At 64.6% G+C, this 57671-nt stretch carries 50 protein-coding genes (2 of these 50 cut by a window edge); 32 read left to right on the plus strand and 18 right to left on the minus strand.

What is annotated here, in order from left to right:
• Positions 1-30: the 3' end of a glutamate 5-kinase gene (gene proB / locus OIK44_RS06370; protein WP_273669894.1), read on the plus strand. The gene continues 1089 nt to the left of window position 1, outside the view; 30 of the gene's 1119 nt are visible here — the last part of the coding sequence; its start codon lies off the left edge, out of view; the stop codon is at positions 28-30.
• Positions 31-39: 9 nt separating this feature from the next.
• Here the strand turns inward: proB and OIK44_RS06375 are convergent, their stop codons facing one another.
• The 5 genes from OIK44_RS06375 to rsxB form a co-directional block, all read right to left on the minus strand.
• Positions 40-417: a DUF1801 domain-containing protein gene (locus tag OIK44_RS06375; RefSeq protein WP_273669895.1), complete on the minus strand. Its 378-nt coding sequence runs from the start codon at positions 415-417 to the stop codon at positions 40-42.
• Positions 418-487: 70 nt separating this feature from the next.
• Complete coding sequence (locus OIK44_RS06380; RefSeq protein ID WP_273669896.1) at positions 488-880, minus strand: VOC family protein; 393 nt, start codon at positions 878-880, stop codon at positions 488-490.
• 53 nt (positions 881-933) lie between these two features.
• Positions 934-1626 carry a VIT1/CCC1 transporter family protein gene (locus OIK44_RS06385; protein ID WP_273669897.1) on the minus strand — a complete coding sequence of 231 codons (693 nt, stop codon included), beginning with the start codon at positions 1624-1626 and terminating at the stop codon, positions 934-936.
• A 1-nt stretch (position 1627) separates the two neighbouring features.
• Positions 1628-2275 carry an endonuclease III gene (nth, locus tag OIK44_RS06390; protein ID WP_273669898.1) on the minus strand — a complete coding sequence of 216 codons (648 nt, stop codon included), beginning with the start codon at positions 2273-2275 and terminating at the stop codon, positions 1628-1630.
• A complete protein-coding gene (rsxB, locus tag OIK44_RS06395; protein WP_273669899.1) occupies positions 2272-2961 on the minus strand; it encodes an electron transport complex subunit RsxB in 690 nt (229 codons plus the stop codon). The genes nth and rsxB overlap by 4 nt, the downstream gene beginning before the upstream one ends.
• Before the next feature lie 246 nt (positions 2962-3207).
• On the opposite strand from rsxB, the gene OIK44_RS06400 reads away from it, so the two are divergent.
• Positions 3208-4008 carry a substrate-binding periplasmic protein gene (locus OIK44_RS06400; RefSeq protein ID WP_273669900.1) on the plus strand — a complete coding sequence of 267 codons (801 nt, stop codon included), beginning with the start codon at positions 3208-3210 and terminating at the stop codon, positions 4006-4008.
• 47 nt (positions 4009-4055) lie between these two features.
• Here the strand turns inward: OIK44_RS06400 and OIK44_RS06405 are convergent, their stop codons facing one another.
• The 5 genes from OIK44_RS06405 to OIK44_RS06425 form a co-directional block, all read right to left on the minus strand.
• A complete protein-coding gene (locus OIK44_RS06405) occupies positions 4056-5276 on the minus strand; it encodes a polyhydroxyalkanoate depolymerase (RefSeq protein WP_273669901.1) in 1221 nt (406 codons plus the stop codon).
• A 213-nt stretch (positions 5277-5489) separates the two neighbouring features.
• Positions 5490-6542: an NAD(P)/FAD-dependent oxidoreductase gene (locus OIK44_RS06410; protein ID WP_273669902.1), complete on the minus strand. Its 1053-nt coding sequence runs from the start codon at positions 6540-6542 to the stop codon at positions 5490-5492.
• 145 nt (positions 6543-6687) lie between these two features.
• A complete protein-coding gene (fdxA, locus tag OIK44_RS06415) occupies positions 6688-7011 on the minus strand; it encodes a ferredoxin FdxA (RefSeq protein ID WP_273669903.1) in 324 nt (107 codons plus the stop codon).
• A 249-nt stretch (positions 7012-7260) separates the two neighbouring features.
• Positions 7261-7551, minus strand: a complete 291-nt coding sequence (locus OIK44_RS06420; protein WP_273669904.1) for a protealysin inhibitor emfourin — start codon at positions 7549-7551, stop codon at positions 7261-7263.
• A gap of 16 nt (positions 7552-7567) precedes the next feature.
• Positions 7568-9097, minus strand: coding sequence for a gluzincin family metallopeptidase (locus OIK44_RS06425; RefSeq protein WP_273669905.1), 1530 nt, complete (start codon positions 9095-9097; stop codon positions 7568-7570).
• Positions 9098-9301: 204 nt separating this feature from the next.
• Here OIK44_RS06425 and OIK44_RS06430 point away from each other — a divergent pair, with 204 nt between their 5' ends.
• The 6 genes from OIK44_RS06430 (at position 9302) to OIK44_RS06455 (ending at position 15320) form a co-directional block, all read left to right on the plus strand.
• Positions 9302-10561, plus strand: coding sequence for a putative Na+/H+ antiporter (locus OIK44_RS06430; protein WP_273669906.1), 1260 nt, complete (start codon positions 9302-9304; stop codon positions 10559-10561).
• Positions 10562-10636: 75 nt separating this feature from the next.
• Entirely contained in the window at positions 10637-10921 is a 285-nt protein-coding gene (locus OIK44_RS06435; RefSeq protein WP_273669907.1) for a polyhydroxyalkanoic acid system family protein, read from the plus strand.
• Between the two features lie 428 nt (positions 10922-11349).
• Positions 11350-12576, plus strand: coding sequence for a glycine betaine/L-proline ABC transporter ATP-binding protein ProV (gene proV / locus OIK44_RS06440; RefSeq protein ID WP_273669908.1), 1227 nt, complete (start codon positions 11350-11352; stop codon positions 12574-12576).
• Complete coding sequence (gene proW / locus OIK44_RS06445; protein WP_273669909.1) at positions 12573-13667, plus strand: glycine betaine/L-proline ABC transporter permease ProW; 1095 nt, start codon at positions 12573-12575, stop codon at positions 13665-13667. Before proV ends, proW begins: the two co-directional genes overlap by 4 nt.
• 11 nt (positions 13668-13678) lie before the next feature.
• Complete coding sequence (gene proX, locus OIK44_RS06450) at positions 13679-14710, plus strand: glycine betaine/L-proline ABC transporter substrate-binding protein ProX (RefSeq protein ID WP_273669910.1); 1032 nt, start codon at positions 13679-13681, stop codon at positions 14708-14710.
• A 118-nt stretch (positions 14711-14828) separates the two neighbouring features.
• Complete coding sequence (locus OIK44_RS06455; protein ID WP_273669911.1) at positions 14829-15320, plus strand: CCDC90 family protein; 492 nt, start codon at positions 14829-14831, stop codon at positions 15318-15320.
• Positions 15321-15420: 100 nt separating this feature from the next.
• Here the strand turns inward: OIK44_RS06455 and OIK44_RS06460 are convergent, their stop codons facing one another.
• A complete protein-coding gene (locus OIK44_RS06460; protein ID WP_273669912.1) occupies positions 15421-15675 on the minus strand; it encodes an acyl-CoA-binding protein in 255 nt (84 codons plus the stop codon).
• 176 nt (positions 15676-15851) lie between these two features.
• On the opposite strand from OIK44_RS06460, the gene OIK44_RS06465 reads away from it, so the two are divergent.
• From OIK44_RS06465 to OIK44_RS06475, 3 genes are all read left to right on the plus strand, one after another.
• Positions 15852-17270 carry a wax ester/triacylglycerol synthase family O-acyltransferase gene (locus tag OIK44_RS06465; RefSeq protein ID WP_273670349.1) on the plus strand — a complete coding sequence of 473 codons (1419 nt, stop codon included), beginning with the start codon at positions 15852-15854 and terminating at the stop codon, positions 17268-17270.
• Positions 17271-17382: 112 nt separating this feature from the next.
• The gene (locus tag OIK44_RS06470; RefSeq protein WP_273669913.1) at positions 17383-17877 is read left to right on the plus strand and encodes an RNA polymerase sigma factor; all 495 of its coding nucleotides are present in this window, start codon (positions 17383-17385) and stop codon (positions 17875-17877) included.
• Positions 17874-18656 (plus strand): anti-sigma factor family protein, encoded by a 783-nt coding sequence (locus OIK44_RS06475; protein WP_273669914.1) that lies wholly within the window; start codon positions 17874-17876, stop codon positions 18654-18656. The genes OIK44_RS06470 and OIK44_RS06475 overlap by 4 nt, the downstream gene beginning before the upstream one ends.
• Before the next feature lie 36 nt (positions 18657-18692).
• Here OIK44_RS06475 and OIK44_RS06480 read toward each other — a convergent pair whose 3' ends face one another.
• Together OIK44_RS06480 and OIK44_RS06485 are read right to left on the minus strand one after the other, a co-directional pair.
• The gene (locus tag OIK44_RS06480) at positions 18693-18902 is read right to left on the minus strand and encodes a hypothetical protein (RefSeq protein WP_273669915.1); all 210 of its coding nucleotides are present in this window, start codon (positions 18900-18902) and stop codon (positions 18693-18695) included.
• Positions 18902-19258, minus strand: a complete 357-nt coding sequence (locus OIK44_RS06485) for an FKBP-type peptidyl-prolyl cis-trans isomerase (protein ID WP_273669916.1) — start codon at positions 19256-19258, stop codon at positions 18902-18904. The genes OIK44_RS06480 and OIK44_RS06485 overlap by 1 nt, the downstream gene beginning before the upstream one ends.
• Before the next feature lie 162 nt (positions 19259-19420).
• Between OIK44_RS06485 and OIK44_RS06490 the strand changes: the two genes are divergently transcribed.
• The 6 genes from OIK44_RS06490 (at position 19421) to OIK44_RS06515 (ending at position 27396) form a co-directional block, all read left to right on the plus strand.
• Positions 19421-20392 carry a YncE family protein gene (locus OIK44_RS06490; protein WP_273669917.1) on the plus strand — a complete coding sequence of 324 codons (972 nt, stop codon included), beginning with the start codon at positions 19421-19423 and terminating at the stop codon, positions 20390-20392.
• 1 nt (position 20393) lies between these two features.
• Positions 20394-21185, plus strand: a complete 792-nt coding sequence (locus OIK44_RS06495) for a polysaccharide deacetylase family protein (RefSeq protein ID WP_420213827.1) — start codon at positions 20394-20396, stop codon at positions 21183-21185.
• Positions 21182-22177 carry a sterol desaturase family protein gene (locus tag OIK44_RS06500; protein ID WP_273669918.1) on the plus strand — a complete coding sequence of 332 codons (996 nt, stop codon included), beginning with the start codon at positions 21182-21184 and terminating at the stop codon, positions 22175-22177. The genes OIK44_RS06495 and OIK44_RS06500 overlap by 4 nt, the downstream gene beginning before the upstream one ends.
• Positions 22177-23004: an EI24 domain-containing protein gene (locus OIK44_RS06505; RefSeq protein WP_273669919.1), complete on the plus strand. Its 828-nt coding sequence runs from the start codon at positions 22177-22179 to the stop codon at positions 23002-23004. Before OIK44_RS06500 ends, OIK44_RS06505 begins: the two co-directional genes overlap by 1 nt.
• Positions 23005-23064: 60 nt before the next feature.
• Positions 23065-23850 (plus strand): competence/damage-inducible protein A, encoded by a 786-nt coding sequence (locus tag OIK44_RS06510; protein WP_273669920.1) that lies wholly within the window; start codon positions 23065-23067, stop codon positions 23848-23850.
• Positions 23851-24300: 450 nt separating this feature from the next.
• Entirely contained in the window at positions 24301-27396 is a 3096-nt protein-coding gene (locus OIK44_RS06515; protein ID WP_273669921.1) for a transglycosylase domain-containing protein, read from the plus strand.
• A gap of 73 nt (positions 27397-27469) precedes the next feature.
• Here OIK44_RS06515 and OIK44_RS06520 read toward each other — a convergent pair whose 3' ends face one another.
• A complete protein-coding gene (locus OIK44_RS06520) occupies positions 27470-28093 on the minus strand; it encodes a glutathione S-transferase family protein (protein ID WP_273669922.1) in 624 nt (207 codons plus the stop codon).
• 128 nt (positions 28094-28221) lie between these two features.
• On the opposite strand from OIK44_RS06520, the gene OIK44_RS06525 reads away from it, so the two are divergent.
• Positions 28222-29568: a TAXI family TRAP transporter solute-binding subunit gene (locus OIK44_RS06525; RefSeq protein ID WP_273669923.1), complete on the plus strand. Its 1347-nt coding sequence runs from the start codon at positions 28222-28224 to the stop codon at positions 29566-29568.
• A gap of 22 nt (positions 29569-29590) precedes the next feature.
• Here the strand turns inward: OIK44_RS06525 and OIK44_RS06530 are convergent, their stop codons facing one another.
• Together OIK44_RS06530 and OIK44_RS06535 are read right to left on the minus strand one after the other, a co-directional pair.
• On the minus strand, positions 29591-30703 hold the full coding sequence (locus OIK44_RS06530; protein ID WP_273669924.1) for a DUF3667 domain-containing protein: 1113 nt from the start codon (positions 30701-30703) through the stop codon (positions 29591-29593).
• Between the two features lie 134 nt (positions 30704-30837).
• On the minus strand, positions 30838-31296 hold the full coding sequence (locus OIK44_RS06535) for a rhodanese-like domain-containing protein (RefSeq protein ID WP_273669925.1): 459 nt from the start codon (positions 31294-31296) through the stop codon (positions 30838-30840).
• 387 nt (positions 31297-31683) lie between these two features.
• Here OIK44_RS06535 and glnA point away from each other — a divergent pair, with 387 nt between their 5' ends.
• From glnA to OIK44_RS06580, 9 genes are all read left to right on the plus strand, one after another.
• Positions 31684-33099 carry a type I glutamate--ammonia ligase gene (gene glnA, locus OIK44_RS06540; RefSeq protein ID WP_273669926.1) on the plus strand — a complete coding sequence of 472 codons (1416 nt, stop codon included), beginning with the start codon at positions 31684-31686 and terminating at the stop codon, positions 33097-33099.
• 157 nt (positions 33100-33256) lie between these two features.
• The gene (locus tag OIK44_RS06545; RefSeq protein WP_273669927.1) at positions 33257-33760 is read left to right on the plus strand and encodes a DUF4124 domain-containing protein; all 504 of its coding nucleotides are present in this window, start codon (positions 33257-33259) and stop codon (positions 33758-33760) included.
• Complete coding sequence (gene glnL / locus OIK44_RS06550; protein WP_273669928.1) at positions 33757-34830, plus strand: nitrogen regulation protein NR(II); 1074 nt, start codon at positions 33757-33759, stop codon at positions 34828-34830. The genes OIK44_RS06545 and glnL overlap by 4 nt, the downstream gene beginning before the upstream one ends.
• A gap of 66 nt (positions 34831-34896) precedes the next feature.
• Positions 34897-36387 carry a nitrogen regulation protein NR(I) gene (gene ntrC / locus OIK44_RS06555; RefSeq protein WP_273669929.1) on the plus strand — a complete coding sequence of 497 codons (1491 nt, stop codon included), beginning with the start codon at positions 34897-34899 and terminating at the stop codon, positions 36385-36387.
• Positions 36388-36476: 89 nt separating this feature from the next.
• A complete protein-coding gene (locus OIK44_RS06560; RefSeq protein WP_273669930.1) occupies positions 36477-36959 on the plus strand; it encodes a CCDC90 family protein in 483 nt (160 codons plus the stop codon).
• A gap of 183 nt (positions 36960-37142) precedes the next feature.
• Positions 37143-38108, plus strand: a complete 966-nt coding sequence (corA, locus tag OIK44_RS06565) for a magnesium/cobalt transporter CorA (RefSeq protein ID WP_273669931.1) — start codon at positions 37143-37145, stop codon at positions 38106-38108.
• Between the two features lie 113 nt (positions 38109-38221).
• The gene (locus OIK44_RS06570; RefSeq protein WP_273669932.1) at positions 38222-38728 is read left to right on the plus strand and encodes a response regulator; all 507 of its coding nucleotides are present in this window, start codon (positions 38222-38224) and stop codon (positions 38726-38728) included.
• Positions 38729-38756: 28 nt separating this feature from the next.
• Positions 38757-40154, plus strand: a complete 1398-nt coding sequence (locus tag OIK44_RS06575; protein WP_273669933.1) for a sensor histidine kinase — start codon at positions 38757-38759, stop codon at positions 40152-40154.
• A gap of 608 nt (positions 40155-40762) precedes the next feature.
• On the plus strand, positions 40763-43525 hold the full coding sequence (locus OIK44_RS06580; RefSeq protein WP_273670351.1) for a TonB-dependent receptor: 2763 nt from the start codon (positions 40763-40765) through the stop codon (positions 43523-43525).
• A gap of 105 nt (positions 43526-43630) precedes the next feature.
• On the opposite strand, the gene OIK44_RS06585 is transcribed toward OIK44_RS06580, so the two are convergent.
• Positions 43631-45259, minus strand: coding sequence for an NAD(P)/FAD-dependent oxidoreductase (locus OIK44_RS06585; protein WP_273669934.1), 1629 nt, complete (start codon positions 45257-45259; stop codon positions 43631-43633).
• A 290-nt stretch (positions 45260-45549) separates the two neighbouring features.
• Between OIK44_RS06585 and OIK44_RS06590 the strand changes: the two genes are divergently transcribed.
• Both OIK44_RS06590 and OIK44_RS06595 read left to right on the plus strand, forming a co-directional pair.
• Positions 45550-46359, plus strand: coding sequence for an SEL1-like repeat protein (locus tag OIK44_RS06590; protein ID WP_273669935.1), 810 nt, complete (start codon positions 45550-45552; stop codon positions 46357-46359).
• 436 nt (positions 46360-46795) lie between these two features.
• Positions 46796-49795 carry a TonB-dependent receptor gene (locus OIK44_RS06595; RefSeq protein WP_273669936.1) on the plus strand — a complete coding sequence of 1000 codons (3000 nt, stop codon included), beginning with the start codon at positions 46796-46798 and terminating at the stop codon, positions 49793-49795.
• A 104-nt stretch (positions 49796-49899) separates the two neighbouring features.
• On the opposite strand, the gene OIK44_RS06600 is transcribed toward OIK44_RS06595, so the two are convergent.
• Positions 49900-50625, minus strand: a complete 726-nt coding sequence (locus OIK44_RS06600; protein WP_273669937.1) for a 16S rRNA (uracil(1498)-N(3))-methyltransferase — start codon at positions 50623-50625, stop codon at positions 49900-49902.
• Positions 50626-50830: 205 nt separating this feature from the next.
• On the opposite strand from OIK44_RS06600, the gene tkt reads away from it, so the two are divergent.
• From tkt to OIK44_RS06615, 3 genes are all read left to right on the plus strand, one after another.
• Entirely contained in the window at positions 50831-52828 is a 1998-nt protein-coding gene (gene tkt, locus OIK44_RS06605; protein WP_273669938.1) for a transketolase, read from the plus strand.
• A gap of 50 nt (positions 52829-52878) precedes the next feature.
• The gene (gene gap, locus OIK44_RS06610; protein WP_273669939.1) at positions 52879-53889 is read left to right on the plus strand and encodes a type I glyceraldehyde-3-phosphate dehydrogenase; all 1011 of its coding nucleotides are present in this window, start codon (positions 52879-52881) and stop codon (positions 53887-53889) included.
• Positions 53890-55180: 1291 nt separating this feature from the next.
• Positions 55181-57671 carry the 5' portion of a TonB-dependent receptor gene (locus tag OIK44_RS06615; RefSeq protein WP_273669940.1) on the plus strand. The gene runs 128 nt beyond the window's last position, so the window shows 2491 of its 2619 coding nt (coding positions 1-2491); it begins with the start codon at positions 55181-55183; its stop codon lies beyond the right edge, outside the window.

Here is a 57671-nt window from a genome sequence, read left to right on the forward strand (position 1 = left end):
GTGCACCGGGACAATATGGTCTTGCTCTAAGGGGCGGCCCTATGCGCCGGCCCCGGCCGGGTTGGCGTTGCTGTAGGCTTGTGTCACGTAGTCGCGCACGCGTTTCTCTTGCAGCTCGGCGGCGCTGCGCAGTTTGAGGTGGCGGCGCAGCTTGCCGCTGCCTTCCAGCAGTCGCAGCGGATCGTCGAGGTCGCAGCCCTTGCCGAATTCGAGGGAGACGTGTTCCTTGTAGGCGAACACGCCGCAGAAATGCTTGTCGGCGGCGAACATGATGCCGCCGTACATGACGCCCTCGGTGGCGTCGGCGGCGACCTCGCGCACGGTGGCGCGCACGGCCTGGACCACGTCGTAGAGCGCCGGGTCGAGGGTGCGGATGTCGTCGAGCAGGGCGGCGACGCGGTCTGCGCTATTTTTCATGGTCGATCTTCCATTTTGTGCTGAGCGGACATGCAAGCGGGACCAGCCCCCCGGGATGGGCGCCGCGACCTCAGCCCGCCATGGGCGTGCACAGCTCCACCAGGCTGCCGTCCGGGCAGCGCAGGTAGGAGACGGTCTGGCCCCAGGGCTTGGTGGCGGGCGCGGCCATTTCGCTGGCGCCGGCGGCCAGCGCCGCGCGGTGCGCCGCCTCGACGTCGTCCGTGACGAGGGCGATTTCCATGCCCAGCGCCTGCGCCGAGGCGTCGGCGCGGACGTGGCCGCCCGGGAAGTTCATGTCGCCCAGTTCGTGGGCGGCGAACGCCAGCGTCGTCGCGCCCGTCTCCAGTTCGCCGTATTGGCCGGACTCGTGCAGGAAGCGGCGCGCCAGGCCGAAGGCCGTTTCATAAAAGCTCAGGGATGCCGCGACGTCGGGGACGTAGATGATGGTGTAGCCGAATTTCATGCTGGACCTCGTTTGGTGTGTGCCTCAATATTACATTAAATGCAATTGCCTGCCTAGGCGATCAAGCGCGCGACGCAAAAGGCGGCGCCGGCCGCCAGGCCGCCGACGCCCAGGGTCTGCAGCGCCGAGCGCAGCGCGCCGGTGCCGCTGTAGCGCCCCTTCAGGTAGCCGAAAATCCATAGCGCGCAGAGGGTGACGGCGGCCGATGTCAGCAGGGCCTGGCGCGGCCCCTCCATCAGCATATACGGCGACAGCGGGATGAAGCCGCCGACGATGTAGGACAGCGCGATGGTCAGCGCGCTGCGCTTCGCGGCGGTCCGGTCCGGTTCCTCCAGTCCCAGCTCGAAGCGCATCATGAAGTCGCGCCAGGCGGCCGGGTCGCGCTCCAGGCCGGCCAGCAGCGGCGCGCATTCCTCGCGTGTGACGCCGTAGCGGGCCATGATGTCGATGATTTCGCGCCGCTCGCGCCTTGGCAGGTCGCGGATCTCCTGTTCTTCGCGGGCGCGTTCGGCGTAGTAGTGCTGGCGCTCGGAGTGGGCCGCCAGGTAGCCGCCCAGGCCCATGGCGATCGAGCCGGCGGCGATTTCGGCGATGCCCGCCGTGACGACGAGTTGCATGCCGGCGGCCACGCCGCTGATGCCGGCCGCCAGCGCGAACGGCACCGTCAGGCCGTCCGCCATACCGATCACGATGTCCCGCACCAGCGCGCTGGATTGGAAGTGCTGTTCGGTGTGCGGCGCGCCCATGTCACAGCTCGGCCGGCGCCGGGGTTTTGTCGCGGTACTCGCACAGGTCGGCGATCATGCAGTTCCAGCATTGCGGCTTGCGCGCCGTGCAGGTGTAGCGTCCGTGCAGTATCAGCCAGTGGTGGGCGTCGAGCAGGAATTCCTTGGGTACGAACTTCAGCAGCTTCTGTTCGACGATGTCGACGTTCTTGCCGGGCGCGATGCCGGTGCGGTTCGAGACGCGGAAGATGTGCGTGTCGACGGCCATCGCCACTTCGCCGAAGGCCGTGTTGAGCACGACGTTGGCGGTCTTGCGGCCGACGCCGGGCAGTTCGACCAGTTGCTCGCGCGTGCGCGGCACTTCGCCGCCGTATTGCTCGACGAGGATGCGGCAGGTGGCGATGACGTTCTTCGCCTTGGTCGGGTACAGGCCGATGGTCTGGATGTAGCCCTTCAGCTCGTCGAGTCCCAGCGCGAGGATGGCGGCCGGCGTGTTGGCCACCGGGTATAACAGGCGCGTGGCCTTGTTGACGCCGACGTCGGTGGCCTGGGCCGACAGCAGCACGGCGATCAGCAGTTCGAAGGGGCTGCTGTATTCGAGTTCCGTCACCGGCTTGGGGTTGGCGGCGCGGAAGCGGGTGAAGATTTCCAGGCGCTTGGCGGCGTTCATGCCTCGCCTTTCGCCGCGGCGGCCTTGGCGCGGGCCCTTTCCATCGCCGCGGCGATGATGGCGCGCTTGCGCTCCTTCTCGGCGATTTCCTCGGGCGTGTTGCTCGGTTCGGCCGTGACGGCCTGGAGTTTCGCGACGGCCTTGGCGGCCAGGCGGGCGTCGTTGTCGGCCCGTTCGCGTTGCAGGCGCAGCGTGCGGAAGTCGTGCCGCGCGCGCGCGGCGGCGGCCTGTTCGGCCGTCCACGCGTCCCAGCCGCTGCGCTCGCCGCTGACCGGGTACATGACGATGCAGTCGACCGGGCAGGGCGCCACGCACAGGTCGCAGCCGGTGCACAGGCTCGGCAGGATGGTGTGCATTTGCTTGGCCGCGCCGATGATGGCGTCGACCGGACAGGCCTGGATGCACAGCGTGCAGCCTATGCACAGGTCTTCGTCGATGAAGGCGACCGGGCGCGGCCGGTCGTAGCCGTTGACGGGGTTCAGGGGGATGACCGGGCGCCCCAGCAGGCCGGCCAGGCGCGCGATGCCCTCGGCGCCGCCGGGCGGACACTGGTTGATGTCGGCGGCGCCGGCGGCGATCGCCTCGGCGTAGGGGCGGCAGCCGTTGAAGCCGCATTTGGTGCATTGCGTCTGCGGCAGCAGGTCTTCGATCTGGTCGGCGAGTGGGGGCTGGTCTGGGTGCGGCACGGTGGTCTTCGAGACGGTAAAACGCCATTATCCAATATCTGGGCGCGGGATGGAAAATCCCGCGTCAAGGCGCGGGCGGCGGCCGCCGTCCGGGGCGACTGTGGCGCAACTGCCAATTTTCCAAACTATTTCCCTATTGAATAATCGCATGCAGACAAACAACTTTGAAATCAGGATTGTTTATGGGAGGATATTATTACTATAGACGATCATGCCGCTTGCGGTCCTGTTTTTGGGAGTTGGGTAATGAGTTACTTCAGGACGGTCGGTCTGCTCGCCTGCCTGGCGCTGTCCTGGCCGGCGGGCGCGGCGGAGGTGTCCGGCGGCGCCCTGCGTCCCATCCGTTTCGCGGCCGAGGATTGGCCGCCTTTCGTTTCGCCGGCGCTGTCCGGCGACGGCCTGTCCGGCACGCTGGTGCGCGCCGCGTTCGAGCGGGCCGGCTACCGCTTCAGGGTTGATTATTTCCCGTGGAAGCGCACCATGCAGTTCGGCTTGAGCGATCCCGCCTACGCCGGTTTCCTGGCCGTCTGGCGCACCCCGGAGCGGGAGCGGCTGTGCCATTTTTCCGCGCCCATCGGCAGTACCCTGACGGTGCTGGCCTATCTGAAGGAGGCGCCGCTGCAGGCGGCCACGCTGGCGCAGCTGAAGGGCACCAAGATCGGCACGGTGGCCGGCTATTCGAACGGCGAGCAGTTCGACGCCCTGGTCCGCAGCGGCGAGCTGGCCGTGGAGGAGGGCGTCAACGACGACACCAATCTGCGCAAGTTGCTGACGAAGCGGTTTCGCGTGATCGTCATTGAAAAGCACGTGCTGCGGCACTTGTTGCTCAGTACGCATTTCAGCCAGGCCGAGCGGGCCCGCATCACGATCGCGGAGCATTTCTTCAAGGAGCGGCCCGTGCATATGTGCTTCCGGCGCACGCCCGAGGGCTTGCTGCAGCAGCAGCGTTTCAACGATGCGGCCAGGGAACTCGATCTGGGCAAGCTGGAGCGCGAATACTGGAAGCGCGCCGGCGCGGCGTCGGCGCCGGCCGGGCTGGATTTTTAGGCGGAGTCAGGCGCGGGCCGGGGGCGTTCCCCCCGGCTGGTTCGCGCCTAGCCGTGCTGCCGGATGAACTTGCTGATTTCCGGGCAGATCACTTCGCGCCAGCGGCGTCCCGAGAAGATGCCGTAATGGCCGCATTTCGGCGCCACGAAGTCGCGCTGCATGTCGGCCGGAATGCCGCTGCACAGGTCGTGCGCGGCCTGGGTCTGGCCGGCGCCGGAGATGTCGTCGAGCTCGCCCTCGACGGTGAACAGGGCGACGTTGGTGATGTCTTGCGGGCGCACCAGCTTGCCGCCCACTTCCCAGCTTCCCTTCGGCAGCTTGAATTCCTGGAACACGGTGCGTATCGTGTCCAGATAGTATTCCGCCGGCATGTCGAGCACCGCGTTGTACTCGTTGTAGAACTGGCGGTGGCCTTCCGCCGGCTCGTCATCGCCCGTTACCAGGTGCATATAGAACTCGCGGTGGCTTTGCGCGTGGCGACCGGGGTTCATGGCGATGAAGCCGGCGTGCTGCAAAAAGCCCGGATACACCTTGCGGCCGAAGCCGGGATAGTTCGGCGGCACCGCGTAGATGACGGTGTTCTCGAACCACGAGAACTTCTTTTCGGTGGCCAGGTTGTTGACCTGGGTCGGCGAGCGGCGCGGGTCGATCGGTCCGCCCATCATCGTCATGGTCTTCGGCATTTTCTTGTCTTTGGCCGAGGCCATCAGCGAGATCGCCGCCAGCACCGGCACCGTCGGCTGGCAGACGGAGATCACGTGCAGGTCGGGCGCCAGCAGGCGGATGAATTCCTGCACGTAGAAAATGTAGTCGTCCAGGTGGAAGGGCCCGGCGCTGGCCGGCACCATGCGGGCGTCGGTCCAGTCGGTGATGTAGACGTCGTGCTCGGCCAGCAGGCCGCGCACGGTGTCGCGCAGCAGGGTCGAATGGTGGCCCGACAGCGGCGCCACCAGCAGCACTTTCGGCTGCGCCGGCGCGCCCGCGTCCTTCTTGAAGTGCAGCAGGCGGCAGAAGGCTTTGTCGACGACGACGTGCTCGCTGATGGCCACGCTCTTGCCCTGGACCTCCACCGCGTCGATGTCGAATTTTGGTTTCTCGTAGTCTTTACCGAGCCGGTACATCAATTCGTAGCCGGCCGCGATGCGTTGCGAGAAGGGGGTGTGGGCCAACGGGGAAACCGGGTTGGTGAATAATTTGGAGGAAATGTCGGCCCATTGCATCACCGGAGTGAGGAAGGAGCGTTGCATTTCGTGCAGTTGGTAGAGCATAAATGTTTCCTCGTAGGGTGCCAGGCGCGGTTTTAGCTCCAAACATCATAATCCAATTATAGAATAATTGTTCGTGACGTAAAGCAGTTTGTAATTCCGTATGGCAATTGCACGTCCGGGGAGCGGCAGCACCGCACCTCCATGATGCGCTCAAAACGGAAAAAAGCAGCGTTTCCGCTGCTTTCGGTGTTGCGTTTTGGTCTTGCCAGAATCTTAGTCGAAGACGGGGGTTTCGACGCCGAGAATCTTGTGCAGCTTCGGCGAGGTCGTCGTGTACTGCATGTGGATTTTCTTGTCCGGGAAGATGTAGGGGGCGGCGCCGAAGGCGGCCAGCGCCGCTTCGTGGAAGCCCGACAGGATCAGTTTTTTCTTGCCCGGATAGGTGTTGATGTCGCCAACGGCGAAGATGCCCGGCACATTGGTTTCGAATTTCTCCGTGTCCATGACCTTCAGTTGGCGGCGCTCGATGTCCAGGCCCCAGTCGGCGATCGGGCCGAGTTTCGGCGACAGGCCGAAGAACACCAGCAGCATGTCCAGCGGCAGGCGGCGGGTGACGCCGTCGGCGCCGGTGACCTTGATTTCGCTGAGCTGGCCGTCCTTGGTTTCAAAGCCGGTGGCCTGGCCGATGATCAGCTGCATCTCGTATTCGTCGCACAGGGCCTTCATCTTCGCCACCGACGCCGGGGCGGCGCGGAAGTCTTCGCGGCGGTGCAGCAGCACCACGGATTCGGCCTTGCCGACGAAGTTCAGGGCCCAGTCCAGCGCCGAGTCGCCGCCGCCGCAGATGACGATGTTTTTGCCGTCGAACAGGGCAGGCTGCTTGACGCGGTAGAACAGTTGCGAGCCCTCGAAAGCCTCGATGCCGTCGACCTTCAGCGTGCGCGCCTGGAACGAGCCGACGCCGGCGGCGATGAAGATGGTCTTGGTCAGGAAGCGCGTGCCGGCGCTCGTTTCGACGTTGAAGCGGCCGTCTTCGCGGCGCTCGACCAGGGTCACTTCCTGGTTCAGGTGGAAGGTCGGTTCGAACGGCTCGATCTGCTTGAGCAGGTTGTCGGTCAGTTCCTGGCCCGTGCACACGGGCACGGCCGGGATGTCGTAGATCGGCTTGTCGGGATAGAGTTCGACGCACTGGCCGCCCACGGCCGGCAGCGAGTCGATGATGTGCGCCTTGATTTCCAGCAGGCCCAGCTCGAATACCTGGAACAGTCCGACGGGACCGGCGCCGATGATGACTGCATCGGTTTCGATGATGTTGGGAGTACTCATACGATGTGATTCCTGTCTTTTACGATTTTGATGGGACAGCAGCGCCGGCACCGCCGCGCAGGGCGGCCGCGAGCGGCTGCCTTGCACCGTGCAGTATCAAAGAACCATCCCTGTGTCCGCGTGCTGCGACAGCGCGGGCCCGCTGTTAGCGCACCAGCAGGTGCGCTTTTTCCTTGACGTCTTTGAATTGCTCGGCTTCCGGCAGTGCCGGTTTGGTCTTGGTGATCGAAGGCCAGTTGCGTGCTAGATCGACGTTGATCTTGATGAAAGCCTGCTGGTCGGCAGGCACGTCTTCTTCGGCGAAAATGGCGTTGACCGGGCACTCCGCCACGCAGACCGCGCAATCGATGCATTCGTCGGGGTCGATGGTCAGGAAATTCGGGCCTTCCCGGAAACAATCAACCGGGCAGACATCGACGCAGTCGGTGTAGCGACAGGCGATGCAGGATTCGGTGACAACGTGGGTCATAACAGTCCTATCAATATGGGGTGCTGTAGCGCCGGAAGGGGAAACTGCATCAGCGCTCACTAAAGCAAAGCACCGTATTTTAAGGCAATTCGGTATTTCTCACAAATCGGACTTATATACAATACATATAAGCAAATTCATTTTGTAACCGGATTTGCCGGCGCGGCGCGGCCCGCGCGCCCGTTCGGACGGGGGCTGCGGGCCGATGGCGGGTAAAACCGGCGGCGCCGCGGCGCCGCTGCGCCGGACTTATGCGGCGGCGCGGATCTGCGCCACCAGGTTTTGCCAGCGGGCGCAGGCCGGGCTGCCGTCCTCGACGAAGCTGACCGTGTGCTGGCATCCGTCGGCGCTGACGGTGATGCGCCAGCGCGGCAGGTCGGCGCCGACCACCTCGTCGCCGGCCTCGGCCGGGGCGGCGAAAAAGCCCGTGTCGGCCAGCGCGGCCTCCAGCGCCCGGCCGCGGGCGCTGGCCGCCGTGTCGATTTCATAATGTTCGCCCAGGCCGGCGAAGCCGCCGCCGCTCGATGCCGATATTTTCATGCTTGCTCCATGGTTTTTAGCCCAACTCTTCGCGCACGCCCTGGACCGGCGCGCCGCCGGAGCGCGCCGCGCCGCCATTGCCGCCGCGGGCGTCGCCGCCCTGGTCCGCTCCGGCGTGGCCGTTGCCGCGCAGGCTGCCGCCATAGTCGCGGCACCAGGCGGCCAGCGCCGCGCGCTCTTCGTCGAACAGGTTCTCCGACTCCAGGTATTCGGCGCTGCTCATCGTGCCGCAGCAGGCGCGCCGGTCCTGGCGCGCGCCGGCCTGGTCGGTGATGTGCGCCTGGAACATCATCGGCGCGCCGGCCTCGCCTGTCAACGCGGCGCCGCTGAGCACTTCGCGCAGCGTGAACTGGTTGCGGATGAAGTCGCGGTACTGCGCCGGCTTGCCGTCGGCGGCGGCGATCAGCAGCATCTGGTTGGCGACGTCGGCGTAGGTGGCGGCGATGTCGGGCGCGCCGATGAGCGCGCGCAGCACGAGGCCGCGCAGGTAGTCGCCGACGTGGTGCAGCACGGCCGCGTCGTCCTCGACGGCGGGGCGGCGTTCGTAGGCGAAGATGTCGGCCAGGATGTCGTAGACGGCGCCGGTGAACACTTGCGAGATCGCGTGCACCTCATTGCCCGCCTCCGACAGCTTCAAGTCGTTGTCGGCGTTGCGCAAGCCGTTGGCCCGGCCCAGCGCCAGGCCGAACTGTTCGGCCATGTCGGCCAGGAAGGTCTTGTCGTGCAAATTGGCCTTGGTCTGGGCGATGACGGCTTCCACCTGGTCGAGCTGGGACAGGGCCAGGAAGATGGCCGTCAGGTCGCCGAACGCTTCGTGCAGGCCGCCCGTCTGCGGCGGATTGCTGCTGAGCAGCCATTTCGGCTTCAGGCCGTCGAGCACGGCGTGGCCCGTCTCGTGGGCGACGATGTCGAGGGAGCGGCAGGTGAACACCCGTTCGGTGCCGCCGCTGGGGATGAAGTCGCCGAATTTCAGGGCTTTGTCGTTGCGGCTGTAGAAGGCGTTCATGACGTTCGGCAGGCCGTGCGGGAACACCCGCAGCGGCGCCGTGTTGCTGGCGCTGTTCCATTGCCACGGCACGGGCGCGGCGTTGCCGCCGGAGGCGAGCGCGCGCTGGTACATGCTGAGCGTCAGGCGCACGACGGCGTAGGTGTGGATGGCGTCGAACTGGTCGGTGTTGGGCGAGACGATGAAGTCGCCGAAGGCGTTCGGGTTGACGGGGGCGATGCCCGGTTCGCCAAAGGTGACGCGGGCGTCGCGCGGCCCCTGCAGCACCAGGCCGGGCAGAAAGACCTTGCGCGTGCCCAGGTCGCTGACGGACGGGTCTTGCTTCCAGATCAGCACGCGCGAACCCAGCGGCACGGCGGCCTGCTCGGCCGGCGGCACGGGGAAGCGCCGCGGCTTGCCCGGTTGTTGCGTCAGTTGCACGTTTTTGCGGTGCTGGCGGTACGGCGCCGACGGCGTCGGCACGTAGCTGATGGGGGGCTGCGAGGCACATTTGCTGAGCACGGCCTCGACCTCGACCGGCACAATCACTTTCTGGTCCATATTGTCTCTCCTGGGGAAAGGCGGCGTGACGCCGCGCGGTTGACGCGGCGTCCTACATCAGGCGGTTGCTGCTTGGCGCCACGGCTGGAATTGAAATAGTCCCCCCATGGCCGGCGCGCCCGTTTGAGGTGGCACAAGGTTTGCGGGCGGCGCGCCCGGCCTGTCGTACACTATGCTTGAACCCGATACGCTCAGGAGTAGCACTTGACCCCCACGACGATCCAACTGACCGGCGCGGCGCTGTTTGCCGTCGCCATCTTGCACACCTTTTCGAGCAAATTTTTCGAGCGTCTGGCGCACCGCAGGCCGGCCCATGCCGGCCTGTGGCACCTGCTGGGCGAGGTCGAGGTCGTGTTCGGTTTCTGGGCGCTGGTGCTGATGGTGGCCATGTTCGCCATCGACGGCGCGGCGGCCGCCACGGGCTACATCGACGGGCGCAATTTCACCGAGCCGATGTTTGTCTTCGCCATCATGGTCATCGCCGGCACCCGGCCCATCCTGCGCGCCACGACGGCCGGCGTGCAGCGGCTGGCCGGGCTGATCCCGCTGCCCGGCAGCATGGGCTTTTATGTCGCCGTGCTGGGCCTGGTGCCGCTGCTCGGCTCTTTCATCACGGAGCCGGCGGCGATGACGCTGGGGGCGCTGATCCTGTCGGACGGCGTGTGCGGGCGCGGCATTTCCACCCGGCTGAAGTACGCGACGCTGGGCGTGCTGTTCGTGAATGTGTCGATAGGCGGCACGCTGACGCCGTTTGCCGCGCCGCCGGTGCTGATGGTGGCCGGCAAGTGGGGCTGGGACATGTCCTTCATGCTGACGACGCTGGGCTGGAAGGCGGCGCTGGCGGTGTTCGTCAACGCCGCCGGCGCGGCGCTGCTATTCCGCAAGGAGCTGGCGCGGCTGCCGCTGGCCGTTGGCGGCCCCGGCGGCGAGCCGGTGCCGGCGCCGCTGACGCTGGCGCACCTGGCCTTCCTGGTCGGCGTGGTGGTGTTCGCCCACCATCCGGCGATCTTCATGGGCCTGTTCCTGTTTTTCCTCGGCGTGGCCCAGGCCTACGCCCGCCACCAGGACCGGCTGATCCTGCGCGAAGGCTTGCTGGTGGCGTTTTTCCTGGCCGGGCTGGTGGTGCTGGGCGGCCAGCAGCAGTGGTGGTTGCAGCCGCTGTTGATGAGCATGAGCAGCGACGCCGTGTTCTTCGGCGCCACGGCGCTGACGGCCGTGACGGACAACGCCGCGCTCACCTATCTCGGTTCGCTGGTCGAGAACCTGTCCGACAGCTTCAAGTACGCGCTGGTCACGGGCGCCGTGACGGGCGGTGGCCTGACCGTCATCGCGAATGCGCCGAATCCGGCCGGCATGGCGATTTTGCGCGGCCATTTCGAGCACGCGGCCGTGCATCCACTCGGTTTGCTGCTGGCGGCGACGCCGCCGACGATCGTGGCGGCGCTGGCGTTCCGCCTGCTGTAGCGCACTGGCGCGGCGGCCCTTCAGCTGGCATGATGCCGCCTGGTTCACCACATTTGAGAATAAAAGGATAGTTTGATGGCTGACATTCACATCGTTCAGGAGCACAGCCTGACACCGGGCAAGGCCCGCGAGGCGGCGCAGCAAGTGGCCGACAAGATGGCCGAGGAGTACGACCTGGCCTGCACCTGGGAGGGCGACGTGCTGCACTTCGAGCGCAGCGGCGTCGAGGGTTCGCTGACCCTGGCCCTGAAGCAGGCGCAGATGCACTTGAAGCTGGGTTTTTTGTTCAGCGCCTTCTCGTCCAAGATCGAGCACAAGGTCGCGGAAAACATGCAGAAGGTCTTCGGCGGCGCGGCCTGAAACCGCGCCCGCAAGCGGCCGCGCCCGACCCCAGGATGGGCGCCGCCTTGCTTATCTAGCATAGTTCGGCGGCGATTGCCACTGGACTTTGTTGTTTTTTTGCGCTATACTCGCCACATAATTCACAAGCTGCCACGCAGCTCATTTGCCTCTTGCCAGAGGTAAATCGTCAATTCGGGTTCTGCGCCCGTACCTTCCGCCGACTGTTCGGCCGGATACATCGGCACCGTGTTTTGCACGGCGCCAGCGCGATTCAAACGTCCTAAACCAGCCTCTTTTGACGCGCACGACACCCCCGCCCGGCAACGCTGCCCAGGTCGCCGGTCATACGTGTCACTCCCTTTTTCGGTCGCCCAAGGCGTAGTCGCGCCTGCACGCGCCGCGGCCGGAAGCCCTTCCATTCGTTGCATCGAAGGAGAACCACCAACGTGGCAAAACAAATCATCATCGACCATGTCTTCAAGGTCTTCGGCGACACGCCGCAAGCCGCTCTCGAACTGGTCCGCCAGGGCTGCAGCAAGCAAGACATCCTGGCCCGCACCGACTGTTCCATCGGCGTGTTCGACGCCTGCCTGAACATCGAGGCCGGCGAAATCTTCGTCATCATGGGCTTGTCCGGCTCCGGCAAATCGACGCTGGTGCGCATGCTCAACCGCCTGGTCGAGCCGACCGCCGGCCGCATCCTCGTCGACGGCGAGGACATCAACCTGCTCGACGACGCGCAGTTGCGCGCGCTGCGGCGCAAGGACATCAGCATGGTGTTCCAGTCGTTCGCGCTGCTGCCGCACATCACGGTGCTCGACAACACGGCGCTGGGCCTGGAGCTGGCCGGCGTCGCCCGCGCCGAGCGCCACCGGCTGGCCGCGCAGGCGCTCGAGCAGGTGGGCCTGAGCGGCTGGGGCGCCAGTTATCCGGACGAGCTGTCCGGCGGCATGCAGCAGCGCGTCGGCCTGGCGCGGGCGTTGGCGTCCGACCCGTCCATCCTGTTGATGGACGAGGCGTTTTCCGCGCTCGACCCGATTATCCGCACGGAGATGCAGTCCGAGCTGCTGCGCCTGCAGCAAGTGCGCCGCCGCACCATCGTGTTCATCTCGCACGACCTCGACGAGGCGATGCGCATCGGCGACCGCGTCGCCATCATGCGCGACGGCCAGGTCGAGCAGGTCGGCACGCCCGAGGAAATCCTGCGCGCGCCGGCCAACGACTATGTGCGCAGCTTCGTGCGCGGGGTCGACGCGGCGGCCGTGTTCAAGGCCGGCGACATCGCCCGCAAGAGCCAGGTGGTGGTGGCCGAGCAGCCCGGCCGGGGTTCGCGCGCCGCGCTGAAGATGCTGGAAGACCAGGACCGCGCATACGCCTACGTGGTCAGTCCGGCGGGCGCCTTCCTCGGCGTCGTGTCGGCCGACTCGCTGCGCGGCGCGCTCGACGGCCACGTCGGCCCGCTGGGGCTGGCGCGCGCCTATCTGCCGCAGGTGCAGGCGATCGCCGCCGACGCGGCCGTCAGCGGCCTGTACGGCCAGGTCGCGCAGGCGCCGTACGCGGTGCCGGTGGTGGCCGACGACGGCCTGTTCCGCGGCGCCATCAGCAAGACCATCCTGCTCAAATTCCTCGACCGCGCCACTCCCGCCGCACCGATCCAGAAAGGCCAGCCATGAATCCCGTTCCCGTGACCGCCCCCTTGCCAAGCGCAGCCGTCGTCAATCCCTGGGCCAGCACCGACGTCGGCACGGCCGGCGCCGGCTGGCTCGACGCGCCGGCCGCGCAGGCGCCCGACAGCGCCTGGCGTATCGAGCAACTGTGGGACGGCTCGCTGCCGCTGGAGAGTTGGATCAACGACGGCCTCGGCTGGGTGGTGCTGCATTGCCGGCCTTTCTTCCAGGCCGTGCGCGGGCCGATCGACGGCGCCCTGGGCGGCGTCAATGGCTTGCTGCAAAGCGTGCCCTCGTTCGCCCTGATCGCCTTGATCGGCCTGCTGGCCTGGCAGTTCGCCAGCCGCGCGCTGGCCGTCGGCACGGTGCTGGCCCTGCTGTTGGTGGTGATGCTGGGCATCTGGCCGGAGGCGATGGTGACGCTGTCGCTGGTGTTGACCTCGCTGGCATTCTGCCTCGCCATCGGCCTGCCGCTGGGCATTTTCCTGGCCAGTAGCGAGCGCGCCCAGCGCTGGATGCGGCCGCTGCTGGACGCGATGCAGACGACGCCGGCCTTTGTCTACCTGGTGCCGGTGGTGATGCTGTTCGGCATAGGCGACGCGCCCGGCGTCATCGTCACGATCATCTTCGCGCTGCCGCCGCTGGTGCGTTTGACCAATCTGGGCATCCGCCAGGTGCGGCCCGATTTGGTCGAGGCGGCGCGCGCCTACGGCGCCTCGCCGTGGCAGTTGCTGAGCAAGGTGCAATTGCCGCTGGCGATGCCGTCCATCATGGCCGGCATCAACCAGGCGCTGATGCTCTCGCTGTCGATGGTGGTGATCGCGTCGATGATCGCCGTGGGCGGCCTGGGCCAGATGGTGTTGCGCGGCATCGGCCGCCTTGACATGGGCCTGGCCACCGTGGGCGGCCTGGGCATCGTGCTGCTGGCCATCACGCTGGACCGCATCACGCAGTCGCTGGGCCGGCCGCGCCGCGGCGCGCACCGCTGGTGGCAGCGCGGTCCGGTCGGTTTGCTGTGGCGCCTGGCGCGCACGGTGCGCGCGGCCGCCACGCGGGGCGGCGCCGCGGCGCCGGCCCTTATCCCTACAGCGCAATGAAAGGAAGAACGATGAAGAATCAAGCAAAACATGTTCGCGCCATGCTGGCCGGCGCCGTGCTGGCGCTGGGCCTGGCAAGCGCCGTCTGTGCGGCCGACGCCGGCGCCGATGCTTTGCCCGGCAAGGGCATCAAGGTGCAACCGCTGCAAAGCTCGATCGCCGAGGAAACCTTCCAGACCCTGCTGGTCAGCCGGGCGCTGGAAACGCTGGGCTACGAGGTGCAGGCTATCAAGGAGGTCGAGTATCCGACCGCCCACATCGCCATCGCCAACGGCGACGCCACCTTCATGGCCGTGCATTGGGACCCGATGCACAGCGACTTCTACAACAGCGCCGGCGGCGACGCCAAGCTGTCGCGCAGCGGCGCCTATGCGGGGCCGGCGGCGCAGGGCTATCTGATCGACAAGGCCACGGCCGACAAGTACAACATCAGCAATATCGACCAGTTGCGCGACCCGACGCTGGCCAAGTTGTTCGACGTCGACGGCGACGGCAAGGCCGACCTGACCGGTTGCACGCCGGGCTGGGGTTGCGAGCAGGTGATCGAACACCAATTGAGCGCGTTCAAGCTGCGCGAAACGGTCAACCACGTGCAGGGCAGTTACGCGGCGCTGATCGCCGACACTATCGGCCGCTACCAGCGCGGCCAGCCTATCCTGTATTACACGTGGACACCGTACTGGGTCAGCGGCGTGCTGCGTCCGGGCGTCGATGTGGTGTGGTTGCAGGTGCCGTTTTCATCGCTGCCGGGCACGCAGTCCAAGCTCGACACGCGGATGGCCGACGGCAGCAATTACGGCTTTGCAATGAACACGGCGCGCATTGTCGCGAATAAACAATTTGCCGAGCAAAATCCGGCGGCGGCGAAGCTGTTCGAGGTGATGCAATTGCCTGTGGCCGACATCAACGCGCAAAACCAGCGCATGCGCGACGGCCAGGGCACGGCGAAAGACATCGCCCGTCACACGGACGCGTGGATCGAGTGGCACCGGCCGATTTATGACAGCTGGATTGCGCAGGCGTTGGCGGCCGCCAAAAAATAGCCGGCGGCGCCGCAAACCTTGCATGGCGGTCCGGGGTGCTTTGACGCAGATTGGTTTTCGAGGGACTGGGGATGGCATGCGCGTGTGGATCTGCTAACCTTGATGGAAGGAGGCCGCCATGGCGAAAACATTCGATTCGCTTGCTTACGCGCGTGCGCTGGAGAGCGCCGGCGTTCCGCCTGTGCAGGCGGAAATCCACGCCAGCAGTCTACGCGAAGCATTGGAACCGATGGCTTCCTTTTCAGAACAATTGCACTTGCTCGAATGCCGGATCAACACGAAAAACGACGCGTGGGAAGCCAGGCTGCTGCAGAAAATGAGCGAGATGGAGCACAGCCTGCGCAGCGATTTTAAGGCGCTGGAGCGTAAATTTGAGGTGTTGGAGCGCAGATTTGATGAGCTGAAGCACGAGTTTGAGATGTTGAAGCACGAGTTTAAGTTACTTGAATTGGGTGTTAAAGCCGATTTCAAGGAACTTGTCGCTCATTTCGAAGCAAGAGAGATACGTATTATGGCGGCCGTGGATAGTACAAAGGCGCTGATGAAATGGATGATGGGAGCCGTTATCGCCATGTATATTCCCATCCTGGTCAAGTTGTTCCTACCCTGATAAGGCAAGCCGGGAAACCCCTGGGGGCATTCCCAGCCTTTTTTCGCCGGCTTGAATCTACTCGCGCCGAGTTCGAATACATTCAAGCCCCGGCGCGCACTTAATCCTTCAGATCGGCGATCAGGTCGATATATTGCTGTTTTGCGTCGTCGTTCGAGGTGCCGGCCAGGGCGGCCCAGGCGTCGAACTTGGCGCGGCCGACCATGTCGGTGAAGCCAGGGCGATCGCCGCTCGCGTCGCCGGCCGACGCCTGTTTGAACAGCGCGTAAATCTTCAGCAAGGTCATATTGTCCGGACGCTCGGACAGGTTCTTGGAGTCAAGCTGCGCTTGCTCGAATTGCTCTTGTAAACTCATAAACACTCCTGTTGGCTGAAAAATGTTGCTCTGTTAATGTTGCTAGAGTAGATATACTAGAATCTTATCGCATCAAATTGATTCCTGCGCGACATAATAGAACCAAACGCCCGCCAATCTATAGAGGAGATGCTCGAATGTTGTCCACAGCCGTGTCGGCCTTCAGCCGGAGAAAGATGTCCACCGTCGACACCGCATGGCTCCGCATGGATTCGGATAGCAACCTGATGATGATTGTCGGCGTCGCCATGCTGGACAAGCCGGTCGGCACGGACGCGTTGAAGCAGGCGCTGACGGCCCGTTTCCTGGCCTTTTCCCGTTTTCGCAGCCGGGTCGTCAGCGACCTCGCCGGCAGTTGGTGGCAGGAGCAGCAGGTCGATCTGGATGACCATGTCGTGCCCGCGCGGCTGGCGTCGCCCAAGTCCAGGGGCGGCAGCAACAAGGCGGCGCTGCAGCGGATGGTGGGCGCGCTATCGCAGCAACCGCTGGCGCGCGACAAGCCGCTGTGGCAGATGCATCTGGTCGACAATTGCGTCGGCGAGGACGGACGGGTGCGCCAGGCGCTGATCGTGCGCATTCACCATTGCATCGCCGACGGCGTGGCCCTGGTCGGCGTGTTCATGTCGATGTTCGGCAGCGACATCGGCGTCGCGCCGGCGCAGCCCAGCCCGCACGCGGTCGTGGCGGCCGAGGAAAATCCGTGGGCGCAGATCCTGATGCCGATGACGCTCACCAGCGTCAAGGCGATCGACCTGTCGTCGACCCTGTTCATCAAGTCGATGTGCCTGTTCAGCGAGATGGACAAGCTGGGCGGGAAAATTGCCGGCCTTGCCCAGGCGGCGGGGCAGTTGGCCGTCGATGCCGTCAAACTGACGACGATGGGCGAGGATACGCCGACGCGCCTGAAGGGCCAGCCGAACGGCAAGAAGCATGTGGCGTGGAGCGAGCCGCTGCCGCTGGCCGAGGTGAAGGCGGTCGGCAAGGCGTTCGGCTGCTCGATCAACGACGTGCTGATGGCCAGCGTGGCCGGTGCGCTGCGCGCCTATCTGCGGGCGAAGGGCGACGCCGTCGGCGCAGATTGCGAGGTGCGCGTGATGGTGCCGGTGAATTTGCGCAAGGCCAGCCGCCAGCAAAGACTGGGCAACGCCTTTGGCCTGGTGCCGCTGGTGCTGCCGGTCGGCCTGGAAGATCCGGTCGCGCGTCTGCTCGAAGTGCGCCGGCGCATGGACGACTTGAAGGGCGGCTACACGGCGCTGGTGGCGATGTCGGTGCTGGGCGTGCTGGGCGCGGCACCGAAGCCGGTGCAGAACGATATCCAGAATTATTTCGCCAGGAAGGCGACGGCCGTGATGAGCAATGTACCCGGCCCGCAAGCGCCGCTGTATCTGGCCGGCAGCCAGCTCGACCAGGTGATGTTCTGGGTGCCGCAGTCGGGCGACATCGGCGTCGGCGTTTCCATCCTCAGCTACAACGGCGGCGTGCAGTTCGGCATCGTCACCGACGACGCCCTGGTCACCGATCCGGACAATGTCATCAAGCGTTTTGCGCCCGAGTTCGAGAAGCTGGTGATGCTGGCGCTGATGGGCGAATGGTAGGCTGGGCTTTCCTGGTAGCCAGGTGCGGGCGTGTGCGCGGCGCCGGCATGACAGGATGATAGTATAGGAGGTCGGTATTCCATTCACAGCCTGTATTGTTTATCTACCATTCATGACGCCAACGACCGTACCGCTGCGTGCCGATATCGCTGCCTTGCTGCCGCGTATGCGACGTTTTGCCCGCATTGTGTGCCGCAGCGGCGACGACGCCGACGATCTGGTTCAACTGGCCATCGAGCGGGCGCTGAAAGGCGGCGCGCAGTGGCAGGCGGACGGCCGGCTCGACTGCGCGATGTTGCGCCTGATGGTGCAGGCGCGCGGCGACCAGTTGCATGGCCGGGAGCGCGGCGAGCCGGCGTTTGCGGCCGAGCCGGCTGGCAGCGCCGCCGGCGAGGCGCTGCAGCCGGACATGGCGATGCTGTGGGCCGTCGCCCGGCTCAATGAGGCGGAGCGCATGGTGATCGGTCTGGTGCTGGTCGACGGCCTGTCGTATCAGGCGGCGGCGCAGGTGCTGGAGATCGCGCCCGCCGCGCTGGGCGGCCGGCTGCTGCGGGCGCGCGACGCCTTGCAGCGGCGCTTGTCGGAGCAGGCGAGGGAAATGCCATGACGTTTTCCGACGAGACACTGATGGCGTTCGCGGACGGCGAACTGGACGAGGCCAACCGCCACGCCGTCGAGGCGGCGCTGCGGCGCGATCCGGCCGTTGCGCACAAGGTGGCGCAATTTCAGGCGCTTCGCGTGGCCGTGTGTGCCGCGTATGCGCCGGTGCTGGAGGAAACATTGCCGCCGCGCCTGCTGCGGCTTTTGCGCCCGCTTCCCGCCGCCAAGGTGGTGCAGCTGGACGCGGTGCGTGCGGCCAAGGGCGGCCGTAGCGCGCCGCCGGCCAAGGCCGGTGCCGCGTGGCGCTGGTCGTGGATAGAGTGGACGGCCGTGGCGCTGGCCCTGGTCGCCGGCGTCGGCGTGGGGCGTTTCATTTTGCCGGACTGGGCGGCGGACCGCGAGGCGGCCGTGGCCGGCGCGGACGGCGCGCTGATGGCCCGCGGCGAATTGGCGCAGGCGCTGTCGGAGCAGACGGCGGGGATCGGGCCGGTCGGTGCCAAGGTGGCAATCGGTATCAGTTTTGTGTCGAACCAGGGGGTGTATTGCCGCAGTTTTGTCATGGACGGCGCGGGGCAGGATCTGGCCGGCCTGGCGTGCCGCAGCGGCGCGCAGTGGGCGATTCCCGTGCTGCTGCAGCAGACGAAGCGGGCCATGCCGGCGGATCGGCAGTGGACCATGCAGGAGGCGCCGTCGGCCGTGCAGGAGGCGATCGAGCGGCGCATCGACAGCGCGGCGCTGGACTCCAAGGCGGAGCAGGAGGCCTTGCGCAAGGATTGGCATCGTTGACGCCAAAGCGGGGCAGCGCCCGGGCGGCGCCGCGGGCTAGTCGGCGGCGCCGAGCACGGCGCCGCCGACCTTGACGGCGCCCTTGCCGACGGCAACGGTGGCGTCAACAGCCGTCGAGGCCACCGCGACACCGGCGCCGGCTACCGTGGTGGTGACCGCGACGACGGCGCAACCGCCCAGCGCCGGCAGCACTGCCGCCAGCAGCAGCGCCTGGCGCGCCACAGTCATCGCGGTGGCCTTGGACATTACACGCCCAGTAGTTCGACGTCGAAAATCAGCGTGGCGTTCGGCGGGATCGCGCCGCCTGCGCCGCGCGAGCCGTAGCCCAGTTCGGCAGGGATGATCAATTGGCGGGTGCCGCCGATTTTCATGCCTTGCACGCCTTCGTCCCAGCCCTTGATGACGCGGCCGGCGCCCAGCGGGAATTCGAATGGGTCGTTGCGGTCTTTGCTCGAATCGAATTTCGGGCCTTTGCTGCCGTCGTCGTTTTGCAGCCAGCCGGTGTAATGGACAACGACGTTCTGGCCGGCTTGCGCGACGGCGCCTTCGCCGACGGTGACTTCGATGTATTGCAGGCCGGAATCGGTGGTGATGGTGGACATGGTTTTCCTTGTGTGTGGGGATTCAGCCTCGATTGTAGAGCAAGCAGTGGCAAAGCGCTATGCGGCGGCGCCGCGCGGCCGCGCCAGAATTGTCGGCGATAAATCCAATCGTGTGGCCGTTTGCACGTAAAATAGCCTTTTCGTACTTTCAAGCGATTATTCATGCTCCGCAGTCTACGTCGTATCGTATTTTCCAGTGTCTGCGCCATCTCGGCCCTGCCGCTTGCGCAGGCCAATGTCGTGGTGATCCTCAATTCGCGCGACGCCAGCGTCCAGTTGTTGGACCAGAACACCTATGGCGCCCTGTCCTCTATTCCAGTGGGCAAGGAACCGCACCATTTGATGGAGACGCCGGACAGCAAATCGCTGATCGTCGCCAGTTCCGTCGGCAACGAGCTGATTTTCCTCGACCCGAAGACGGGCAAGGAGCAGCGCCGCATCAAGGACATCCTCGACCCTTACCAGATCGGCTTTTCGCCGGACCAGAAATGGTTCATTTCGAATTCGCTGCGCCTGGACCGCATCGACCTGTACCGCTACGACGGCAGCGCGCTGACGCTGGCCAAGCGCATTCCGCTGCCGAAACTGCCTAGCCACATGGCCTTCAACGCGGCCAGCACGATGGCCTTCATCACCCAGCAGGGCAGCGACCAGGTCAGCGCCATCGACCTGGCCACGCAAACGCTGAAGTGGACGCTGCCGGTCGGCAAACTGCCGGCCGGCATCGCGATGACGCCGGACGATAAGTATCTGCTCGTCGGCATCATGGGCAGCGACTACGTCGAGGTCATCGACTGGCGCGCGCAGAAAACCGTCAAGCGCATCAAGGCCGGCGCCGGCACGCACAATTTCCGCGCGCTGGGCGACAAGCGCCACACCTTCGTCTCGAACCGCGTCTCGAACACGATCAACATCATCGACCAGCAAACGCTGGAAAATGTCGGCACCATCAATGTGCCCGGCGGCCCGGATTGCATGGAAGTGACGGCCGACGGCAAGACCATGTGGGTGACGCTACGCTGGATCAAAAAAGTGGCCGTGATCGACCTGGCCACGCGCAAGGTGATCAAACTGATACCGGTCGGCCGTTCGCCGCACGGCGTGTATTTTGCCAACCATTCGCCGCGCATTTAATTTGCGCGCCGGCGCATTCGCCTGCGTGCTGGCGGCGGCCCTGCAGGCGGCCGCGCCCGCCGGGGCGGCCGGCGCGGCGCCCGCCTGCCACGGCACGATTTACCTGAGCTTCGACACCGGCAGCCAGTCGCAGGCCGAGCTGATCGCCGCGACGCTGGCGCGCCACCGCGTCAAGGCGACGTTTTTCCTGGCCAACGAAAAGACCACGCGCGGCGACTATGCGCTGGACCCGTCCTGGGCCGCGTACTGGAAGGCCCGCGTCGCCGAGGGCCACGCGTTCGGCTCGCATACCTTCGACCACGTTTACCTGCAGGGCGATGCGGCCAGGGGCATGATCGAGGTCAAGCCCCAGTTCGGCAGCCATGCGGGCGAGAAGCTGAGCTGGAGTCCGCAGCAGTTTTGCGACGAGCTGAAACGCGTCGACCGCCGTTTCGAGGAACTCACCGGCGGCAAGCTCGATCCGCTGTGGCGCGCGCCGGGCGGGCGCGTGTCGGCGCGCACGCTGGCCGCAGGCAAGGCGTGCGGCTACGCCCACGTGGCCTGGGCCAAGGCCGGTTTTTCCGGCGACGAGCTGTCCAGCGAGGCCTATCCGAACCCCGTGCTGCTGCGCAGGGCGCTGGCCAATTTGCGCGACGGCGATATCTTCGTCGCCCACATGGGGATCTGGTCGCGCAAGGCGGCGTGGGCGCCGGCCAACCTGGAGCCGCTGATCGTCGGTCTGCAACAAAAGGGATTTTGCTTCGCCACGCTGCGCGCACATCCCGACTATCAACCCCTTTTCAAACGCCCATGATGCAATTTTTAATCGACGTTTTCGGCACGGCCCAGGGCTATTTGTTCGAAACCGTCATCCAGCCCCTGATTTACCATTTCGGCTTCGGCGAGTTCACCGAGGAAGCGTTCGAGGGCACCGAGTGGCTGCTGATCGGCGTCTGCGAGCTGCTGTTGCTGTTCATCGTGCTGCGGCCGTTGGAGGCCTGGTTGCCGGTGCACAAGTTCACCGACCCGCGCGCGCGCTGGAACGACTTCGTCTACACGGTGCTGCACCGCATCGGCCTGTTCCCCGTGCTGATCTTCTTCACGCTCGACCCCTTGATGGACCAACTGGCCGGCGCGCTGCGCCTCGACGGCTTCCATCCCGTCAACCTGGAAACCTTCTGGCCCGGCATTAGTCCAATTGCCAGCTTCGCGCTGTATTTCGTCGTGCTCGATTTCTTCGATTACTGGTATCACCGCGCCTCGCACCTGTTCAACTGGTGGTGGGGCTTGCACAGCCTGCACCACAGCCAGCGCAATATGAATTTGTGGAGCGACGACCGCAACCACCTGCTCGACGATCTACTGCGCGACGTCTACATGGCGCTGATCGCCCTCGGCATCGGCGTGCCGCCCGGCCAGTACGTGTTGCTGGTGTCGGTGTCGCGCATCCTGCAAAGCTTGCAGCACGCGAATGTGCGCATCCATTTCGGCCGCATCGGCGAGCGCCTGCTCGTGTCGCCGCGCTACCACCGCATGCACCACGCGATCGGCGTCGGCCACGAGTCGACGGGGCAGGGCAGCCTGGGCGGCTGCAACTTCGCCGTGCTGTTGCCGGTCTGGGATATCATTTTCCGCACCGCCAACTTCACGCCGGAATTCGCCGCCACCGGCGTGCGCGGCCAGTATCCGTATATCAACCGCGCCGGCCTGGCGATTCCCGGCCGCGACTACGGGCGCGGTTTCTGGCGCCAGCAATGGCTGGGTTTGAAACGCATGGTGGAATATATGAGAAAGACGCCCGACTGATGCGCGCCGTCCTGAACGCCTATGGCCGCGCGCTGCAGGCCCAGTTGCATGGCCGCATGCTGTTGCTGAGCATTATCCCCTTCGTGCTGTCGGTGGCGCTGTGGCTGCTGATGCTGTGGCAGGGCTTGCAGCCGCTGGTCGACAGCCTGCACAGCCTGTTCGCCGAGCACGACGGCTTCCGCCTCAGCGGCAGCGTGCTGGGCACGCTCGGCCTGGGCGCGCTGAAGACCGTCATCGTGCCCTTGATCGCCATGTTCCTGCTGCTGCCCTTGATGGTCTTGACGGCCCTGCTCTTCATCGGCGTGGCGGCGATGCCGGCCATCGCCCGCCACGTCGGCGGCCGGCATTTTCCCCGGCTGGAGAAAAAGCGCGGCGGCGGCTTGCTGGGCAGTCTGGCGACGGGCGCCGGCGCCTTCCTCGTGTTTGTGCTGGGCTGGATCGCCACGCTGCCGCTGTATTTTTTCCCGCCGCTGGCCATGCTGGCCCAGGCCCTGCTATGGGGCTGGTTGAGCAGCCGCGTGATGGCCTATGACGCGCTGGCCGACTACGCCAGCGAGGACGAGCGGCGCGCGCTGCTGCGGGCGCACCGCCGGCCCCTGCTGGCGATCGGCGTGGTGTCGGGCGCGGCCGGTGCGCTGCCCGGTTTGCTGTGGCTGGGCGGCGTCATGTCCGTCGTGTTCTTCCCCTTCCTGGCGGCGTTCGCGATCTGGTTGTATGTGCTGATCTTCATCTTCACCGGCCTGTGGTTCCAGTATTATTGCCTGGACGCGCTGGCGCGGCTGCGCGGCGCCGCGCCGGTGCAGGATGCGGTGGCGGACGGGGCCTGATATGGCGCTCGTCTCAACGGCATCGAATTGCATACTTTTTCATATCAACTCAAGGCGGCTATGGCTATCGGATTGATCATCATCGGCGACGAAATCTTATCGGGCAAGCGGGTCGACCAGCATTTCGCCAAGGTCGTGCAACTGCTGGGCGCGCGCGGCCTGCAACTGGGCTGGGCCGAGTACCTGGGCGACGATCCGGCCCGCATCACGGCCACGCTGCGGCGCACCTTCGCCGGCGGCGACATCGTCTTCTGTTGCGGCGGCATCGGCGCCACGCCGGACGACCACACGCGGCAGGCCGCCGCCGACGCGCTGGGCCGCCCGCTCGTGATGCATGCGCAGGGCAAGGCCAATATCCAGCAGCGCATCGTGCAAATGGGCGCGGAGACGGGCAAGACGGTGGACCTGGCGTCGGCGGAAAACCTGCACCGCCTGAAAATGGCCGAATTCGCCGAGGGCGCCGAGCTGGTGCCCAATCCGTACAACAATATCGCCGGCTTCGCGCTGGGCACGCACTATTTCATGCCGGGCTTCCCCGTGATGGCCTGGCCGATGATCGAATGGGTGCTCGACACCCACTACCCGCAGCTGTTCCACCGCACCCCGCGCGCCGAACGGGCCGTGCTGGCGTTCGAGGCGGCCGAGTCGGCGCTGACGCCCCTGATGGTGGCGCTGGAAACGCAGTTCCCGCTGGTGAAGGTGTTCAGCCTGCCGAGCGTGGGCGACGCCGGCACGCGCCGCCATATCGAGCTGGGCGTGAAGGGCGAACCGGCCCAGACGGCGGCCGCCTTCGCCGTGCTGTGCGCCGAACTGGCACGACTGGAGGTCGAGTTCACGCAGATCTGAGGACGCCGGCGAACGGCCGTCGCCGGCGCGCCCGGGCGGCGCTCCCCCACGGCGGGGACGCGCCGTTGTTTTTTTGCGAAAATCCCAACTGAAGCACGTTTTTTATACGCGCCACCCCGTTGCCGCAGCCCCGTTGTGGTGGAATGGTGGCGAAGCGCTCACGCCGCACCGCATCTGTGCCGGGTTCGCGCCCGGGCGATGCGGCTGGAGTTTTACTGAACCCCGATCACTGAATCACGACTGACCGGTTTGGACACCTATGGGCACCTCTGAGAACCCGTTGCGCGCTGCGCTGCGCCGCGCCGCCGCGTCGGGGATGCCCTTATGTTGAGCAACCGCCGTTTTCGCCGGCCCCGCATGGTGGTCCGCGCCGTGCGCAAGCTGCGCGCCGGCGCGGCCGCGCTGCGCTACGGCAGGGAACGGCCAGTCACCCCTATGAATTTGCATCTTATGACACAAACAAGCGCACATCTGGCCCACGCCCAGGCCGCCCCGGTGCCGCCGGAATCCCCCCAACCAGCGAAACGCAGCAAGGCCGGCCTGATCGTGCTGCTGGTGCTGCTGGTGTTGCTGGCGCTGTTGGCCTGGTGGGCCGTGTACGAAACCCGCACCTCGGCGCTGCAGGCGCGCTTCTTCTCTAACCTGGCCGCCAAGCTGGAATACAAGGTCCAGCCCGGCCCCAGTCCGGCCGCGGCGATCCGCTTTCCGCAGGACAGCCCCTACGACGAGCGGCTCGGCTACGCCAACCTGCCCGACTTCATCGGCAAACTCAATGCCCGGGATTACCAGGTCGCGGCGCAGGCGCGCCTGTCGCCGAAGATGGTGGAGCTGGCCGACATGGGCGTGTTCGCCACCTACCGCGAAAAGACCAAGGTCGGCCTCGACATCCTCGATTGCCGCAGCCAGCCGCTGTTCAAGGCCAGTTACCCGGAGCGCTCCTACGCGAATTTCGACGACACGCCGCCGATTCTCGTCAACAGCCTGCTGTTCATCGAAAACCGCGAATTGCTCGACCCGACCCATCCGAAGCGCAACCCGGCCGTCGAATGGGACCGCCTGAGCAAGGCCATCCTCGACAAATCGCTGAACACGCTGGGCGGCCACCGCAGCGGCGGCGGCAGCACGCTGGCCACGCAGATCGAGAAATACCGCCATTCGGCCGAGGGGCGCACCAACTCGATGCAGGACAAGCTGCGGCAGATGGTGTCGGCCTCGCTGCGCGCCTACCAGGGCGGCGAGGACACGACGGCGGCGCGGCGGCGCATCGTCGTCGACTACCTGAACACGGTGCCGCTGTCGGCCAAGCCCGGCTACGGCGAGGTGAACGGCATCGGCGACGGCCTGTGGGTCTGGTACGGGCGCGACTTCGCCGAAGTCAGCCGCGAGTTGAAGGGCAAGCTCGACCAGCCCGGCAGCGCGCTCGCCTACAAGCAGGCGCTGAGCCTGCTGATCGCCCAGCGCCGCCCCTCGCACTACCTGGGCGCCGGCGACGCCGACCTGGAGGAGCTGAGCAACAGCCACCTGCGCGTGCTGGCGCAGGCCGGCGTCATCTCGGCGCAGCTGCGCGACGCCGCCATCGCCGTCAAGCTGGTGCCGGCCGCCGCGTCCGGCGTGCAACTGGCGCAGGCCACCTCCTTCGTCACGCGCAAGGCCTCGAACGCCGTGCGCACCCACCTGGCCGGCCTGCTGGGCGACTCGCGCCTGTACAACCTCGACCGCCTCGACCTGAGCGTCGTCAGCACGCTCGACGCCCAGGCGCAGAAGGACGTGACGACGGTGCTGCGCGAGCTGCGCGACCCGGAAGTGGCGAAGGCGGCCGGCCTGACCGGCAAGGGCATGCTGGGCAACGGCGACCCGGCCAACGTCGTCTACAGCTTCACGCTGCTGGAAAAGGGCGAGAACGTCAACCGCCTGCGCCTGCAGACGGACAATTTCGACCAGCCCCTGGACATCAACGACGGCGCCAAGCTCGACCTCGGCTCGACGGCCAAGCTGCGCACCCTGGTCACGTATATGGACATCGTCGCCCAGTTGCACAAGCGCTACGCCGGCATGGACGCGGCCGCGCTGGGCAAGGTCGGCGTCGACCCGAAAGACATGCTGTCGCAATGGGCGATCGCCTACTTCAAGGCGCTGCCCGGCGACAAGGGGCGCGACTTGCCGGCGATGCTGCAGGCGGCGCTGGAGCGCAAATACTCGGGCAACCCGGGCGAGGGCTTCTTCACCGGCGGCGGCGTCCACCACTTCGGCAACTTCTCCAAGCTCGACGACAGCCGCATTTTGACCGTGCGCCAGGCGCTGCGGCAATCGACCAACCTGGTCTTCGTGCGCCTGATGCGCGACGTCGCGCGCTTCTACATGTTCCAGACGCCGGGCTCGTCGGCATCCCTGCTGGCCGACGCCGACGACCCGCGCCGCGCCGCCTACCTGAGCCGCTTCGCCGACAAGGAAGGGCGCGAATTCCTGCAGCGCTTCTACCAGAAATACAAGGGCAAGAGCGGGGCCGAGCAAGAGAAGGTACTGCTCGGCAGCATACACCCGACCCCGGTGCGGCTGGCGAACATCCACCGCAGCATCGCGCCGGAAGCCAAGCTGGAGCAATTTAGCGCCTTCCTGAAAGACAACCTGCCGTCGCAAAACGAAGTGCCGGCCGAACGCGTCGCCAAGCTCTACGAGCAATACGCGATCGACAACTGGTCGCTGGCCGACCGCGGCTACCTGGCCAACGTCCACCCGCTGGAACTGTGGATGGTCGGCTACCTGCGCCAGCATGAAGGCGCGACGCTGACGCAAATGGTCGCCGCCAGCGACAAGGAACGCCAGCAAGTGTACAAATGGCTGTTCTCCACGCACCGCAAGCACGCCCAGGACAGGCGCATTGCCGAATTGCTGGAACTGGAAGGCTTCCTGGAAATCCACCGCCAATGGAAAAAGATGGGTTATCCCTTCGACTCGCTGGTGCCGTCCTACGCGACGACGCTGGGCGCCTCGGCCGACCGTCCGGCCGCGCTGGCCGAACTGATGGGCATCATCATCAACGGCGGCGTGCGCAAGGCCAGCCAGCGCATCGAATCGCTGCACTTCGCCGCCGGCACGCCGTATGAAACGCTGGTCAAGCGCAAGCCCAACAGCGCCAACGAAGCCGTGCTGGCGCCGGAAGTGGCGCGCGCCGTGGCCGACGCGATCCGCGAAGTGGTGTCGGACGGCACGGCCAAGCGCGTCAAGAGCGCCTTCCTCAAGGCGGACGGCAGCATCATCCCCGTCGGCGGCAAGACCGGCACGGGCGACCAGCGCTTCGACGTCTACGGCGCCGGCGGGCGCCTGATCGAATCGCGCTACGTGAACCGCTCGGCGACCTTCGTCTTCAACATCGGCGAGCGCTTCTTCGGCAGCATGACGGCCTATGTGCGCGGGCCGGACGCGAAAAACTACGACTTCACCAGCGCGCTGCCGGTGCAACTGCTGGCCGTCCTGGCGCCGAAGCTGATGCCGCTGATCGAACCGCCGGCGCAGACGGCGGCCGCGCCGCAAGCCTGCGGCGGCTGATACCGACAACTGGGGACAGACCACGATTTCCGGGAAATACTTTCCCGGAAATCGTGGTCTGTCCCCGGCTGTTTCAGGGCAGGCCGTTGCGGCCGTGCTCGATGAAGCCGGCGCGCTGGCTCAGGCGTTCGTAGTAGGCGGCGACGGCCGGGTAGTCGGGCCGCTTCATCGGCGTCATGAACCAGCGGTTGACGGATAGCCCCAGCACGACGTCGGCCAGCGTGAAGGTGTTGCCGCTCACATAGTCGCTGCCGTTCTGTAAATGGCGTTCGAGGATGGCGGTGTGCTTGACCCAGTTGGCCAGGCCGGCTTCCAGGTCGGCCGCGTTGCGGTGTTGCGGGCTGTCGCGCACCAGCGCCATGAAGGCGTAGCGCCAGGAGTTGTTCAGTTCGCCCGCCTGCCAGTCCATCCACTTTTCCACCTGCGCGCGGGCTTGCGGCGCCGTCGGCAGCAGGTCGTGGCGTTCGTGCCGCCCGCACAGGTAGCGGCAGATCGTGTTCGATTCCCACAGCACGAAGTCACCGTCCTTGATGACGGGCACCAGGCCGTTCGGATTCAGGCGCAGGTATTCCGGCTCGCCCGTCGAGCGAAAGCCCGCACCCCAGTCTTCGCGCTCAAACGGCAGGCCGATTTCGGCGCAGGTCCAGAGCACTTTGCGGACGTTGATGGAGGATGCCTTGCCCATTATTTTTAACATAAACATTCCTGTTTTATTAACATTATTCCACTGTACCTGAATTGTCGCCGCCGCGCTGCCCTGAACGGGCTTGCATAGTTGCGTATTTGTTGGCATGGTGTCAAGCCATGAAACCTATGCGCCATACCATGTCCAAAATTCTGACGTTCACGCGTTTTTCCGTGCGCGACTTGCTCGTCACCGCCGGCCCCACCGTGGCCGCGATCGCCGCCATGTGCGCCATCGCCTATCTGCTGGTCGACCCGGCGCCGCCGCGCAAGGTGAGTCTGGCGACGGGGCAGGAAAACAGCGCTTACGCCGAGTTCGGCAAGAAATATGTCGCCGCGCTGGCCAAGCACGCCATCAAGGTCGCGCCGCAGCCCTCGCTGGGCTCGCAGGAGAATTTGCTGCGCCTGAACCAGGGCGCCGTCGATATCGCCTTCGTGCAGAGCGGCTCGACCGAGCAGGCCGAGGCCGAGCGCAAGGGCTTGATTTCGCTGGGCAGCCTGTTCACGGAGCCGCTCTGGCTGTTCATGCGCGAGGAAAAGGCCGTCACGCAGTTGACCGGCCTGAAGGGCATGAAGGTCAATCTGGGGCCGGAGGGCACGGGCGTGCCGCGGCTGTTCAAGCAGGTGCTGGCGGTGAACGGCGTCGAGGCCGGCGACCTCGGCATAGGCGCGCTGGAAAACACCCCGGCCACGGTGGAGCTGCTGGAGGGGCGCATCGACGCCCTGGTGTTCAGTTCGGCGCCGGAAGCGCCGCTGATCCAGATGCTGCTGCAAACGCCGGGCATCCGCCTGTTCGACTTTGCCCAGGCCGAGGCCTACACGCGGCGCCTGCCCTTCCTGAGCCATGTGACGCTGCCGCGCGGCATCGTCGACCTGGGGCGCGACTTGCCGGCCCAGGATTACCAGTTGATCGCGCCGACGGCGACGCTGGTGGCGCGCGAAGACTTGCATCCGGCCCTGATCGATTTGTTCGTGCAGGCGGCCGCGCAGATCCACGGCGGCACCGGCTGGTTCCAGCAGCAGGGGCAGTTCCCGTCGGCGCGCTACACGGAAATTCCCGTGGCGCGCGAGGCGGCCAAGTTCTACAAGGATGGCGCGCCCATGTTGCAGCGCTATATGAGCTTCTGGCTGGCCAATTTCTTCGACCGCATGTGGGTGCTGGTGGTGGCGCTGGGCGCGCTGATTTTGCCGCTGTCGAAGGTGGTGCCGCCGCTGTATGTGTGGCGCATCCGCTCGCGCGTCTACCGCTGGTACGGCCAGTTGCGCAGCGTCGAGCAGGCGCTGGAAACGGCGCCGCAGGAGCGCCGCGCCGAGATTTACGCGGCGCAGTTGCAGCGGCTCAAAGAGATCGAGGAAATGGTCAACCAGATGTCGATCCCGCTGTCGTTCGCCGACGGTCTGTACGGCTTGCGCAGCCACATCAATTTCGTGCGCCAGCGGGTGTTGAGCCTGATGGCGGGCGGTCCGGCCGAGGCGTCGCCCGAGTGATGGCGGGACGGCGCCGAGCCCCTTACTTTACGCTGAGCACGGTAATCAGGGCCAGGAAGGCGAGGAACACGGTGCTGACGACGCACAGCAGCAGCGCGGTGCGCCACAGCGCGGCGCGGCGGCCGATGCCGTAGGTGTCGCGCAGTTGCGCATACATGTGCAGCGGCGGCGCGATGAACAGCAGGGCCAGCAGCAGCCTGTCCAGGTCGAAGCTGGTCAGCAGCGCCAGCGCGCTGAACAGCAGCGACATGAAGCACAGCGAGTACAGTGCGAACACGGCGTGGTCGTACATCGTGATGTCGCGCCGGCGGATGAACATCAGCCACAGGAAGGGCAGGGTGATGGGCACCAGCACGAAGGAAAATTTGTAGGCCGTGTTCTTCAGCTTGTACAACATCAGGTCCGGGTTTTTCAGCGCCTGCTTCAGCGGCAGGCCGATGGTCGGATCGTCGGTGGTGAGGATGCCCGACCAGTCGCGCCGCTCCTCTTCCTGGGTTGCGGCGGTTTTTTTGGCGGGGTGCCCGTTAAATTCCCGCAGTATTCTTTCATTCATGGCAAGCTCGGCGCGTTGTTCGTCGAGCTTGCCGCGCGCCTTGGCCGTGTCGGCGCCGGCCAGGCGGGCCTGCTCCAGCGCCGCCTCGGCGTTGTTGATCTGTGCCTTGTGGCGCGCCATTTCCTCGCCGATTTTGGCGCGGAACGCGGCCTCTGGCCCGGTCGAGGGGGCATGCATATGGATGTTGCCGCTTGTGTAGGAAAACACGAAGAACATGAAGAACATCATGAAAAGGAACAGGCCCAGCGGCGAGACGAAGCGGGTGCGCTGGCCGTCGACATAGCGGCGCGTCAGCTGGCCCGGCTTGGCCACCAACATCGGAATGGTGCGCCAGCCCTTGGCGTCGAAATGCAGGATGCCGTGCAAGACTTCCTCGCCCAGATGCAGCAGCGAACGGTGGACGTGGGCGGCCTGGCCGCAGGCGTGGCAGTAGTGCCCGCCGAGCGGCGTGGCGCAATTGGCGCACCGGGCGCCGTGCCGCGCGCCGGCGTGGCCGGCGGCCTTGCCGCCATCGCCTTCCAGTTCGCCGGCCGCCAGCCCGGCCGTCACCAGGGCGCCAATCGACTCCGCTTCTATACTCATGCCGCGCTCCAAAAGTTAAGCGCAGATTGTACCGAACTATGCGGCGAGATTGTCTAAGAAGTAAGATTTCTCAATGGAATTAATTGCAAAATACAACAGTGCCGCGCATACGCTCCGGCGCGGCCCTGCCGCCCTTACGCGCCCAGCCAGGGCAGGCCGGCCTTGCACCAGCCGGCCACATGTTTGCGGTGGCCGTGCTCGTCCTTGTCGCCCTCGAAACCTTCGAGGATGTCGAAGCAGTGCAGGTAGCCGTTTTCCGTCGCCAGCTTGGCGGCGTGGCGCGAGCGCACGCCGGAGCGGCACAGGAAGAGCAGCACCTCGTTCTTGCCGGCCGCGGCGGCCAGCTGGGCCAGGAAGTCGGGGTTGGCGGCGCCGCCCGGATAGGTGCTCCACTGCACGGCACCGTGCTGGGCGTCGGGAATGGCCACCCGGCCCACCCAGTCGCGCTCGGCGTTGGTGCGCACGTCGATCAGCTTGATCGCGGCATCGGCCTCCAGCAAGGCGTGGGCCTCCTGCGGTGTGACGGCGCCCGCATACGCGGCGGGCTGGATGCGGGCGCGGGCGGCGCTCAGGATGTCGGCAACGAAGCTCATGGCGTGTTCCTGTCGGAGTGAGGGGGGTGTAGACATTATAGTGCGTGTCGGACGGCGGCGGCGCGCCCCTGTCGACGCACCACGATGTGGCATTTTCATCGTTTTCCGTAAAAATGCACAAGCGCAGTGCGATAATGGATTTTTGCACCCTTTCAGTGCACTGTTGATGTGCCGCAAAATAGTGCGCGATAACGCGAGCGCTCATCCATATCCTTGTATTTTCAAGTGTTTGCCCGTCTGGCGCCGGATTCGTCCGTGCGGTCGGGGCTGGCATGGAATCTGCTATCATTTCATTGAGTTTTGGTCGCACGCAATGTTCGCTTCGCGCAGCATGATCAACCCAGGAATACTTGGTCGGCTCACCCCACATTCATTTAGGAGATACGCATGGCAATGACAGCCGCAGAAGTCTTGAAAATGGCAAAAGACAACGAAGTCAAATTCGTTGATTTCCGCTTTGCCGACACCCGTGGTAAAGAACAACACGTGACTGTTCCCGTGTCGCATTTCGATATGGATAAATTTGAGTCCGGCCACGCCTTCGACGGTTCGTCGATCGCCGGCTGGAAGGGCATCGAAGCGTCCGACATGATCCTGCTGCCGGACCCGAACACGGCCAATATCGACCCGTTCATGGAAGAAACCACCCTGTTCATGCAGTGCGACGTGATCGAACCGTCGGACGGCAAGGGTTACGACCGCGACCCGCGCTCGATCGCCAAGCGCGCCGAAGCCTACCTGAAATCGTCGGGCATGGGCGACACCGCCTTCTTCGGCCCTGAGCCGGAATTCTTCATCTTCGACAGCGTGCGCTGGAAAATCGACATGTCGGGCTGCTTCGTCAAGATCGGCTCGGACGAGGCGTCCTGGTCGACCGGCAAGGACATCGAAGGCGGCAACAGCGGCCACCGTCCTACCGTCAAGGGCGGCTACTTCCCCGTGCCGCCGGTGGACAGCTTCCAGGACATGCGCTCGGAAATGTGCCTGATCCTCGAATCGCTGGGCATCCCCGTCGAAGTGCACCACCACGAAGTGGCCGGCGCCGGCCAGAATGAAATCGGCACCCGCTTCTCGACCCTGGTCGAGCGCGCCGACTGGACCCAGAACATGAAATACGTGATCTGGAACGTCGCCCACAGCTACGGCAAGACGGCGACCTTCATGCCCAAGCCTATCGTCGGCGACAACGGTTCCGGCATGCACGTGCACCAATCGGTGTGGAAAGACGGCAAGAACCTGTTCGCCGGCGACGGCTATGCCGGCCTGTCCGACTTCGCGCTGTACTACATCGGCGGCATCATCAAGCACGCCAAGGCGCTCAACGCGATCACCAACCCGGGCACCAACTCGTACAAGCGCCTGGTGCCGGGCTACGAAGCGCCCGTCAAGCTGGCCTACTCGGCACGCAACCGCTCGGCCTCGATCCGCATCCCGCACGTGGCCAATCCGAAGGCCCGCCGCGTCGAAGCGCGCTTCCCGGACCCGCTGGCGAACCCTTACCTGTGCTTCGCCGCGCTGCTGATGGCCGGCCTGGACGGCGTGCAGAACAAGATCCACCCGGGCGAAGCGGCCTCGAAAGATCTGTACCATCTGCCGCCGGAAGAAGACGCGCTGATCCCGACCGTCTGCGCCTCGCTGGAAGAAGCGCTGGACGCCCTGAACAAGGACCGCGAGTTCCTCACCCGCGGCGGCGTGTTCAGCGACGCCATGATCGACGCCTACCTGGAATTGAAGATGCAGGACGTGCAGCGCATGCGCATGACCACGCATCCGGTCGAATTCGACATGTACTACTCGCTGTAATGGCGGCGCGCCGGCCCGCTGTCGGCGCTGTGGCATAAAAGAAACGCGAGGCGAGCCACGGCTTTCCTCGCGTTTTTTCATTGATGTTGTATATTCGGCGAAGACTGAAGCATTCGCGCACCGCGATTGAGCTAATGGGATGACAAGCGGATTGAATATGCACAAAATTGCAGCACTGGCCGCCGCACTGGCGCTGGGCGCCGGCGCGCACGCGCGCGCCGACGGACAGATTTTTTTGTGCGTCGACGCCAACGGCCACAAGGAGTTGACGGACCAGAACCGCAAGGGCAATTGCAAATTGCTCGATTTGCCGGGGGCGATAGCCGCGCCGCCGAAGCGGGCCGCGCCGGCGCCGGCCGCGGCCGCACCGCGCGCCGCGGCGCCGGCGCCGGTGACGCCGGCCGATTTCCCCAAGGTCGAGAGCGGCGAGCAGCGGGCCCGCGACAATGACAGGCGGCAGATTTTGCTCGACGAGCTGAAGGCCGAGGAGCACAAGCTGGCCGCGCTGCGCCTGGAGTACAAGGGCGGCGAGCCTGAGCGCAACGGCAACGAGCGCAACTACGCCAAGTACCAGGAGCGCGTGGCGCAAATGAAGGACAATATCGGCCGGGCGGAAAAGAACGTCGAGGCCCTGAAACGCGAGATCGCGAACATTCGATGACACCAGTACACCATAAACTGGCCGGCCTGGACATGCTGGCCTCGGCCGTGATCCTGCTCGACGCCGAGGGCCGCATCAGTTACGCCAACGCGGCCGCCGAGAACCTGCTGGAGAGCTCGCTGAAGGCGCTGTCGCGGCAGAAGCTGACGGCGCTGTTCAGCAACCCCGACGAGCTGGCCGGCGTCTGCGTCCAGGCGCTCGAACACAAGTTCGCCGACATGCGCCAGGACTTGACGCTGGCGCGGCCCGGCCGCGAGGCGCTGCATGTGCACAGCATCATCAGCGCGCTCGACGACGCCGACGGCACCATCCTCATCGAGCTGCGCGAAAACGTCCAGCAGCGCAAGCTGGACCGCGAGGAGCGCATCCTCGACCAGAGCCAGGTCAACAAGGAGTTGATACGCAACCTGGCGCACGAGATCAAGAACCCGCTGGGCGGCATCCGCGGCGCCGCCCAGTTGCTGGAGCTGGAGCTGCCGGCCCTGCACCTGGGCGCGCTGCGCGAATACACCCAGGTCATCATCAAGGAGGCCGACCGCCTGCAGACCCTGGTCGACCGCCTGCTGGCGCCGCACCGCCGCCCGCACATCGTCGGCGACGTCAACATCCATGAGGTGTGCGAGCGGGTGCGCAGCCTGATCCTGGCCGAATTTCCCAGCGGCTTGACGATCTTGCGCGACTACGACGCCTCCATCCCCGAGTTTCGCGGCGATAAGGAGCAGTTGATACAGACCGTGCTCAACATCGCGCACAACGCGGCCCAGGCCCTGTCCGAGCGCATACTGGCCGGCGACGCCGAGCTGGTTTTCAAGACCCGGGTGGCGCGCCAGGTGACGCTGGCGAAGGTCCGCCACAACCTGGCATTAGACTTGCATATCATCGACAATGGACCGGGCATCTCGCCGCAGATCCGCGACCGCATTTTCTACCCGCTGGTGTCGGGCCGGGAGGGCGGCAGCGGCCTGGGGCTGACGCTGGCGCAAACCTTCGTGCAGCAGCACATGGGCGTGATCGAGTGCGAGAGCCGGCCTGGATATACCGATTTCAGGATCGTCCTGCCCCTGCCATGAGCGGCGCGGCAGGCTTCCGGGACGGTATCCCACCGATGAAATCCATATTGCGGGACGCACACATACATGAAGCCAATCTGGATAGTTGACGACGACGAGTCGATCCGCTGGGTGCTGGAAAAAGCGCTGGCGCGGGAAAACCTGGCCACCAAGAGTTTTGCCAACGCCCGCGACGCCATCGCCGCGCTCGAATTCGACACCCCGCAAGTGCTGGTGTCGGACATCCGCATGCCCGGCGCGTCCGGGCTGGAGCTGTTGCAGACGGTGAAGGGCCGCTTCCCCGGCTTGCCGGTGATCATCATCACGGCCTTTTCCGACCTCGACTCGGCCGTCGCCGCCTTCCAGGGCGGCGCCTTCGAATACCTGGCCAAGCCCTTCGACATCGACAAGGCCGTCGCGCTGATCCGCCGCGCCCTCGACGAGAGCCTGCGCGAAGCCAGCGTCGAGTCCGGCCCCAGCGAAACCCCGGAAATCCTCGGCCAGGCGGCGGCGATGCAGGAAGTGTTCCGCGCCATCGGCCGCCTGTCGCAGTCGAACGTGACGGTGCTGATCACAGGCGAGTCCGGCACCGGCAAGGAATTGGTGGCGCGGGCCCTGCACAAGCACAGTCCGCGCGCCCAGCAGCCCTTCATCGCGCTGAACACGGCGGCCATTCCCAAGGACTTGCTGGAGTCGGAGCTGTTCGGCCACGAGCGCGGCGCCTTCACGGGCGCGCAGACGAGCCGGCGCGGCCGCTTCGAGCAGGCCGAGAACGGCACGCTGTTCCTCGACGAGATAGGCGACATGCCCTTCGACCTGCAGACGCGGCTGCTGCGCGTGCTGTCGGACGGCCATTTCTACCGCGTCGGCGGCCACCAGCCGCTGAAGGCGAATGTGCGCGTCATCACGGCGACCCACCAAAACCTCGAGCAGCGCGTGCGCGACGGCCTGTTCCGCGAGGATTTGTACCACCGCCTCAACGTGATCCGCCTGCGCCTGCCCAGCTTGCGCGAGCGGCGCGAGGACATCCCCATTCTGGTGCGCCATTTCCTGGTGCAGAGCGCGCGCCAGCTGGGCGTCGAGGCCAAGCGCATGAGCGAGGCGACGCTGCAGTTCCTGACGGGGCTGGACTTGCCGGGCAATGTGCGCCAGTTGGAGAACCTGTGCAACTGGATCACCGTGATGGCGCCGGGCCAGACCGTCGAGATCAAGGATTTGCCGCCCGAGCTGAGCCAGGGGCAGGACGGCGCCGCGCCGCCCGCCGTGGCGGCGGCGCATGAGGGCGGGGCGGCGGCGCCGCACGCGTCCGGCGGCGTCGTGTTCGACGCCGTGTCCGGCAATGGCGCGCCGCCGGGCTGGCTCGGCCTGCTTGAATTGCAGGCCGCGGCGATGCTGGCCGGCGGGCAGCAGGAGGTGATGGCGGTGCTGGGGCGGCAGTTCGAATCGGCGCTGATCAAGACGGCGCTGCGCCACACCCACGGACGCAAGAACGACGCCGCCGTGCGCCTGGGCATAGGCCGCAACACCATCACGCGCAAGATCGCCGAGCTGGGCATCGCCGGCGCCAAGGACGATTAGCGGCGCTGACGATCTGGATCATGGAAAGTGGCGCGCCTCCGTGGCGGCGCGTTTGACAGCGCCGTAGAATGCCGTAACGGAGGTGTGCGATGAACGCAGTGCCATTCGATACGGCCCAGGTCGTCGAACGCCTGGAGAAAGTGGGTGTGCCCAGCGAGCAGGCGAAGGTGCAGGCGAGCATACTTGCCGAGCTGTTCAGCGCAGAGGATGCCCGCATCGCCGAGTGCTTCGCCAGCAAGCCGGATGTGTCGCAGGAATTCACTGCCGTCAAAGCGGATATCGTCATGCTCGGCGCGAAAATTGATGCGCTGGCTGACAAGCTGAATGCGAAGATAGATGCGCTGGATGCCAAACTGAGTGCGCGTATAGATGCGTTCGATTTCAAACTGGATGCGAAGGTTGCGGGATTGGATGCGAAGATTGCTGCATTGGATGCGAAGATTGCGGCATTGGATGCGAAAAACGGCAAGGGATTCGCCGACGTAAAAAGCGAGATGATGCGCTGGGTGGTGTCGGTCGGCATCCTGCAAATGGCGCTCATCGCCGGCCTGGTCCTCAAATTTGCCCATTGACGCGGCGCGGCCGCGTCAGTCCCCCACAATAGCGCGGCGCCGATCCCGGTGCCGTCCCGCCCGCCGCCGGCCTGGTGCCCCTGGTTTTTCATCCCTTTCTGCCTCGCGCACTGCGCAAATCCGCTGCGATCAGGTAAGCTCACGGCTTGCCGGGGCGACGCCCCGATTTCACTTGGATTGTGTATGCTGATTAACTGCGTGGCCTATCAGGAAGGCACAAAACTGGCCGACATCCCCGTCGAGAAAATCAGCGACTACGTCGAACGCCCCGATTGCTTCGTCTGGGTGGCGCTGCGCGACGCGCTGCCGGAGGAGCTGTCGACCATGCAGGAAGAGTTCTGCCTGCACGAGCTGGCCGTCGAGGACGCCCGCCGCGGCCACCAGCGCCCGAAGATCGAGGAATACGGCGATTCGCTGTTCGCCGTCGTGCAGACGGTGGAGCTGGTCGACAATGAGCTGATCCTCGGCGAGGTCGACATCTTCGTCGGCGCCAACTACGTGCTGTCGGTGCGCAGCCACAGCTCGCAGGGCTTTCTCGGCGTGCGCGCCCGCGCCGAGCACGAGCCGCACCTGCTGCGCAAGGGCTCCGCCTTCGTGCTGTATGCGCTGATGGACGCCGTCGTCGACCGCTATTTCCCCGTCGTCGACGCGCTCGAATCGGAGTTGGAGCTGATCGAGGACCGCATCTTCGACCGCGGCGCCGAGCGCGACAACATCGAGCGCCTGTACCAGCTCAAGCGCAAGATCATGGTGCTGCGCCACGTCGTCGCGCCGCTGATGGAGGCCGTCGGCAAGCTGCACGGCGGGCGCGTGCCGGCCCTGTGCGGCGACACCCAGGAATACTTCCGCGACGTGCACGACCATTTGCACCGCATCAGCGGCACGCTCGACACGATACGCGACACGATCAGCACGGCGATCCAGGTCAATCTGTCGATGGTGGCCATCGACGAGAGCGAGGTCAACAAGCGTCTGGCCGCCTGGGCCGCGATCTTCGCCATCTTCACGGCCTTCGCCGGCGTCTGGGGCATGAACTTCAAGATGATGCCCGAGCTGGACTGGCAATACGGCTATCCGGCCGCCGTCCTCGTCATGGTCTGCGTGTCCGGCTACCTGTACTACCGTTTCAAGCGCTCCGGCTGGCTGTAGAAAATGTCGCGCCGTTGTGACAGTTCCGACAATGGTTGGATGTACAATCGTCACGCAGGCACAGTATTGCGCCATCCCGTCCATCGGCCCGCCCGGGCCGCGCGCGAAGGATCATGATGACAGACGAGATGTTGTTCGAGGACGAAGAGGCGGCGCCGGCGGCGCCCGCCGCACCGCCGTGGCAGGTGATGATCGTCGACGACGAGGAGTCGGTGCACCAGGTGACGCGCCTGGTGATGGCCGATTTTTTCTTCGACGGCCGCGCCATCCAGTTTACCGACTGCTATTCGGCGGCCGAGGCCCGCGCCGCGCTGGCGCAGCGGGATGACATCGCGCTGATCCTGCTCGACGTCGTCATGGAGACGGAACATGCCGGCCTGGACCTGGTGCGCCATATCCGCGAGGAACTGGGCAACGGCAGCGTGCGCATCGTGTTGCGCACCGGCCAGCCGGGCCAGGTGGCGCGCGAGAAAGTCCTGCGCGATTACGACATCAACGACTACCGCGACAAGACCGAGTTGACGCACGCCAGGATGGTTTCGGTGTTCGACGCGGCGCTGCGCGGCTACTGTGAATTGATGCGGCTTGGGCGCGCCGGCGCCGTCACCTTTCCCCGATGAACCGAGGCGCGCTGCGCAGGAGCCGATGATGGATGTGAGAAATCAGCCGCAACCACAGGACCAGGGCCGGGACGGCGGCGCCGGGCGCGACGCGCTGTTCGACGCCGGCGACCGGCGCACGCTGGCGGAGGCGGCGCTGCGCTCGATCACGGCCTCGACCGCGCGCGTCCGCGGCGACGACTTCCTGCGCATTCTCGTGCGCGACCTGGCCGCCGCCCTCGACGTCCGCTACGTCATCGCCGGACGCGTCATCGCGCTGCCCGACGGCACCGAGGGCATCCGCACGCTGGCCGTCTGGGGCGGCGCCGACTACCTGCCGAACATGGAATACGGCCTGCTGCACACGCCCTGCCAGGACGTCACGGACCAGACCATGTGCTTCCACGGCTGCGCCATCCAGGCCGACTATCCGCTCGACACCCTGCTCGTCGACATGGGCGCGGAAAGCTATATCGGCATGCCGATGATCGACACCGAGGGCAAGACGCTGGGCATCCTGTCGGCCATCGACACCAAGGCGATCGACGAGAACAAGCGCCTGCTGGCGCTGTCGCTGCTGTCGATTTTCGCCGCCCGCGGCGCGGCCGAGCTGCAGCACCAGGACCGCGAGACCTTGCTGGAACTGCGCGTGGCGCAGCGCACCGAGGCGCTGCGCGCGGCCCAGGCCAGCCTCGTCGAACAGGAAAAGATGGCGGCGCTGGGCGCGCTGGTGGCCGGCGTCGCGCACGAGGTCAACACGCCGATCGGCGTGGCCGTCACGGCCGCGTCGGGCTTGAGCGGCTACGCCGACAGGCTGCTGGCGGCGCTGGACGGGCAGAAGGTCAGCCGCGCCGAATTGGTCGAACTGGCCGGCCGGGTCAAGGCGGCGGCCGGGCTGGTCGAGCAAAATCTGGCGCGCGCGGCCGAACTGATCGGCAACTTCAAGCAACTGGCCGTCGACCAGGGCACCGAGCATATCACCGAGCTGGCGCTGCTCGACTACGTGCAGGGCGTCGTCTCTGCCCACAGCCCGGAGCTGCGCAAGGCGGCCATCCAGGTCGAGCTGCGCATAGGCGCCGACAGCCGGGTGCGCCTGGCGGCCGGCAAGGTGTCGCAGATTCTGTCGAATTTGCTGATGAACGCCGCCAAGCACGCCTATCCGGACGGCGGGCCGGGGCGCGTGACGATCAGCGCCAGCGTCGTCGCCGGCACCGACGGGCCGTGGTTGCTGCTCGACTTCGCCGACGACGGTATCGGCCTGGCGCCGGGCATCCGCGAGCACGTGTTCGAACCGTTTTTCACGACCAAGCGGGGGCAGGGCGGCTCCGGCCTGGGCATGCACATCGTCTACACCATCGTCCACCAGCTGGGCGGCCAGGTCGCCGCCGACAGCACGGTGGCGCGCGGCTGCTGCATCCACGTGCGCCTGCCGCTGCCGCCGGCCTGAAGCGGCTTTCCGGCTTACCAGCGGTGTCATCCCTGCTTTAATTTATTGTTATTGTTGTGAATCGGTCACATTATTCGTACGGATATCTGCATCGCGACAAAATATTCAACGTTAATTTGCGTAATCGCAAAATAATCAATCCGTTCGGGCGTTTTTGATTTGCCCCGCCCCATCGCCGCTTCCCCGCGCCGCGACATCTGACTTCATAATAGTTGAGTGTAAAAGAAATGTTGTATCGTTTTGCCGTCAAACGGGCATGGCGCATCGGCACCGCTGCCAAGCCGGACAAACGATTCGGCGCGCCGCGTGCCGCACCAGTTGCCTTTTCGCGCCGCCTTGAGCGGCGGCGCCGATGTCGGGCAGTGGCGGGCAAACAGGCAGGCAGTTCAATTGCACAACGCAAATGACTGAATATGGCCCGCCATTGGCCTTCTCGGCCCCCCGGCGCACGCTTGTGCGCCGCCGCCGTGCGGGCGGATGGTCGCAGCTTCGATCATTTTACATTTTAATGACTATTTTTGTAATTATTTGGAGTGTGAGACATGCAGAAAAGTATCATTGCGAAAGCCATTGCATTAATCGGTTGTGTGGGTTTTGCCCACACGGCGATGGCTGCAGAGGAAGTAATCGAACGGGTTGTCATTACCGGTTCCAACATCAAGCGCGCGGCCAGCGAAGGTACGTCGCCGATGCAAATGATTACCAAAAAAGAAATCCAGCAGACCGGCGCCGTGACCGTCGCCGATCTGATGAGCAAACTGCCGGCCCTCGGTTCGAGCAACCAGGTTGACGCCCGCGACGGCGGCTTCTCGAAGGGCTTGGCCACGGCTTCGCTGCGCGGCCTCGGTTCGGCGTCGACGCTGATATTGTTGAACGGCCGCCGCATCGCCCCGAGCGCTTACGCCGATCCGAACTCCGGCCAGTCGACCCAGTACGATTTGAACTCGATCCCCCTGTCGGCCATCGAACGCGTCGAGATCCTCAAGGATGGCGCTTCGGCCGTCTACGGCTCCGACGCGATCGCCGGCGTGATCAACTTCATCACCCGCAGCGACTTCACCGGCGGCGAACTGTCGGCCAACACCAGCGCCGACGGACGCGGCAACTTCGGCCGCTCGACTGTCAACGGCGCCTACGGTTTCGGCGACCTCGACAAGGATGGCTACAACGTCTTCGCCTCGGTCGACCTGACACAACGCAGCCGCGCCTCGATCGAGGACGCGCGCGGTGTGCGCACGGATGAATACCGCGCCATCAATGGCCGTCTGAGCAATTACTTCAGCGGCATCAGCCAGTACCCCGTGTTCTTTAAGGAAGCGACGCCGGGCGATGGCAGTTTCGTCAAGTATGCCGGTGCCGACCTCGGTTGCGATCCTTCGCAAATCCGCACGGGCTCGACGGCGTTGGTGCCGATGAGAACGAACGATCCTTTGTTCGGCAATAAGTTCTGTAATTTCGATAACGCGAGTTTTGAGGATGCCCAGGGCAAGAGCGATTCCGCCAGCGGCCTGGTGCGCGCCGAGTTCAAGCTCTCCTCGACCGTGACGGCATTTACGGAGGCGACCTATAACCGCTCCAAACTGGAATACCGTGGCGTGCCGCGTACCATCAGCGGCCGTAGCTTGACCACGGTCTTCCCTGCGAATGGCCCCGGTTTGCCGTTCCAGCCTATCTTGCCGGTAGGCCACCCGGACAACCCGACCAACGGCAGCGCCAGCCCGCAAGCCGTGGGCGTCACCTACCGCTTCACCGATAGCGTCGGCGGCAGCGAAAACACGAACACGGCAACGCGTCTGTTGGCCGGCATCAAAGGCAGCCATTTCAACTGGGACTGGGATACCGGCCTGTTGTACAACAAGTCGGAGCGTTCGCAGATCAGCAAGGGTTTCCTGCACCTGCCGACCATCGAAAAATTGTATAAAAACAATGTATCGTTGGCCGCGATCAGCAAGGATCCCAACCTGATCCGTAACATCACGCTCGACGGCGATTCCACCATCACCCAGTGGGATTTGAAGGGCGCGACCGAGGTGGGCACCCTGCCGGGCGGCAAGATCGGCCTGGCAGTGGGCGTGGAAGCGAAGCATGAAACCATGACCCTGAACGCGGACCCCTTGAGTATGAGCGGCCAGATCATCGGCATCGCCAACACCACCGCCAGCGCTTCCCGCAACGTCGGCTCGACCTTCGTCGAATTGCGCACGCCTTTCCTGAAAAACTTCGAGATGGAATTTGCCGGCCGTTTCGACAAATACCAGGGTTTCAAGGGCAAACTCACGCCGAAGGTGGGCGCCAAGTGGACGGTGCTGTCTAATCTGGCCGTGCGCGGCACCTATTCGACGGGCTTCCGCGCGCCGTCGCTGACCCAGATGGTCAACGGCAGTACCCAGTACTTCGTCAACAACTATGTCGACAAGCTGCGCTGCGACAAACCCGGTGGCGATTCCCTCGATTGCAACCGCAGCTTCTCCGGCATCGCCGCGGCCAACAAGGACTTGAAACCGGAAACGGCCAAGAGCTTGACGCTGGGTGTCGTGTTCTCGCCGATCAACACGATCGATATCTTGGTCGACTACTACCGCATCAAGAAAGAGAAGGAAGTCGATCTGATGTCCGCTTCGACGGCCATTGAGAATCCGAACTTCTCCAAATACGTCAAGCGTAACCCGAACCAGGGTACCTGGTTGCGTGACGCGCAAGGCGTCCTGATCCCGAACTCGGGTCCGCTGGTCAGCGTCGAAACGCCCTACATCAACGCCGGCAGCACGGACACGAGCGGCATCGATTTGGAACTGGCGATGCGCAATTCGCTGGGCGCGTACGGCAAGCTGAGCAGCCGTCTGAACGCCAGCTACATGCTGTCGTACAAGAAGGCGCAAAACGAGGGCGATCCGATGTATGAGCTGGTCGGCACCAATGGCGCCATCAGCAACGATACGACCAGCGTCGGCGACCTGCCGCGCCTGAAAGGCAGCCTGTCGACGACTTGGTCGTTTGGCGCGCACAGCCTGACCGGCACCGTGAACTACATCGCCGGCGTGTCGTTGATGGCGCGCTACGCCACCGACGAGGCAACCGGCCAAGTGATTCCTTACAAGGAAGCATACTGCGAGTTCGGCCGTCCGAGAAACGTACCGCTGTACTCGAAATACCATAGCGATTGCGCGGTCAGCAGCTGGACCACGGTGGACATGGCGTACAGCTACGCGTACTCGAAACAGTTGACGCTGGGCTTTAACATCCAGAATCTGCTGGACGCGAAGGCGCCGTACGACCCGAACAGCACCACGACGCAGGTTGGCGGCTTCAACGCCAGCATGCACAGTGGCAAGGGCCGTTACTTCACCGCCAAGGCCAACTACCGCTTCTAAAGGGGGCAACAGCGGCGCGCCGGTATGGGCGCCGCTGCCGCAAAAAAAAAAGCCGCCGCGACATTTTTGTCGCGGCGGCTTTTTTTTTGCGCGTGGCGCGCGGTGCTAGGCGCTAGCCATCGCCAGCGCGACGGCCTCGGCCACCTTGATGCCGTCCACGGCCGCCGACAGGATGCCGCCGGCGTAGCCGGCCCCCTCGCCGGCCGGGAACAGGCCGCGCGTGTTCAGGCTTTGCAGGTCGTCGTCGCGGCGCTTGATGCGGATCGGCGACGAGGTGCGCGTCTCGACGCCGGTCAGCACGGCGTCGGCCTGGTAATAGCCCTTGATCTGCTTGTTGAAGGCCGGGAAGGCTTCGCGCAGCGCCGCAGTGGCGTACTCGGGCAGCGCCGGCCCCAGGTCCGTCAAGTGCACGGCCGGCTTGTACGACGGCGTCACGCTGCCGAAGGCGGTCGAGGCGCGGCCGGCGACGAAGTCGCCGACCAACTGGCCGGGCGCGTCGTAGTTGCCGCCGCCCAGGGCGAAGGCGCGCTCCTCCAGTTCGCGCTGCAGCGCGATGCCGGCCAGCGGATGGCCCGGATAGTCGAGCGGCGTGATGCCGACGACGATGGCGCTGTTGGCGTTGCGCTCGTTGCGCGAGTACTGGCTCATGCCGTTGGTGACGAGGCGGCCCGGCTCGGACGCGGCGGCGACGACGGTGCCGCCCGGACACATGCAGAAGCTGTAGACGGAGCGGCCGTTGGCGGCGTGGTGCACCAGCTTGTAGTCGGCCGCGCCGAGTATCGGGTGGCCGGCGCTGGGGCCGAAGCGGCAGTTGTCGATCAGCGACTGCGGATGCTCGACGCGGAAGCCGATGGAAAACGGCTTGGCCTCGATGTAGACGCCGCGCGCATGCAGCATCTCGAAGGTGTCGCGGGCGCTGTGGCCGATCGCCAGCACGACGTGGCGTGTGGCGATGTGCTCGCCGCCGGCCAGCGTCAGGCCGCGCACCTGGCCGGCGCCTTCGCCGGGCGCGATGTCGATGTCGACGACCTTGCTCTCGAAACGGTATTCGCCGCCCATCGCCTCGATGTTGGCGCGCATCTGCTCGACCATCTTGACGAGGCGGAAGGTGCCGATGTGCGGCTTGCTGACGTACATGATCTCCTCGGGCGCGCCGGCCTTGACGAACTCGGTGAGCACCTTGCGGCCGTAGTGCTTCGGATCCTTGATTTGGCTGTACAGCTTGCCGTCCGAGAAGGTGCCGGCGCCGCCCTCGCCGAACTGCACGTTCGACTCCGGATTGAGTTCGCGCTTGCGCCAGAAGCCGAAGGTGTCGACGGTGCGCTCGCGCACCTGCTTGCCGCGTTCGAGGATCAGCGGGCGCAAGCCCATCTGCGCCAGGATCAGCGCGGCGAACAGGCCGCAGGGGCCGGTGCCGATGACGACGGGGCGCTCGGCGCGGCTGGCGCCGGCCGCCTGCGCGCCGCCGGCGACGAAGCGGTAGCTGGTGTCCGGCGCCGGCGCCAGGTGGGCGTCGTGCCCCAGGCGCGCCAGCACGGCGGCCTCGTCGGCCACGGCGACGTCGAGCGAGTAGATCAGCACGATGGCGCTGCGCTTGCGGGCGTCGTAGCTGCGCTTGAAGACGGTATAGCCGAGCAGCGCGTCGGCGCCGATGCCCAGGCGCGCCAGCACGGCGCCGGTGAGGGCCGCCTCGTCGTGGTCGAGCGGGAGTTTTACTTCGTTGAGTCGCAACATGATCAGTATTTCCGAAAAATTCCTGTGCCGCCCGGGGGGCGGCAGGCCAGCAGTTGGAGCGCGGTGGCGCCAGGCAGCCGACCGCATTGAGGACGCTATTTTACCCGCATCGAATGGGGCCGCCAGATCGCCGCCGCAATTTGGCGGGCGGCGGCGCGGGCCGCGTGTGATTTGGTGATTATTTCGCTTGCCATATATGGCAACATTGCCCGCAGGCCCAAGCGTTGCGCGCTGCCCTGCTTTGCGTGCCGGCGTCCGCCCCCCACCTTTTCCCTTACCGACAGGATGACATGATGAGCAAACTTTCGCTGGCCTTTTATCTGTGCGCCGCCTGCGGCCCCGCCCTGGCCGACGAGCTGGCCGACGCGCAAAAGCTGTGGGACAACAAGGAGTTTGTCCGCGCTTTTCAAGGTTTCAGCGCCTTGGCCAAGGCGGGCCACAGCGCCGCCCAGTTGCAACTGGGCGAGATGTACGGTTTCGGCGAAGGCACGCCGGAAGACGCGGGCAAGGCGGCCGACTGGTTGAACCTGGCCGCCGCCGCCGGCAACCGGGAGGCGCCGCTGGCGCTGGCGCTGGTGCGCGAGCGCGCCGCGCGGAAAAACGAGATCGATTATTACGTCGCGCACTTTGACGGCGCGGCCGTTTCCTACGCCAGCCATGCCTGTGTTCGTCCTGTGATTCCGGCCGTCTCTACCAGCAACGGCGACATCCAGGCCACCAACGCCGCCGTCGGCGCGTGGCGCGATTGCTATGGCCGCTTCGCCGCCGCCCTGAACGGCGCGATGCCTGTGACCAACACCATTCCGGCCGGCCTGTTGAAGCTGATGAACAACGATGAGTTCGTGCGGGCCGGTGCGCGCATCAGCACGACGTACGCGCGGATTGCCGCCGAGGCGCAGCAAATTGCCGACCAGATCGTCGCGGAGAACGCGGCGTGGAAGCGGGCGACGGACGCCTATGTTGAAAAAAACAACCAAGAGTTACACAGTCGGCTGGGCCAGGAGGCTGCCGTATACGAGCGCAATCAGCGCGACGCGGCGGAAGGGCGGTTGATCCACCAGGCCAAAGAAAACGCCGCGAAAAAAACCTCGGGCCGGTGAGCGGCGCCTGACCGAGGCGAATTTTGCCTGGGTGCTTGGTTTTTTGATAGGGAAATAATTCGCTGCGCGACGCACCGAATTGGTGAGGAAAATCGTTTATACGGTTTGCCGGCGGCACTGGTGTTGTTTCTGTGCATAAAACATTGCGTATTGTTGACACTGATTGTTTCGTCATGCTTCTATGTGTGACCGGTCGGGGCGATTTTTGTATCGCATCCGTTTGGCTGGCCCGCTTATCGGCGGCTTGAAATGGCAATGAAACATCCTTCTAGCAACGTGTCGTGAGACGTGATTCAGTCCGAAAATTTACCCAAGCTTCTCTATCAGAAAAGCCTTACGAATAGGAAATCACATGTTTAGAAAAACAGTTTTGGTCCGTGCTTTGTCAATCGCGTTCAGCGCCGCGGCGTTGGGCGCTGCCGTCGCGCCATCGGCGATGGCCCAGTCGAATGCCGCCGGCACGATTTTCGGCCGCGTCGAGTCGCCCGCAGGCGCGACCGTTGTGCTGCTGAACACGGACACCGGCGCGAAGCGCTCGGTGACGCCCGATGCGGCTGGCCGCTATACAGCCAGCGCCATGCCCACCGGCCACTACAAGATCGATTTGGTGCGCGACGGCGCCGTCGTCAGCAGCACCGAAGCCGATGTCATCATCGGCCAGGGCGTCGATGCCTCGTTCGGCGCCGCAGCCTTGCAGTCGGTCCAGGTGACGGGCCGGCGCAACCGTATCGACGTGTCCAACTCCAACAATGGCGCGACGTTCACGGCCAAGGAATTGGCGAAATTGCCGATCGCCCAAACGGTCGACGCCATCATCCAGCTGGCGCCGAACACCACCCGCGCCGATTCCCGCTACGCGGCCGGCGCCTCGTTCGGCGGCGGCGGCGCGTCGGAAAACGCCTACTACATCAACGGCTTCCCGACGACCAATCCGCTGACCCAGCTGGGCGCCTCGGAACTGCCGTTCGGCGCGATCGCCCAGGCGCAAATCCTCACCGGCGGCTTCGGCGCCGAGTTCGGCCGCTCCGTCGGCGGCGTCGTCAACGTCACGACGAAGAGCGGCACCAACAACTGGGAATTCGGCGTCAGCGCCAGCATCACCCCGAACGGCCTGCGCTCGAAGGAAAAGGATAGTTACTATCCGCTCACCGGCGCCGCCGACAATAAGGAAACCGACGGCACCCTGTTCAGGAAAAATTCCACCAACCGGACAACGGAAAAGAGCTACGGCGCCTACCTCGGCGGCCCCATCATCAAAGACAAGCTGTTCATGTTTGTCGCGATGGAAACCAAGAAGAACAACAGGGAAAACACCAACGCCGACAGCAGCACGGTGGGCACCAGCACGTCGTCATCGAACGCGATGACGGGCTGGGAATCGCGCCAGGACACGGTGGAGCGCTATCTGGCCAAGTTCGACTGGAACGTCAGCGACGATCACCGTCTTGAGTTGACGCTGATGGGCGACACCGGGCAGCAAGACCGCCAGTTGTCGGGCTATAACTATGCCACTTTCTCGCGCGGCGCCACGACGGCGTCGCAGCACTATAAAAACAACGCGGCCTATGGCCCGTCAGTTGGCGCCGATACGGAAATTCTCCGCTACACGGGGAATCTGACCGATGCGCTGACCGTCAACGCGCTGTTTGGGCGAAGCAAGACGCCAGGCGCAAACCGCTACGAGCAGGTCGGCTCGACGCCGCTGGATATTTTCCAGATCATTGCCGATAGCAATGTCAGGGCCAAGGATGCCAACGGTAATTTTCTCAACTACAGCAGCCCGCAAGTGCTGAGCAACACCGTCGCCAGTAACGATTCGACCAGTAAAATTCGCTCGAACCGCCTGGACCTCGAATACAAAGTGGGCAGCCACACGCTGCGCGCGGGTCTGGATAATAACAAGCTGACTTCAAGCGGCGTTGGCGACTATTACGGCGGCGGCGGTATTTGGCGCTATGCCAAGGCGCCGGACGGCGCATCGGCCGTCCATTTGGGCGACGTCACGACGACAACGGGAGCCAACCCGCTGGCCGGACCGTTGGCCGCGCAAGGTTACTACGTCAGCAAGCGCCTGCAAAACAGCTTGACGGACGCCAAGTCCGAGCAAACCGCCCAATACATCGAAGATCGCTACCAGGCGACCAAGGATGTGTTGATCACGGCAGGCTTGCGCAACGAAGGCTTCAAGAACGTCAACGGTGCCGGCGAAACCTTCCTGGAAGTGAAGAGCATCATCTCGCCCCGCCTGTCCGGCGTGTGGGATGTGCACGGCGACGCATCAATGAAAGTGTTTGGTAGCGCCGGCCGGTATGCGCTGCAAATTCCTACCCATCTGGCCGTGCGCGGCGGCAGCGCCTCGGTGCTGACACGGCAAGGATTCACCTATACCGGCACCGATCAGTATGGCCAGCCTACCGGCTTGATTGCGATGGCGCCTGCTTATTCGGTCAACAATGAATTGGGCCAACCGAAGGATCCGAAGACCGTCACGGCCCTGGATATCAAAGCCACCTACCAGGATGAAATCACGCTGGGCTTTGAAAAAGCGTTCTCGCCCAGCTTGAACTTCGGCGCGAAAGCGACTTACCGTCAGTTGAAGGCAACCATCGACGACTATTGCGATGCGCGCCTGATTCTCGCTTACGCCGACAGTAACGGCATTGATAGGAGCAAGTATGCCGGCTTCACGTGCGCATCGTTTAACCCCGGCGAGGACGCCACTTTCCTGGTCGATTTCGCCAACACGCGCTCGAATTACACGAAGATCAAGCTGACCAAGGAGCAACTCGGCTTCGAGAAGGCCAAGCGGACCTATACGGCCGTCGACTTGTTCGCCGAGCATCCGATGCGCAACGGCTGGTATGGCCGCGTCAACTACACCTGGTCGCGTAGCACGGGCAACACCGAAGGCCAAACCCGTTCGGACAATGCGCAAACCGACGTTGCCGCAACGTCCACCTGGGACAACCCGGAGTTGATGGTCGGCGCCAACGGCTTGCTGCCAAATGACCGCGAGCACCAGTTCAAGGCCTTCGGCTTTTACGAGCTGACGCCGGAATGGACGGTTGGCGCGAACGGCTTGCTGGCCTCGGGACGCCCCCGCAACTGCTTTGGCTGGAATCCGAATGTGCCGGGCGAAGTGGATTACAGTTCGGTGTATTTTTACTGTGAAAAGGCGCAGCCGCGCGGCACCATGGGGCGCCTGCCGTGGGATGTGCGTCTGGACATGAACGTTGCCTTCCGTCCGCAGCAGATCAAGGGCTTGACTTTGAAGGTCGACGTCTTCAATCTGTTTAACAAGCAAACGGCGCAGACCATCGATGAGACTTACAACGTCGACAGCAGCACCAACATCTCGCCGACGTATGGCCGCGTCATCAGTTACACGGCGCCGCGTTCGGTGAAGCTGACTGCCGAGTACAACTACAAGTTCTGATACAGCTTGCAGCAAGGCGCAGGCGGCATGTTCCGCCTGCGCCGGATGCGACAAACCCGCGGGCGCGAGCCGGCGGGTTTTTTTATTAGGCCCTGGGGTGGCGCCTACATGCCGCCCCAGGCCCCGTTCAGCGCGGCCAGCGCGGCCAGCGCCGCCGTTTCCGTGCGCAGCACGCGCGGGCCCATCGACAGCGCCAGCGCACCGTGCGCCAGCGCGGCGTTTTCCTCGGCCTCGCTGAAGCCGCCCTCGGGGCCGACCATCAGCGTCAGCGCCTGCGGCGGCTGGTGGCGGGCCCAGTCGGCCAGCGACTGCTCGGCGCGCGGCGACAGCAGGATGCGCCGGTGCAGATCCTGCTGGGCGATCCAGGCCTGGAAGTCGTGCAGCGGCGCCAGCTGGGCCAGCCGGTTGCGCCCGCTTTGCTCGGACGCGGCGACGACGATGCCCTGCCAGTGTCCGTGTTTTTTCTCGGCCCGCTCGGCCGACAGGCGCACGACGCAGCGCTGCGCCGCCAGCGGCACGACGGCGGCGACGCCCAGTTCGACGGCCTTTTCGACGATCCAGTCCATCTTCGACGCCTCCGGCAGGGCCTGCGCCAGCGTTACCGCGTAGGGCAGTTCGGCGTCGCGCGGCGCGAAGGCCTTCAGCTCGGCGCTGGCGCGCTTCTTGTCGACGCTGCACAGCACGGCCGTGTACTCGCCGCCCTCGCCGTTGAAGACGGTGATGGCCTCGCCCGGCGTCAGCCGCACCACGTGGATGTGGTGGGCGACCGTTTCGGGCAGGTCGATGACGGCGCCGAGGGTGAGCGGCTGGGGACAGAAAAAACGCGGCATGCAAAATCCTGGACAGTGGTAACAAGGGCCGGGTCCGCTCCGCCGCCTCCAAATGGGGCAAACGGGGCGGGCCGGCGGCCGGCGGGGGCGCTACTTTACCGCGCAATTTTAATTCGGACACTCTTGGTCTGGTAAAATACTTAGCTTCCGAAAGTAGCAAGCCCTACTGAAAACGCATTTAAACTCCGCGATTGACCACACCACGATGAAATCTACGCTCCCTACGACCAAGATGGCCAATGCGATCCGCGCGCTGGCAATGGACGCTGTGCAACAGGCCAATTCCGGCCACCCGGGCATGCCGATGGGCATGGCCGAGATCGCCGTCGCGCTGTGGAGCGGACACTATCGCCACAATCCGGCCAACCCGAAATGGCTCAACCGCGACCGCTTCCTGCTGTCGAACGGCCACGGCTCGATGCTGCACTACGCGCTGCTGCACCTGAGCGGCTACGACTTGACGATGGCCGACCTGAAGGCTTTCCGCCAGATGCACTCGAAAACCCCGGGCCATCCGGAGGTGGACGTCACGCCGGGCGTGGAAACGACCACCGGCCCGCTGGGCCAGGGCATCGCCAACGCCGTCGGCATGGCCCTGTCCGAGCAATTGCTGGCGGCCGAGTTCAACCGCCCGGGCTTCGCCATCGTCGACCACCACACCTACGCCTTCCTCGGCGACGGCTGCCTGATGGAGGGCATTTCGCATGAGGTGTGCTCGCTGGCCGGCACGCTGGGCTTGAACAAACTGATCGCGCTGTACGACGACAACGGCATTTCCATCGACGGCAAGGTCGAGGGCTGGTTCACCGACGACACGCCGCAGCGCTTCGCGTCCTACGGCTGGAACGTCATCCCGGCCGTCGACGGCCATGACGTGGCCGCCGTGTCCGCCGCCATCGCCGCCGCGAAGACGTCCACGAAGCCGACGCTGATCTGCTGCAAGACCGTGATCGGCAAGGGTTCGCCGAACCTGCAGGGCGGCGACAAGGTCCATGGCGCCGCACTGGGCGACAAGGAAATCGCCGCCGTGCGCGCCTACATCGGCTGGGACGCCGCGCCGTTCGAGATGCCGGCCGACGTCTACGCCGCCTGGGACGCGAAAGAGCAGGGCGGCGCCGCCGAAGCGGCCTGGAACGCCCAGTTCGCCGCCTACGGCGCCGCCTTCCCGGCCGAAGCGGCCGAACTGGCGCGCCGCATGAAGGGCGAGCTGCCAAGCTCCTTTAACGACGTGCTGGCCTCCGCCATCGCCGCCTGCGTCGAGAAGAAGGAAAACATCGCCACCCGCAAGGCCAGCCAGAACGCCATCCAGGCGCTGGCGCCGTCGCTGCCGGAATTCCTCGGCGGTTCGGCCGACCTGACCGGCTCGAACCTGACCAACTGGAAAGAGTGCGTCGCCGTGCGTTCCGGCCAGCCGGGCAACCACATCAACTACGGCGTGCGCGAGTTCGGCATGAGCGCGATCATGAACGGCATCGTGCTGCACGGCGGCTACATCCCGTTCGGCGCCACCTTCCTGACCTTCTCCGACTACAGCCGCAACGCGCTGCGCATGGCTGCGCTGATGAAGCTGCGTTCGATCTTCGTGTTCACCCACGATTCGATCGGCCTGGGCGAAGACGGCCCGACCCACCAGTCGGTCGAGCACGTTTCGTCGATGCGCCTGATCCCCAACCTGGACAACTGGCGTCCGTGCGACACCGTCGAATCGCTGGTCGCCTGGGGCGCCGCGGTGCAGCGCAAGGACGGCCCGTCGACCTTGATCTTCTCGCGCCAGAACCTGCCTTACCAGGAACGCTCGGCCGCGCAGATCGCCGACATCGGCCGCGGCGGCTACGTCCTCAGAGACGCCGCCAACGCCCAGGCGATCCTGATCGCCACCGGCTCCGAAGTGGAGCTGGCCGTGGCGGCCGCGGCCGCGCTGGCCGCCGACGGCATCGCCGTGCGCGTCGTGTCGATGCCGTCGACCGACGTCTACGACCGCCAGGACGCCGCCTACCGGGCCGGCGTGCTGACGAAGGGCGTGCCGCGCGTGGCCATCGAGGCGGGCGTGACGGGCTTCTGGTACAAATATGTCGGCCTCGACGGCGCCGTCGTCGGCATCGATACCTTCGGCGAGTCGGCCCCGGCCGGCGTGCTGTTCAAGCATTTCGGCTTCACCGTCGAGAACGTCGTGGCGAAGGTCAAATCCGTCCTGGCCGCCTAATTTCCAGTGTTTTGTGCTAAGTACCTCATTTTTTTAATCAGGAGCAAAGTATGACGATCAAAGTTGCAATCAACGGTTATGGCCGCATCGGCCGCAATATCTTGCGCGCTTTCTACGAAGGCGGCAAAAAGCAGGACATCCAGATCGTCGCCATCAACGACCTGGGCGACGCCAAGTCGAACGCCCACCTGACGCGCTACGATACGGCGCACGGCAAGTTCCCCGGCACCGTCACGGTCGACGGCGACAATATGATCGTCAATGGCGACCCTATCCGCGTGTTCGCGCAGCGCAATCCGGCGGAAATCCCTTGGGGCGAGCTGGGCGTGGACGTCGTGCTCGAATGCACGGGCTTCTTCACGACCAAGGAAAAAGCCTCGGCCCACTTGAAGGGCGGCGCCAAGAAAGTCATCATCTCCGCACCGGGCGGCAAGGACGTCGACGCCACCGTCGTGTTCGGCGTCAACCACGGCGTGCTGAAGGCCAGCGACACGGTCATCTCGAACGCCTCGTGCACGACCAACTGCCTGGCCCCGCTGGTCAAGCCGCTCAACGACGCCATCGGCATCGAAACCGGCCTGATGACCACGGTGCACGCCTACACCAACGACCAGGTGCTGTCGGACGTCATGCATGAAGACCTGCGCCGCGCCCGTTCGGCGACGATGAGCATGATCCCGACCAAGACCGGCGCCGCCGCCGCGGTCGGCCTGGTGCTGCCGGAGTTGAACGGCAAGCTGGACGGTTTCGCCATCCGCGTGCCGACCATCAACGTCTCGCTGGTCGACCTGTCCTTCATCGCCAAGCGCGACACGACGGTCGAGGAAGTCAACGCGCTGATGAAGGCGGCCTCGGAAGGCGCGCTGGACGGCATCCTGACGTACCAGACCGAACCGCTGGTGTCGATCGACTTCAACCACAACCCGGCCTCGTCAAACTTCGACGCGACGCTGACGAAGGTGTCCGGCCGCCTGGTCAAAGTGTCTTCGTGGTACGACAACGAGTGGGGTTTCTCGAACCGCATGCTCGACACCACCGTGGCGCTGATGTCGGCCAAGTAAGCCGCAGCGACAGTCAAGAAAAATGTCCCGCTGAACTGCTCCTGTAAAGTTGGACGGTTTAGTTTGTTAGGCAGCCAAGGGCTGAGTTCTGTATTGCACAGGACTCAGCCCTTTTAGTTTTATCTTGATGCGCCATCTGGCGCATTTTTTCTGAAATCGTCCCTTCAGCACATTCGAGGCAGCATGCCAAGGCAGCATGCCTCACCCTCCTTTGTTCGAACGGTCTTGCGATTGACCTTCCTGCCCGCTTGCCGAATCGCTGCCGTCACTCGCCGATAGTCATAAGCCGCTGCGCTTGAACCAAGGCCTGCAACTTTTTTAGATAACCCCCGCGCAGTTGACTCACCTCGGCGGCCAACTCGTCGTGGGTATGTTTTGTAGGAAACGGGAGCGATTCAGGCTTTGCAGATCTGCCCACGTCCTTAACGTTGAGCGGGGAAGGGGGCAATCAGCCTATAAGCAGCCGCGCCCGATAGATGCTCTGGCACGGCTGCGAGCTTGAATTGCTCGTTGTACTTTGACATGAAAAAACCTCGCAAGTTGGGAGCCAACTTGCGGAGTTCAGTTCAGCGGGGGTGTTTTTTTCATCGACAACCATGTCGCGGGGACTGGGCGGCTGCGCCGGACGGTGCAGCCGTCGCCACGCGCCGCACCAAAATGGCGATGCCGGCCATCGCCGTGGCAGCCGCATCGGCGCGGCATTTGCTCTAGATCACGCCCGGCGCCCGCCCCAATTCAGTGCAAAATAATGTCAACAAATAAACTTTTTGCACTTATTCTTCCCGCTCAGTGTGGTAAAAGCGCTGCTTAATTTTCAATTGACGAAAATAGTTTTTTTGAAATTATTGATTGATATTCCAATGTTTTTTTAGGGAAAATTTTGCTTGTTTGCGAATTTTCAATGCAAAAGATGGCCGGGTAGTGTAATAACAACAGATCACAATATTTGCAACACGACAATATTACTTCCGTGCATAATAACCTTTCAAGACAGACATTGTTGTCTGTCAAGACGCTGACTTTAGTTGTAGTAGTTCCTTAGAGACAAGCGAAGAGTTGCTTTTAGTTTCAGTAGAAATCAAACAATCATCTGAAAAACAATGCACTGAGGGGAAGACCAATGTTATTAAAAGAAAAAACCAGCGTTATTTCGGTACGACTGGCATTGAGCATGTTGGCTGGTTCTGTTTTCATGGCTGGATATGCGCATGCACAAGAGGCGCCGGCGGCGAATGCCAAGGTCGGCGCGGAGAAAAAGGCCGCCGAGCTCGTTGTCAACAAGGACGCGCCTATGCAAAAAGTCTATGTGACCGGCTCGAACGTGCGCCGCATCACGCTGGAATCTGCATCGCCGGTGCAAGTGATCACGCGCGAGGAATTGACACGGGGCGGCGCCACTTCGCTCAATGAAGTGCTGCGGACGATTTCCTCGAACGTCGGCGGTAACGATGAAAACCGCACCAGCGGCTTCACCGCCGGCGCCGCCGGCATGAACTTGCGCGGCATCGGCAGCCAGTCCACCTTGATGCTGATTAACGGCCGCCGCCTCGCGCCTTACGCGCAGCCGGAATTCCAGACCACCTTCGTCGACTTGAATTCGGTGCCTATCGGCGCCGTCGAGCGCATCGAGGTCTTGAAAGACGGCGCGTCGGCGATTTACGGCTCGGAAGCGCTGGCCGGTGTGGTCAACATCATTTTGCGCAATAGTTTCGAAGGCATCGAAGCGGGCGGCTCGGTCGGCCGATCGGGCCGCAGCGACGGCGAGCAGGTGCGCGGCACCATCAGCGGCGGTTTCGGCGATCTGGTGAAAGACCATTTCAACGCCTACGCGACGCTCGATGTGCGCTCGCGCAAGCCTATGTTCATCAGCAAGCGCGACGACTACCTGAGCACCCAGGACACCCGCGCTTGGGGGTATAGGGACCTGCGCTCCCTGCATACCTTCCCTGGCAATCTGTACTGGACCGATCCGAAGACCAACACCTTTACGTCCCGCAGCCTGGACCCGAATTGCCCTGCCGACCGTCTGGTTCCCGCCGATACGTTGCTCAACAAAGGCGCCCAAGGCACTGCCTGCGTGTTTGACGACTACAAGGACGGCACCTTCAATTCCGCCACAAAAACGGACCGCATCGGCGTCACCAGCCGCCTGACGTGGCAGCCGACGGCGAGCACCACGGTGTTCAGCGAGTTGATGTATAACCGTAACAAGGCTCTTCTCACCGGCAACTTGCACTGGGTGCAGGCGAACAATGGCGGAGCCTTGCCCGCGCTGCCGATCACCCATCCGCAGTATCCGAAAGATTTGATCGGTCCGGACGGCAAGACCCTGGCCGGCGGCAACAAAACCGTGCGGGTGCGGGCGCAGTTGCGCGACTTCCCCGGCATCGGCAAGGAAAACACCACGGACTTCGGGCGTTATCTGGTCGGCGCCAAAGGCGAAATCGCCAACTGGGATTGGGAATCGGCGCTCTTGCTGTCCAACAGCAAAGTCACCTCCGTCATGACCAGCGGTCTGCTGGAGACGCCTTTCCTCAATGCCTACAACAACGGCACCTTCATTTTTGGCAATACGGCAGCGAATGCGGCGCTGTACAAGACGCTGGTGGCCAATACCCGCAGCGTATTCAAGTCCGGCGTGCAGCAGATCGACGGGAAAATATCCGGCGAGCTGATGAACTTGCCGGCCGGCCCGGTCGGCCTGGCCGTCGGCGCCGAAGCCCGCCGCGAATATCTGGAAACCAATCCCGACCCCTTGACTGTTGCCGGCGAGCTGTACCACATGGCGACGGCTTCGCCCGGCTTCAAGAACAGCCGCCGCGTCCAGTCGATCTACGGCGAAGCGACGATTCCCTTGTTTAAGAGCCTGGAAGCGCAACTGGCCGCCCGTTTCGACCATTATTCCGACTACGGCAACTCGACCACGCCGAAAGTGGGCTTGAAATGGACGGTGTCGCCGCAACTGCTGGTGCGCGGCACCTTTGCAAAAGGCTTCCGCGCGCCTACGCTGGTGGAAAATTCGACGGACGTGAAGGACGCTTACGTCACCATCAAGGATCCCTTCCGTTGCAACGACCAGTTCAAGGAAGATTGCGCCGCCAGCACACCGTACCAGAGCGGCGCCAATCCAAAGCTGGCACCGGAAACGGCGAAAAGCTATACGCTGGGCCTGGCTTGGGAGCCTACGTCCTGGTTCCTGGCAACCCTCGACCTGTGGCAAATCAACCGCATCAACGAAATCAATACTTATGATATTGATAAGGTTCTGGGCGACCCTGGCCGCTATGCCAACGATCCGGCCGTTTCCGTCGTCCGCGATCCGCTGACGGCCGGCGACCGGGCCAACGGCGCCACCGCCGGGGCCGTCAGTAGCATCAAGTTGTTGCTGACCAATGTGGCTTCGACGAAAATTCAAGGCCTCGACTTGAAGTTGCAGGGCAAGTACAACATGGGTGAGTACGGCGTGCTGCAGCCGACGCTGAACCTCAGCCACACGCAGTCGTACAAAACGGCGCCGTCGCCAGGCGAACCGATGATCGAGTATGCCGGCACGCTCGGCACGCCAAGCGTGCAGGCGACGCTGGGGCTGTCCTGGAAGAAAGCCGCCTACACCTTGTCGGCGGACACCGTCTTCATCGGCAAGATGTCGTCCGTCAGCGACCGCACCGTCAAGTGCAAGGAAGAGACGGAGGGCTATGCGAATATGTGCACGGGCGTGCCCTCGTTCACCGTCGTCAACCTGGGCGGTAGTTACACCGGCATCAAGGACTTGAAGCTGAGTT

Source organism: Janthinobacterium fluminis, from assembly GCF_028595325.1.
In the GTDB taxonomy this organism is placed as follows: Bacteria; Pseudomonadota; Gammaproteobacteria; order Burkholderiales; family Burkholderiaceae_D; genus Janthinobacterium; species Janthinobacterium fluminis.

Bases quoted from the DNA above. Each gene is read 5' to 3' on its own strand.
- OIK44_RS06375 (WP_273669895.1), bottom strand. From the start codon at position 417: ATGAAAAATAGCGCAGACCGCGTCGCCGCCCTGCTCGACGACATCCGC.
- OIK44_RS06380 (WP_273669896.1), bottom strand. From the start codon at position 880: ATGAAATTCGGCTACACCATCATCTACGTCCCCGACGTCGCGGCATCC.
- OIK44_RS06385 (WP_273669897.1), bottom strand. From the start codon at position 1,626: ATGGGCGCGCCGCACACCGAACAGCACTTCCAATCCAGCGCGCTGGTG.
- nth (WP_273669898.1), bottom strand. From the start codon at position 2,275: ATGAACGCCGCCAAGCGCCTGGAAATCTTCACCCGCTTCCGCGCCGCC.
- OIK44_RS06400 (WP_273669900.1), top strand. From the start codon at position 3,208: ATGAGTTACTTCAGGACGGTCGGTCTGCTCGCCTGCCTGGCGCTGTCC.
- OIK44_RS06405 (WP_273669901.1), bottom strand. From the start codon at position 5,276: ATGCTCTACCAACTGCACGAAATGCAACGCTCCTTCCTCACTCCGGTG.
- OIK44_RS06410 (WP_273669902.1), bottom strand. From the start codon at position 6,542: ATGAGTACTCCCAACATCATCGAAACCGATGCAGTCATCATCGGCGCC.
- fdxA (WP_273669903.1), bottom strand. From the start codon at position 7,011: ATGACCCACGTTGTCACCGAATCCTGCATCGCCTGTCGCTACACCGAC.
- OIK44_RS06420 (WP_273669904.1), bottom strand. From the start codon at position 7,551: ATGAAAATATCGGCATCGAGCGGCGGCGGCTTCGCCGGCCTGGGCGAA.
- OIK44_RS06425 (WP_273669905.1), bottom strand. From the start codon at position 9,097: ATGGACCAGAAAGTGATTGTGCCGGTCGAGGTCGAGGCCGTGCTCAGC.
- OIK44_RS06435 (WP_273669907.1), top strand. From the start codon at position 10,637: ATGGCTGACATTCACATCGTTCAGGAGCACAGCCTGACACCGGGCAAG.
- proW (WP_273669909.1), top strand. From the start codon at position 12,573: ATGAATCCCGTTCCCGTGACCGCCCCCTTGCCAAGCGCAGCCGTCGTC.
- proX (WP_273669910.1), top strand. From the start codon at position 13,679: ATGAAGAATCAAGCAAAACATGTTCGCGCCATGCTGGCCGGCGCCGTG.
- OIK44_RS06455 (WP_273669911.1), top strand. From the start codon at position 14,829: ATGGCGAAAACATTCGATTCGCTTGCTTACGCGCGTGCGCTGGAGAGC.
- OIK44_RS06460 (WP_273669912.1), bottom strand. From the start codon at position 15,675: ATGAGTTTACAAGAGCAATTCGAGCAAGCGCAGCTTGACTCCAAGAAC.
- OIK44_RS06465 (WP_273670349.1), top strand. From the start codon at position 15,852: ATGTCCACCGTCGACACCGCATGGCTCCGCATGGATTCGGATAGCAAC.
- OIK44_RS06470 (WP_273669913.1), top strand. From the start codon at position 17,383: ATGACGCCAACGACCGTACCGCTGCGTGCCGATATCGCTGCCTTGCTG.
- OIK44_RS06475 (WP_273669914.1), top strand. From the start codon at position 17,874: ATGACGTTTTCCGACGAGACACTGATGGCGTTCGCGGACGGCGAACTG.
- OIK44_RS06480 (WP_273669915.1), bottom strand. From the start codon at position 18,902: ATGTCCAAGGCCACCGCGATGACTGTGGCGCGCCAGGCGCTGCTGCTG.
- OIK44_RS06485 (WP_273669916.1), bottom strand. From the start codon at position 19,258: ATGTCCACCATCACCACCGATTCCGGCCTGCAATACATCGAAGTCACC.
- OIK44_RS06490 (WP_273669917.1), top strand. From the start codon at position 19,421: ATGCTCCGCAGTCTACGTCGTATCGTATTTTCCAGTGTCTGCGCCATC.
- OIK44_RS06500 (WP_273669918.1), top strand. From the start codon at position 21,182: ATGATGCAATTTTTAATCGACGTTTTCGGCACGGCCCAGGGCTATTTG.
- OIK44_RS06505 (WP_273669919.1), top strand. From the start codon at position 22,177: ATGCGCGCCGTCCTGAACGCCTATGGCCGCGCGCTGCAGGCCCAGTTG.
- OIK44_RS06510 (WP_273669920.1), top strand. From the start codon at position 23,065: ATGGCTATCGGATTGATCATCATCGGCGACGAAATCTTATCGGGCAAG.
- OIK44_RS06515 (WP_273669921.1), top strand. From the start codon at position 24,301: ATGACACAAACAAGCGCACATCTGGCCCACGCCCAGGCCGCCCCGGTG.
- OIK44_RS06520 (WP_273669922.1), bottom strand. From the start codon at position 28,093: ATGTTAAAAATAATGGGCAAGGCATCCTCCATCAACGTCCGCAAAGTG.
- OIK44_RS06525 (WP_273669923.1), top strand. From the start codon at position 28,222: ATGTCCAAAATTCTGACGTTCACGCGTTTTTCCGTGCGCGACTTGCTC.
- OIK44_RS06530 (WP_273669924.1), bottom strand. From the start codon at position 30,703: ATGAGTATAGAAGCGGAGTCGATTGGCGCCCTGGTGACGGCCGGGCTG.
- OIK44_RS06535 (WP_273669925.1), bottom strand. From the start codon at position 31,296: ATGAGCTTCGTTGCCGACATCCTGAGCGCCGCCCGCGCCCGCATCCAG.
- glnA (WP_273669926.1), top strand. From the start codon at position 31,684: ATGGCAATGACAGCCGCAGAAGTCTTGAAAATGGCAAAAGACAACGAA.
- OIK44_RS06545 (WP_273669927.1), top strand. From the start codon at position 33,257: ATGCACAAAATTGCAGCACTGGCCGCCGCACTGGCGCTGGGCGCCGGC.
- glnL (WP_273669928.1), top strand. From the start codon at position 33,757: ATGACACCAGTACACCATAAACTGGCCGGCCTGGACATGCTGGCCTCG.
- ntrC (WP_273669929.1), top strand. From the start codon at position 34,897: ATGAAGCCAATCTGGATAGTTGACGACGACGAGTCGATCCGCTGGGTG.
- OIK44_RS06560 (WP_273669930.1), top strand. From the start codon at position 36,477: ATGAACGCAGTGCCATTCGATACGGCCCAGGTCGTCGAACGCCTGGAG.
- corA (WP_273669931.1), top strand. From the start codon at position 37,143: ATGCTGATTAACTGCGTGGCCTATCAGGAAGGCACAAAACTGGCCGAC.
- OIK44_RS06570 (WP_273669932.1), top strand. From the start codon at position 38,222: ATGATGACAGACGAGATGTTGTTCGAGGACGAAGAGGCGGCGCCGGCG.
- OIK44_RS06575 (WP_273669933.1), top strand. From the start codon at position 38,757: ATGGATGTGAGAAATCAGCCGCAACCACAGGACCAGGGCCGGGACGGC.
- OIK44_RS06580 (WP_273670351.1), top strand. From the start codon at position 40,763: ATGGCTGCAGAGGAAGTAATCGAACGGGTTGTCATTACCGGTTCCAAC.
- OIK44_RS06585 (WP_273669934.1), bottom strand. From the start codon at position 45,259: ATGTTGCGACTCAACGAAGTAAAACTCCCGCTCGACCACGACGAGGCG.
- OIK44_RS06590 (WP_273669935.1), top strand. From the start codon at position 45,550: ATGATGAGCAAACTTTCGCTGGCCTTTTATCTGTGCGCCGCCTGCGGC.
- OIK44_RS06595 (WP_273669936.1), top strand. From the start codon at position 46,796: ATGGCCCAGTCGAATGCCGCCGGCACGATTTTCGGCCGCGTCGAGTCG.
- OIK44_RS06600 (WP_273669937.1), bottom strand. From the start codon at position 50,625: ATGCCGCGTTTTTTCTGTCCCCAGCCGCTCACCCTCGGCGCCGTCATC.
- tkt (WP_273669938.1), top strand. From the start codon at position 50,831: ATGAAATCTACGCTCCCTACGACCAAGATGGCCAATGCGATCCGCGCG.
- gap (WP_273669939.1), top strand. From the start codon at position 52,879: ATGACGATCAAAGTTGCAATCAACGGTTATGGCCGCATCGGCCGCAAT.